This window comes from Porphyromonas gulae DSM 15663, from assembly GCF_000378065.1.
GTDB lineage: Bacteria > Bacteroidota > Bacteroidia > Bacteroidales > Porphyromonadaceae > Porphyromonas > Porphyromonas gulae.
Genome location: NZ_KB899151.1, coordinates 1 through 57,671, shown reverse-complemented (window position 1 = coordinate 57,671; position 57,671 = coordinate 1). Strand labels below are relative to the sequence as shown.

Here is a 57,671-nt window from a genome sequence, read left to right as displayed (position 1 = left end):
GAGTCACGCATTCGATCTGCACCCTCGAATTCGAGGTGCATCGTCCCCTCTACAATTACTTTATCGAGCTGCTCAGGAAAGACAGCTATGCACCGCGTCAGATAGAGTTCAACCGCCTGAATCTGACCTATACGATGATGAGCAAGCGCAAGCTGCTCCAGCTCGTCAAAGACGGGCTGGTATCGGGCTGGGACGATCCCCGTATGCCTACTTTGTGCGGCTATCGCCGTCGTGGCTACACACCGGAGTCGATCCGCAACTTCATAGACAAAATAGGCTATACCAAATACGATGGCATTATAGACGTAGCCCTTCTGGAGCATGCTGTCCGGGAGGACTTGAATAAGCGTGCCACAAGGGTTTCCGGTGTAATAGATCCGATCAAGCTGGTGATCACGAACTATCCCGAGGACAAGACGGAAGAGATGGCTGCCGTGAACAATCCGGAAGATGAGTCTGCCGGCGTACATACGATTACTTTCGCTCGCGAACTGTACATAGAGAGGGAGGATTTCATGGAGGATGCTCCCAAGAAATACTTCCGAATGACGCCCGGGCAGGAAGTACGCTTGAAGAGCTCTTACATAGTCCGTTGTACGGGATGCAAAAAGGACGAGGAAGGAAATGTCGTGGAAGTATATGCCGAGTACGATCCGCTGACGCTCTCCGGTATGCCTGAGAGCAACCGCAAGGTAAAGGGCACCATCCATTGGGTATCGGCACAGCACAGTCTGCCAGCAGAGGTACGACTGTACGATCGGCTCTTCACTGACGAAAACCCGTCGGACATCAAAGACAAGACTCTGGCCGAGATGCTGAATCCGGATTCTCTCAAGGTGCTGAAAAACTGTCGCGTGGAGCCTTTCCTCGCAGATGCCGCTCCGGGATCGCACTTCCAATTCCAGCGCATAGGTTACTTCACGGTGGATCCGGATAGCCGTCCGGGGGCATTGGTTTTCAACCGCACGGTTTCGCTGAAAGATTCTTGGCAGAAAGCCCAAAAGAACGCATAAAGAACTTTTATCTCACTCGCACCTATGGGATTTATTCAGTGGTGCCTTGCGCACCTGAACTATTGGACTATCATGTTTTTGATGGCCATCGAGAGTTCGTTTATTCCGTTCCCGTCAGAGATTATTGTGCCCCCGGCTGCATGGATGGCCGCCACGGGGCAAAATGGGCTGAACGTTTTCCTCGTGATCCTGTTCGCCACCATCGGTGCCGGAATAGGAGCTGCCGTGAACTATGTACTGGCTCTATGGCTCGGCCGTCCTATCGTCTACGCATTTGCCAACAGTAAGTTCGGGCATTTGTGTCTGATCAACGAGGAGAAAGTACGGTATGCAGAGCAATACTTCGACAAGAACGGAGCTGTCTCCACGCTGGTAGGCCGACTGATTCCTGCCGTCAGACAGTTGATTTCCATACCGGCAGGGCTGGCACGCATGAAGTTTCTCCCCTTCATCTCTTACACCATGCTCGGAGCCGGCATTTGGAACTGTATATTGGCGGCGATAGGCTATAATCTGGCCAAGGTGCCCGGCATAGAAACGCAGGAGCAACTTTTGGAGAAAGTCAATAAATACAGCCACGAAATCGGGTTCTCCATAATGGGAGTCGTTGTCGTAGTGCTCCTGATAATGTTCTACAAGAAAAAACGACGTTCGGCACGGAAAGGGAACTGAACTCCTTCTTCGCTCCACTCAGGATTCAACCAATAGAAGATACAGACAAGAAAATAATCATCGCTATGGCTCTTACAAAAACTTCAAAACTCTATTACAAAGTCCACGACTACATCCTTATTATTCTGGGATGCTCCATCTATGCTTTTGCGTGGACGGGCTTCATCCTTTCCCAAGGAATCACCACGGGAGGATTGGCCGGTATCTCCACTCTGATCAAAATAGCCACGGGTATTCCGGCTGCGATACCGTACAATATCATCAATGTGGGATTAGCAGTACTCGCTCTGATCTTCTTGGGATGGCGTTTCATGGTCAAGACGGTCATAAGCGTGGTCGTACTGGCCATTATCATCCCGATCGGTGAAGAGTATCTGGTCGTCACGGAGATCGTCAATGGCGCAAAAGTTTTTACCCCTCTCCTACTGCCGGACGAACCGGCCTTAGCACTGGTGATCGGCTCCATTCTTAGCGGTCTGGGGATTGCGGTAGTGTTCTCCGTGAACTCCAGTACGGGCGGTACCGATATTATCGTAGCCATCATGAACAAGTACAAGAACATGTCGTTCGGGCGCGCCATTCTACTGGTGGACTGTACCATTATTTTGTGCTCGTATCTGGTCAATGTCTACATCGCCGGCAAGTCACCTTCCGACGCTTTCAACCTGCTTATCTATTCTGCCGTAGAGGTTATCCTCGTATCTACGGCCTTGGATTGGTATCTCAATTCGAATAGACAGTCCGTGCAATTCCTCATCTTCAGTCTCAAAAACGAAGAGCTCAGCAATGCCATTCAGGAGCGTATCAAAAGGGGGTGCACCCTGCTGGATGCTACAGGAGGCTATTCCGGCCAACCTTGTAAAGTCCTTGTGGTCGTTGCACGCAAGACACAAAGCCTATCCATCCACAGAATCATTCAGGAGATCGACCCCAAAGCCTTTGTATCCGAATCCGTAGTGAGAGGGGTATATGGGGAAGGATTCCAAGCAATAAGGAAATAACAACGTGGGGGACAAGCGAGTTCTCATCACGGGGGCAACGGGCTTCATCGGCGGCTATTTGGTCGAAGAAGCCCTGCGCCGTCAATATGAAGTGTGGGCGGCTGTGCGTCCCCACAGCGATCGCTCACGCCTGACAGACAGCCGGATCCGGTTTGTAGAGATCAACTACCACGATCTGTCCGATATTGCTCGCTTGGCTGACGAGACGGCTCCCGAAGGTGAATCCGCATGGCACTTGGTTATCCACAATGCGGGTATAACCAAAGCTCGGGACACCTCTCTTTTCAGAGAGATCAATGCAGAGCAGACCAAGCGTTTTCTGATAGGATTACAGGGGGCAAAGCACTGTCCCGAACGCTTTGTCCTGATGAGCAGTATGGGCAGCTATGGAGCTCCTCCCGATGACTGCCAACCTCTTTCCTCCTCTTCCGTCCCCGATCCTACGACTGCCTATGGAGAGAGCAAGTTGCTGGCAGAGCAATATGTGCAAACCTTTGCCAAAATACCCTATACCATAATACAACCCACAGGAGTTTACGGTCCTCACGACCAAGACTATCTGATGGCAATCCGCAGCGTCGATCAGGGATTCGATTTCTCCACGGGCAGTACGCCGCAGACACTCACTTTTATTTACGCAGAGGATCTGGCTTCAGCGGTTTTCACCGCAGCCGAACACCCCGATGCAGCAGGGCAGAAGTACATTGTTTCGGACGGAAAAGAATACACAGATATAGAGTTCGGACGGATGATCCAACGCCTGCTCGGCCGAAAAAACGTATGCCATTTGCGCATTCCCCTGCCTTTAGTAAAAACCGCCTGCTACATCGGTCAAAAATGGGCAGACCTCAGCGGCACATTGACACCGCTCAACCTTGATAAATACGCCATCATAGCCCAACGCAACTGGCGGTGCGACTCTTCTCCGATCAGGGCAATCGGTTTTTCTCCTCGCTATAATCTGGAGCAGGGTTTGGCCGAGACCATTCGTTGGGCACGCGCCACCGGCAAAATTCGCCGTTAGACGCCCTGGTTCCTTCTGCCGGTTGTATCGGATATTATCGCTATCCATCCAATCCAACTTCCCGGGGTCCTTCCTACAACCATTAGACTTAAACACAACGGAGCCATGTACAACGCTGTGTACATGGCTCCGAAACAGCCTATTACAGGCCTTTATGATCTTTCCAATTACTCGAAACGTCGGCGGATTTCCTCCTCAAGGGCCGGGCGGAAATCAGGATGCGCTATCGCGGTCAAGGCTTCAGCACGCTGACGAAGCGTGGCACCACGCAGACGCGCTACGCCATATTCCGTCACCACATAGTCCACTTCGTTACGACCGGTCGTGACACAAGCACCTTCTTTCAGGATGGGAACGATGCGACTCTCAGTCCCTTTCTTGGCCGTACTGGGGAAAGCCATAATGGAGATACCTCCCTTGGAACGCTTGGCCCCACGAAGGAAATCGACTTGTCCTCCGGATCCGCTGAACTGCTCGTACCCGATCGACTCCGATGCTGCCTGGCCCATAAGGTCCATCTCCAAGCAGGAATTGATGGAAACCATGCGGTCATTCTTGCCGATAACATCGGGATTGTTGGTATAGTCCACCGAATAGCATTCTATCATCGGATTGTTATTGACAAAGTCGTACAATTCTTTCGATCCGAAGATCAGCGAGGTAACGACTTTCTCGGGGTGCAATGTTTTTTTCTTCCCGTTGATAATCCCTTTGCGAATCATACGCATCACTCCGTCGGTAAACATTTCCGTGTGAATACCGAGGTCTTTATGCCCTTCCAACGCACGCAACACAGCATCGGGGATGCCGCCGATACCCAACTGGAGGGTGTCGCCGTCTTTGATCAATGAGGCACAATTCTGACCTATCCTCAGTTCGAGGTCGCTGATAGCAGGAGGCAATACTTCTGCAATCGGCTCGTCCACTTCGATGATATGGGTCAGCTTGGAGACGTGAATCAGGTTTTCTCCACCGATGAACGGCATTTGCTTGTTCACCTCGGCTACGACTACCGGAGCGCACTCGGCGGCAGCCTTTGTGTAGTCGCAGGAAACTCCGAAAGAGCAATAACCCTCTTCGTTAGGAGTAGATACCTGTACTACGGCTACATCCAATGGAAAGAATCCCTGACGAAACAGTTCCGGCACCTCGTGGAAGTGGCAGGGGATGAAATCGACACGACGGTCACGGCTTGCCGGACGGGAGTTGCCCTCAAGGAAGTTGAGCGTCGGATGTACATGCGGACGCATTTCCGGAGTGAGGTGCGGTGCATCACCGAAATACAACATGTGGAAAACAGTGATATTCTCCAGCTTTTCACGCTGGCGGTACATAGCCTGAGAGAAACGGACGGGTGCCGCAGCAGCATGACCGAATACGACTTTCGTTCCCGGTTTAAGAGAGTTCACGACAGCCTCGTCTGCCGAGCAGACACGCTGTTGGTAAAGTTCTTGCCATTGCATAATGGTAATATTCTTACTGATGATATTTGTTAAACTGACGATAGATGAGCGATAAATCTGCTCTTGCGAGGACAAAAATAACTTTTTCCCGTTATATCAAGCCTCTTGCGTTCAAGGCCACTTAGTCGATATTCCGGCCGTACCAGAAAGAGATAAATACTCTATTTGCTGTATGGATAAAGACAAAAATAAAGCCCCTACAAATCATGAGGGGCTTCACAGAGAGAATGCTTATCGCACTCTATGTTATTCAAAAGGAAAATCCTTACTTAAAGAAGTCTTTTACAGCTTCGTTCGGGACCATCTCTTCCTGGAAGATATAGGCACCCGTCTTAGGAGACTTGACCATCTTGATTACCTTGGAGTAGGTACGGCCATCACCTTTCTTAAATGTTGCAACCGATTTTTTTGCCATTGTCTGATCTCCTCTTTATTATTTGATTTCCTTATGAAGGGTCATACGTCTCAGGATGGGGTTGTACTTCTTGAGTTCCAGACGCTGAGTCGTATTTTTTCTATTCTTGGTGGTGATGTAACGAGAAATACCCGGCATACCACTTTCCTTATGCTCGGTGCATTCAAGGATAACCTGCACCCGATTGCCTTTTACTTTCTTTGCCATGACAGAATATCTCCCTTGATTATGCGTTTAAGAAGCCCTTCTCGGCTGCGCGCTTGATGGCAGCGTCGAGACCGATTTTGTTGATGAGGCGCAGCCCGGCAGCCGATATCCTCAAAACAACCCAGCAATCCTGTTCTACCCAATAGAACTTCTTTCTGAACAAGTTGACATCGAATACTCGTTTTGTCCTTCTCTTGGAGTGAGAAACGTTGTTGCCAACCATTGCCTTTTTGCCGGTAATCTGACAAATCTTTGACATTGCTATTTCGTTATTAGTTATTTATCGTTCCAGTTCGTTTAGGACTGCTTGTAGCATCATAAAGCGGTCATAATCGGGTTGCAAAGTAAGGTATTTTTTTTCTCTCCCACAAGCTTTTACGAATTATTTATCCCGAAATCGCCGTTATTACATCTTATAAATGTATTCGACAAGCGATTTCGAGATAGAATGTGCAGGAGAAAAAAACGGTGAGGACTGCCGTCAATTGAAGAATTCCTCGTCCGTTCCGATCTGGGCTACGGGGTCGAACAGCTTCTCCGTGGCGTGGATCAGATCGTCCAATATGTTCACCAACTGCTGCGATTCCTGCAAGAGATTGAGATAGACGAGGGAAATCTTCAGACTGCTCGCCCCCTGCTGAATACGGCTAAGCTGCGTCTTGCGAAGCTGCTTAAGCTCTTTCTTGATGTCCTTGCCGCGATAAGTCATCGGATCCAAGATTTCATCCGTTTCGTTGGATACGATCAGCTTGGCCTCTTTAATATAGAGTATGAGCTTTTCGCGTGCAGCAAGAAATTCGGACACACAGACCTTGGGCAGCGGATTGAAGTTGTTGTCCACATGCTCCTTGCATGGCTCGGCAATACGCTTGAGGCAAAATACGATTTGCTCACAACTATTACAGCCGAGATGGAACCATGTATTCTTGACCACGGACTTGGCCTCTTCGATCCGACGGATGCCGAGGGTTTCTTTTCGGCGGTTCACCTTGAGCATCTGCCGTTCTGCGTTCTGGTCGTTGATCGAGCGGCGGAGCTTCTTCAGGTCTTCGTTGATGAAGCCATCGGTCATCTGCATATAGTTGTTCTCGGCAAAGTCGAGCAAAGCCAACTGCTTCTGACGAATATGCTTGGCCAGCAGCTGCCAAATCTCTTCTTTGTCGTGCGAAGCCATCATGTCGATAAAGACGGTATCCTTCGTTTCGCTCTTTTTCTTCTTATCGAAACGAATATGACTACGGACAAGCAGGAATATCGCCAGAGTGATCATCCCCGCCATCGCCGGATAGCCTCCGAAATGATTCACCATCGTAACGAGGAAACAGAGGATAAAGGCTGCACCGGCAGCGATAAACCAACCGCCTATCACACTGAATACCCCCGTGATACGGAATACCGCGCTCTCCCGGCTCCATGCCCTGTCCGCCAAAGAACTACCCATCGCCACCATAAATGCCACATAGGTGGTGGAGAGGGGAAGCCTGAGCGAAGTACCGAAGGCAATGAGCAGACCGGCAAGAACCAGATTGACCGAAGCGCGCACCAAATCGAAAGCCGCGCCCTTGGCCATGATCAGTTCGTCCTGATTGAAGCGGCTGTCTATCCACCGGCCTACGGGACGAGGAATTATACGGGACACGGCATTGGCTGTCGTGGTACTGAAACGCACGATACTCCGAGCCAAACCGGAGGAGCCGAACATCTCCTCGCCCTCCTCCTGACGCGCCAGATCCACCGAAGTCTTGATCACGTTGTGAGCCTTCTTCGATGTAATCAGCGCATAAACCATTACGATACCGGCAGCCACGAGGAAATATACCGGAGTAGAAGCCGGTTCGTTCAAAGCCCCCATCAGATAAGTATCGTACTGCCCGTTTCCGTTGGCATTGAAGTCCAGATAAGAGGAATAGCCGGCCAGCGGCACACCGATGAAGTTCACCAAGTCATTGCCGGCAAAAGCCATAGCCAAAGCGAAGGTACCCAAGAGAACGATCACCTTGAAGACATTGACCCGCAGCCAGTAGAGCACCTGCATCAGCACGATGGAGACAGCCAGACAGTACAGTACCAGCCGTCCCGTATTGGCAGCCACCCAAGCGGTGGACTCCTCGGACATAAAGGACACACCCTTCAGTCCCTTGATGAGCATGAAGTAAATAATGGATGTAACCGCTACCCCACCGAAAAGGCCGGCCAACCATCGGAGATTTCTCCTATAATTAAAGGTAAAGAGCAATCGACTCAGATACTGAACGACCATCCCGAAGAAGAAAGCGATACCCACCGAAAGGAAGATACCCAGTATGACGGAAAGTGCTTTCTCCGTATTGAGAAGATCCTGAAAGCCGACCGTACCGCCCACCTTGGTCATGGCCATAAAAAAAGAACCGCCTAAGAGCTCGAAAATGAGCGAGACGGTCGTAGAGGTAGGCATGCCGAGCGAATTGAACATATCCATAAGGACGACGTCGGTGATCACCACCGACAGGAATACGACCATCAATTCGCTGAAAGTGTAATGTTCCGGCCTGAAGATCCCGTGTCGGGCGATCTCCATCATACCGTTGTTCATGGCCGCGCCACAAAAAATCCCCAACGCTGCCACACCGATGATAATCTTGAACGGAGCAGCCTTGGCTCCAATGGCAGAATTGAGGAAGTTGACCGCATCGTTGCTGACACCCACGATCAAATCGAATACAGCAAGGACGAAAAGAAATACGACAATGGCGGTAAAGATAATACCCATTAAATCTATATTATGAGGTTAGACTGCACAAAAAAATCGGCGTACACCTTTTTCGTCTCCCGGCAACGACTCGGACTCTCAATAGAGCAGGAGCAAGGTTCGCCTATCCGATACATCTTACTTTGTACACACAAAAATAGCGCAATTCTTAAGAACGCAAAACGCCCGTAGCGGTCGCTCACAGTGCCACCCGTCCGGTCAATCTTCAGCTTTGTTTCTGATATATACCTTATGCGTGCCGTGCCCCGTGGAGCCGATCCGCCCCTCGCGATCGAAAGCACGCAATTCTTCCGCGGCAGCTGTACGCCCCAACCCCGTGAGGCTACAATAATCGGCCACCCGGAGCAGGCTATTGCCGTCGATATGACGCAGGGCCAGAGCCAACCGCTCTTCGCGGGTCAAATCCGGCCGACGGGAGCGGCGTACCGTCGTTCGCTCCAGATGAGCGCGCGTGCGGGCTTCGCGAATCAACGCCTTGTCGGGCCGGAAATTGACCCCTCCTATCGTCACGCTGGCTGCATTGCGGCGCGTACCGCCTTCGGCCTCCTCAGATTCCACCCCTTTGCGCAGGGCGAGCGAAGCGGAGAAAGAACCGATCTCCTCAATCTTCACCGTATATCCCGAAGCCACGCCGTAGGCTATCGTCCGAGCCAAAGCCGCGACCAACCCCTTGACTTCGCCCGGGGAGAATGTCGATTGGGAAGAAATCAGTTCGGCTATCTCGTCCGGCCCCATCGTGCCGCGGCTGATCATTTTCGGGTACATCGTCCGCTTGCCCGTGCCTTGCATATCAGGCATTTCTCGCATCACAAACTTGGCCATTTCTTCTGTACAGCTATATCGGTTTACTCGACGTCGGTCGATTGTTTTCTTTCAGGTCGGGAAAAATCTCCCCGACAGCCGACAAAAATAAATAATCCGGCCGGAAAATCTCTATCCGAAGCCATCGGATATAAAAACAAAAGCTTCGGATATGTATATAAAACCTTCATTCATATATCCGAAGCCTTGAAACAAAAAATTGCCGGACGGCTTTCTGATTTTTCCTGACTGTAGAAAAAACTTTTTCCGGCCGGAACGGAAATTTTCTTCCCGGCGATGCTGTACTTCTTTTCGCCGGCATGCTTGCTCCGGGTGCTGCCGAAGTATTCTTCCACAATGTGAAAAACGCTCGGAATCGGTCAAATGCTTCAACATCATTACTGTTTTTCTTTGACTGCTCCGAGTGCCAATTTTTCAGGATGCGCCGCGATCGCAGCATTTCCGGTCTGTGAACTTTGGAATGGGAGGTTGTCCGAAAAGGGAAATTCGGTCGTTTTCGGGAGGAACAGGCTCGTACAAAAATATCATGGGCGGCAATTGTAGAGAATTGCCGCCCTATATATCCAAGAATATACGGTCTGAGGAAATTATATTGTTATTTGAATGCTCTCACTTACCTGTCAACAGTGGTATCCGTTGGGGAGCGTTTTATGAAAGAGTGATTTGATACCGTTGGGTTTATTCCGGCTGCAAAAATATGTGCAGCTTTTTTCATGGCAAAGAAAAAATCATCGAATGTTTTTATGGTTTCATAGATACAGACTATATCAATTCAGGCTTTCTTTTTCTCAGAAAGGATTCGCCCCAAAAAAGTTATCGATCGGAGCAGTATAAGCATGAAACCTCCGGCGAAAAAAGGAAAGAGGGGGGAGTCGCCCGATTGGCCGAGGGATTTGGCGGAAAAAGTGCCTGTTTCTCCGTATTTTTGTCCCGTTTTGAATGAAAAATCACACAAATGATCTTATGAAACGAACCCTTGTTTTCTTATTTCTTACTGCCGTTTTGGCTCTTCGGGCCGAGGCACAGTCTGCACCCGAGCAATCCGAGACGAAGGATTTCATCTTCTCGCCCCAAAAGGAGATGGTGTACGTTGCCATCGGCTATCCGGCAGGAATCGGATTGCCCTCTCTGGATAATTATAACGTAGAAGGGGCTTCGGCTTCTTTTGCCGTCGGCTACGAACGAGGCGTAAAACAACTCGCAGAAGGGCTTCTGCTATCCATCTATGCGGAATTGGATTGGGCGGCATTCAGATCTGTATCAGACAAAAGATCCCTGCCTTTTTCTGATGATTCTGCGCAGAATCGGTTTCGATTTTTAGCCGGAGCAGGCGTGCACAAGCGGCTCAACCCGAATATCGAACTCTATGCAAGAGGTGCAGTAGGGGCGAGCTTTTTCCCGGAAAACAACGGTTCATCATCGAGAGAACTAAAGGGCGGATTTAACGTTAGCCTTAGGGTCGGACTGAGTTGCTCATTGAGAGACAATTTCGCCGTCTTTATCGATACCGGGACATCCGACATCGTGCGCGGCGGCCTTGCATTGATGTGGTAGCAGAAGCAGCGTAGGATTTACCGGAAGGTATGAAGCCTCTACTGACGGTCGTTTGCGCTATCCTCCTCTCCTTGCCTCTCGGTGGGCAGACGGTGGTGCCCGAATGGGATGAATACATAGCAGAGCAGATAGAATCAGGTGCAATCGGGGAGGACGAGGGAGCCGAATTTCTGGAACGGTGGATGGTGCAGAAGCAGCATCCGCTGGATATCAATACCCTTACCCGGGAGGACTTGGAGCAATTCCCCTTTCTCGATGAGTTTCAGATCCGCCGTTTCCTGCTCTACCGACATGCTCATCCCGAGGGGTTCGACAGCATTTGGGTGCTGAATGAGATTGCCGGCTGGGACAGACGCACCTGTCTGCTCTTGTGGCCGATGCTGACGGTGCAGAAGCGGAGCGAGTCGGCAGCCGGCTCTTTTCGCGAGATCCTGTCTTATGCCCGTCACGATGTGTCGGTGCATACCGATGCCATCCTCCAGCGGCAGGAGGGCTACCGTCCGGATAGCCGGCATCCGTATCGGGGAGATCCGTGGGGTGGCGGTTTGCGCTGGAGCTACGCTATGGGCAATCGTTTCTCCATAGGCCTTACTGCGTCCAAAGACCCGGGAGAGCCGGCTTTCGACAAGCGGCGAAAGGGCTTCGACAGCTATTCCGCCCATTTCTTCATGGAAGGAAAAGGTGCCGTGCGAGCCGTGGCACTCGGGGACTATCGAATAGGGATGGGATACGGCCTGCTGGTCAATCAGGCCTCTTTCATGGGAATGGCCTACGCCTATCCTCGTGGCGGAACCACGCTGCGACGCGCGTTTACCTACGCCGAGGACAACTTCATGCGCGGGGCTGCTACCGCTCTTGCACAAGGACGATGGGCACTGACGGCATTTTATTCGCGTAAGGGGGTAGACGCCACCGTCACCGAAGACGGCGCCATCAAAGCCATTTACCACACCGGACTGCATCGTACGGATGCCGAGATCGCGCGGCGAAACGCTGCCACGATGACCACCGCAGGCACTTCCGTCAGCTATACGGACGATCGACTCCGTCTGACTTTCAATCTCCTGCATCTGCATTGGGGCGGATTGCGCCTGTTGCGAGCGGTCGGCACCAAGGGCATCGCCTCTCTGACCGATCTGGAGCGTTTCTCCCTTGTCTCAGCCGACTATTCCTATCTCTTCGGTCAGGGCGGAACCGAGCTATTCGGCGAATTTGCCGGTGCCGCCAACGGTGCTGTGGGGACGATCAATGGAGTTCGCTATACGCACCCCGTCGGCGGCAGCTATATGCTCGTCGGCCGGTATATCCCTGCCGACTATTGGTCGTATTACCGGGGAGCTTTTGCCCGTTACAATCGCCCGGGCAATGAATGGGGTGTGATGGGGAGAGCCGCTTGGGAGCTGCCTTCGGACTGGACGGTCAGAGCCTTTGCGGACTACTATGGCAGTTTCGTCCCACGCTTCGGTCGAAAAGAGAAAACGGAAGCCTTCCACTGGATCCTTGAAGGAGAGAAGAGCCTGTCCGCCCTTTCGTGGAGTTGCCGGATCCGAGGCACCACGGACAAACGCTATCGGCGCAGCCTTGCCGTCAGGCTGAGAGGGCGATACGCGTTCGATGAGCGGTGGCGGCTGATGGCTTCGTTGCAATGGAGTCGGAGCAATAGCTTCGATGGGCAGCAGCAAGTGTGGCAGGCTCCGACGGGAGGTAAGAGCCTTGCTTTGCGTGCCGATTATAGCGGAGGGAAATTGCTCCGCGTATGCAGCATGGATGCCGTGGCATTCGATACGGATTCCTTTGCCGACAGGCTCTATGAGGCTGTACACAATCCGCGTCACCACTATTCGTCAGCTTTTTTCTACGGCAGAGGAGTCCGCTTGGGCTTGTTTGTGCGTATTGCCCCCCTGCCGCATGTGGAGGTCGAAAGCCGCATCGATCACCTCCTTCGGCGCGATACCGACACGATCGGATCCGCCGGCGAGCTGATCCGCGGACAGGCGCGTACACACCTGCTCATGACCGTACGCTACCGATAGTATGTTCTCTATACATAATATATAGAAGGCTGCACTGAGGTATTCTTACCTCTACGGGGTAGTTTTTTTATACTGCTTGGCAATATTGACCTGCCTATTTTATCGGATGAACCCGGATTAGTCGTTAGGAGCACAGACTTTTTTACCTTCCAATTCATTTTTTTATTGTTTCTTTATCACAAATGCCATGGATAGGCATGTTTGATTTAATTAACCCTTTAACAATTAGACGGTATGAAAAAGCAGAACTCCTTATTTGCTTTTGCTCTTCTATTCTCTCTTTGGGGATTAGGGCAAACAGCAATGGCGCAAAAAATGAGAAAAGAGGTTTCTCCTGCGCGGGCAAAGACTCTGATGCTGAAACAGCAAAAGACAGAACCATCCGATCTTAGCAAATTCCGTGATGAGCCTATTCCGGGCGGTATGGCCCGTATTATCCTGGAGGCTCATGATGTGTGGGGAGACGGCTCAGGCTATCAAATGCTGATAGACGCCGATCACACAGCTTATGGTAATGAAATTCCCCCTCCCACACCACTGGGGCAGTGTTTGACCGAAGACTGCAACATCCCTGCCACTTTGTATGATCCTTTCGAATTCAAAGTACCGGCAGCAGCCGATCCCTCCTGTACACCCGAGTATCAGGTCGTAGACGGAGTGGCCAGTATCGACCTGCCGGCGGGGATATATGATTATGTAGTGGTGAATCCGTCGCCCGGTCTGTGCATCGTTATTCCCGGTATTTTCGGGCAGACGGACGATACTTACGGGGACGATTTCAGGTTCGAAGCGGGAAAGATTTATCATTTCCTTGTCGCATTTCAAAATGGAACCTCTTTCAGTACGACCGGTGACTATGTAACATTAACCGTCACCGACGGTACTCCGTTTCATCCTGTCCAGAACCTGACGGCTACGCAGGATGGGATGGATGCCGTTCTCCAATGGGCTGCTCCTGCCGGAAAGGACGAAACGGTCCTGTTGAAAGAGGGTTTCGAATCAGTGGAATATGAAGGTATTCCTGCCGGCTGGATTGCTGTCGATGCCGATGGAGACGGTAAGAATTGGGGTGTTCTCTTGCCTACCGAGCCGGCAACGGCATGGGTCAATCCGCATAACGGAGAAGCGGTGATAGGGTCGTTCTCATGGTTGGGAACGGCATTTACCCCTGACAATTATCTGATCAGTCCGAAAGTGGAAGGGGCGACAAAGGTAAAGTACTACTTTGCCGTAAATGCCAATTATCCCGCAGAGCATTATGCCGTAATGGTTTCATCAACGGGAGCGAATCCTTCCGACTTCACGCTCGTATTCGAAGAAACATCCACCGGATCCAAAATTGCGGACATAAAAAGAGACGAATATTCCGGACAGACGGAGTGGATCGAACGGACTGTGGATTTACCTGCCGGAACAAAATATGTGGCATTCCGTCATTATGACTGTACGAACCAAAACTTTATTGTCTTCGACGATATCGAGATTTCGGGTAGTAGCCCCGGCCCGGCTTATACCTATTCGATCTATCGCAACAATGTTCAGATAGCTTCCGGAGTGACTCAAACCACTTATCGGGACGTGAATCTGCTTCCGGGGACCTACACATACGGGGTAAAAGTCGTTTATCCGGAGGGCGAATCGCCGGTGGAGGAAGCGACACTGACCATTACGTCCTTACCCGAAACGGTAACGACAAGGCCGTATGCTTTGACCGTAGATGGCCATCGAATCGCAGTAACTTGCAGGGGTGAAGTTCGCATTTACGATATGAACGGACGCTCCGTCGTGACCGGATCCGATGTGGTGGAATACATGGCACAGACAGGAGTCTATGTAATCCGCATTTCCGTGGACGGCAGAACGTATGTAGAAAAGGTAGCCGTTAAATAAGAATCTCCTCTTGGCCGGACATAGCCTGTTCGGTCAAATACGAAAGTCGCCCGGACTCCCTCAGAGCCGGGCGACTTCCTTTTTATGCTGTTCGGCTATATTGCCCCGCTTCTTGTAGTCGGAAGAAGCAAGCATCCGGCTTTCGGTCAGAGTCCGCCGCCGGTAGAGCCTTGTTCGCCACCGCCGCTACTGCTGCCTCCCTCTTGCGATGGATTCGGCAGGACGGGAGGCTCGGATGGGGTGTCCGTGCTGCTTGCGGGTTTCTTCTTTTTCTTCGGCTTGGGGAGTTCGTCTTCGGGCACGTGGACGAGACGCTCCCCGTCGATGCGGTACCAGCGATCCTCCTCGTCGCCGTTCTCGGCTACGAATGTGATGAGATAGTGGCGGTTCTTGCCCGTGCCGAGGGTGCGACCGGCAAAGACGGCCGTCTTCTTCTCCTCCACGATCCGGGCGAGCAGGGGGCGGAGCATCTCGGCGATCTCGGCACGACGCTTCTCCAGGGCTGCTTCTCCGTAGGTGGCACGGCGAGCCAAGAGGGCGCGGCGATTGGCCACGAGTCGGTTGTAGAGGTCGATGAGGGCACGGATCTCCGGACTCGGCTCCATGTCGTCGATGGAGTCCATGCGGCGCACCACGGCTGCCAATGTGCGGTCGGTCTCGGCACGGAGTGCCTTCACGTCATATTTGCCTCGTTGGTCGGTGCTCAGACGGCGGAGGAAGAAGTCGGCGAAGGCCTTATTGGCCTTCTCCAGTCTGTCAACGAGTGCCGTCACGCCGAGTTTCGTTACGAAGGGGCGAATGTTCTCGCCCTTGAGATCGGTGAGGAAATTCTCTATCGCGGCCGTCTCCTTGTCATAATTCATCCGAATGACATTGCCGTAGCGAGCGGCCACGTCTTCGATTCTGGCTGCCGCGTTGCGCAGCTGGCTGTCCTCGTCGAAAGCATACGAACGCACGCGCGACATCAGCGCCTGATAGGCTCTGTCGCGTTCCTCGTCGAGGGCTATGACCTGAGGCGTCAGCTCGTTCGCGACGGGCGGATTCAGAGCCAAATCCTCCATTTCGATAGCCTTTTCCAGCTCGGGCAGTTTGGGATTCAGTTTAGCGATATTTGCCGTGCGACAGAGCGTCAGCACATTCTTGGCAAAACGGTAGTGCTCCAAATTTTGGAGCCGCTGCAGACGCAAATTTTCTACAGTCATTTGTGTTTCTTTTTTTGTTGTATTTGATTGATTATTAATCTGTTATTGGTAGCAGTGTCAAGTGACACTGCCCCCTGAAACAGCTTTTATATAAGCATTGTCAGGCGACGAAAGGTCAAAACAGCCGTGCGCGAAACGATTGTCGGCTGACAATCGTTTCCTGCATCGTGCAGGACGTGATTGTCACGTGACGACAGCTTCCTGCATCGTGCACGGAGTGATTGTCAGCTGACAACGGCTTCCTGCATCGTGCAGGGAGCAAGAAACAGCCTACAATCGTTTCTTAATTCTCTGCATGGACTGTCGCCACAGCCGAACACGAAGGTACGGATACTTCCTATATCGGGAAAGCAAAGAAATCCGAAGGTTCGGCCGTTGTTTATTCCTCCTGTTCGGCTTCAATTCGTTTATCCTGAATTTATTCGCTTTTCTTCTTATTGCTGCTACCTTTGCAGCGCATGAATCAAAAGAAATATGCGTGGTCGTCGGGTATCGGCTCGGACGGTGGATAGCGAGAAACTGTGCATCGACATTGCCTCACTGCCCATGGGCGTCTATGTGCTGCGCATCGGCAGCTACTCGGCCAAGTTCGAGAAGAGATAGCAGAAGGCAAACTGCATTATTAAGTGAGGGAGAAACAAAAAGGAAATTTTGTCTCTCCCTCTTTATTTTGTTGTCCTCATAGCCGGATTCAATGACAAAGAGGGTGTGCCGAAAGATTATTTCGACACACCCCCGATGATCGATCACCTATGACGATGCAATTAGCTTTTGGGGGATTTAATGGCACTGATCACGGCCGCTAAAAGGCCTATCGACCATAAAACGAAAAAAGATATTCCCCAATAAGAATCGAAATTGATTACCTTGAAAAGGTATAAGGCTATTCCCACAAGCAGATACAGGGAAAACCTTTTTCTGAGTTTACTTAGTTGCGATTTATCCATGATAATAAGCCCGCTAAAAAGATTTTTTGCAATTAAGTTGCTTTTCATCCTTTGATGATTACAAATGTAATGCTTTTCACCTGTGTCATCAGCAGACAAAGTGTACAGGCAGAATCCACCCTGAAGAGCAGCGCGGGCTTCTTGTCTTTCCGGCCTTTTCTTTTACTGTTTGCGGAGGGCTGCGCGTAGGACGTCGAGGCTCTCCTTGCTATAGCCGCGACTCTCGGCTGCGGCATAATCCTCGGCCGCCGCTTTCTTGTCGCCTATGGCGGCGTTGATCTCGCCTCGCAGCACGAAGAGGGAGGCGGCAGGCGGTGTGGCGTATTCGAAGGCTTTGTTGATGTCGCGCAGGGCGTAGCCTTTCATTCCTTTGTTCAGGAAGAGGCGAGCGCGCCCTTCGTAGGCTGCGGCATTTTTCGGGAGTTTGTCTATCACGTAGTTGTAGAGCCGTTCGGCTTTGTCGTATTCGCCTTTCATCGTTGCCACCAGGGCGATGCCGAGACGGGCTTTGAGCGAGGAGTCATTGACGCGCAGGATTTCCTCCAGATCCGACTCGGCATCGCCGTACATTCCTTTGGCCAGGTAGAGCATGGCTCTGCCGTAGTGGAAGATCTCGTTGTCCGGCTCTGCCCTGAGCAGTTCGTTGTAGTCGAAGATAGCTTCGTCCGTCCGTCCCATTTCGGTCAGGAGCATGGCTCTGTTCGTGCGCAGGAGCTTGTCGTCGGGGAGTTTTTGCAGGGCTGCGCTGTAGGTGAGCAGAGCTTCTTCCAGCTTGCCCTGTCTCTGCTGGATGGCACCGAGGTTGTTCATCAGGGCATAGCCGGAGGGCAAGTCGGGATAGGCTTTGATGGCCTGACGGAGAGCTTGCTCGGCCAGCTCGAGGTTGCCCTGTCCGAGGGCTTCGAAGGAGCGGTCGATGAGCCGTGTGTAGTCTGCCGGCAGGCTGTCCTGTCGGGTGGTGGTTGGCTGTCCGAAGAGTGGCGGCAGAAGGGCCGAAAAGAGCAGGCAAAGGGCCGAAAGCCGAAGGATGCGCAGGAATCTATCCGTCATAATTTCTATATTTTTGTCCGTGACAGTGCGGATAGCATGCCGGCCAACAGCGTATCGGCCGGCCTTTCCGCCTCTATTAACGACATAAAAGTAACGAATCGTATGGGTCTGAAAATCTTTTTCCCACTGCAAAATCTTCCCGTTGATACAACTAAAGTGAATAAAATAGCAGAAGTCGTTTCGCCCGAAGCGATCAAGCAACTCAAAGAGATCAAGCCTTCGCAGTGGACGGAGCTGCTCACGCAGTGGGGCGGCAAGGCACTGACTTTCGGCATTAAGGTGGTTATTGCCATTGTGGCTTTCTATCTGGGCAAGCTGCTGCTGAACGTCCTGATCAAGTGGCTCGATCGGATCATGGTTCGACGTTCGTTCGAGCCGGCAGCGCGCACCTTCCTGCGCTCCTTTGCCAATATCGGGGGCTTTGTGCTGCTGATCGTCATCATTATCTCCACATTGGGTTTCCAACCGGTCTCGCTCGCAGCCTTGCTGGCTTCGGTGGGTGTGGCTGTCGGGATGGGTCTGAGCGGTCAGCTCCAGAATCTGGCCGGCGGTCTGATCGTGCTGCTGACCAAACCGTTCAAAGTGGGCGACTACATCGTCTCCAACAATGTAGAGGGAGTGGTGGATGCCGTGACGCTTTTCCACACCACGGTGATGACGTTCGAGAACAAGTACATCTTCATCCCCAACGGTTTACTCAGCAGCAATGTGATCATCAACTACAGCCGCATGGCGGTGCGTCGGAACGAATGGATCATCGGGATCGAATACAACGAGGACTTCGATCGGGTGAAAGCACTGCTGCTGCGTCTGATCGACGAGGAACCGCGGATTATCAAAGATCCCCTCCCCACGGTCGTGGTGAAGGAATTGGCAGACAGTTCGGTGAAAGTGATGGCGCGTGCGTGGTGCGCCACGGACGACCTGTGGAATGTCTACTGGGATATGAACGAACGGATCTACCGCGAATTTAACCGAGACGGCATCCCATTCCCGTTCCCGCAGCTTACGATACACGACTCCGCACCCAAACACCCGGAGAAGCCCAAAGTGGCGGAAGCTCAATCGCCGGAGAACGTCTCCACCAATACCTCCCTGTAAGAATTGAAGATCTTGGATTTGGATACGAATCCGAGGTAGCATCCCTGCTCGTCAATGACGGGCAGGTTCCATGCTTTGGTGTCGTCGAAGATCCGCATGATGGTCTCCATGGACATCGTATTGACTATTTTGGCCGGAGGGGAAACCATGAAACGGCTGACCTTGAATCTCTCATACAGCTCCGGCCGGAACATGATATTGCGGATATTGTCCAGCAGTACCAGTCCCATCAGCAGGTTGTTCTCGTCGAGGACGGGGAAGACATTGCGATGGCTGATACCGAAGACGTGTACCACATCCCCCAGCGTCATATCGGGTCTCACCGGTTCGAAGTCCTTTTCTATCACCGCATCCAGCGTCATAAGCGTCAGCACGGCCTTGTCTTTCTGATGCGTCAGCAACTCCCCTTTCTGTGCCAAACGGAGCGAATAGATACTGTGCGGCATGAAGAGGCGGATGGTGGCGTACGAACTCGTGCTCACGAGCATGAGCGGTAGGAAAAGATTGTATCCGCCGGTCAGCTCGGCGATCAGGAAGATACCCGTCAGCGGTGCGTGCATGACGGCAGCCATCACGCCGGCCATGCCGAGGAGAGCAAAGTTTTTCTGTGGCAGATAGACGTCGATGAAGGGGAAGAAGTTCAGCGCATAGGCGAAGATGAATCCGCTCAGTGCTCCCATGAACAGACTGGGCGCGAAGAGTCCGCCGCAGCCTCCGCCCGAATTGGTGGCCACAGAGGCGAACACCTTCGTGATGATGATGAATCCGAGGAAGACGAACAGTACCCAATAGGAATTGGAGTACGGTTCGAACAGGCTGCCATCCATCAGAGAGCTGTACTGTCCGCCGAGCAGGGCATTGATCGTATCGTAGCCCTCACCGTATAGCGGAGGGAAAAGGAAGATCAGACCGCAGAGGATAAAGGCCGATATGAGGTAGCGTTGGCGATAGTGCGGGAAGCTCTTGAGTTTGCTCTCGAAGACGAACATGATCTTGGAGAAGTAGAAGGATACCAGTCCGCAGAATACACCCAGCAGCAGAGCATAGGGGATGCGATCCATCGAAAAAGGATCGTTGAGCGTAAAGCTGAACATGGCTCCCTGCCCCGTGATAATATAGGATACGGCGGCGGCACTGACCGAGCTGATCAGCAGCGGCAGCACGGACGACATGGTCAGATCCAGCAGGAGCACTTCGATGACGAATACCAACCCCGTGATCGGAGCCTTGAAGATCCCCGAAATGGCACCTGCGGCACCACACCCCACGAGGAGCATCAGCGTCTTCTGCTCCATGCGGAAGAGCCGGCCGAGGTTGGAGCCGATGGCAGCCCCCGTCAGCACGATAGGCGATTCGGCTCCGACCGATCCGCCGAAGCCGATCGTAATGGAACTGGCTGCGAGCGAGCTCCACATATTGTGCGGCTTGATGCGGCTCTTGCGCTGGGAGATCGCAAAGAGGATCTTCGTCACCCCGTGGCCGATGTCGTCCCGAACCACGTAGCGCACGAACAGCCACGTGATCAGAATACCCACGACGGGGAAAATGAGATAGAGATAGCTCGTCTCGCGAATGCGATCGAATGCGAAGTGCTGGATGATGTGTATCGTATTCTTGAGCAGAACGGCGGCAAAAGCCGAGAGGATACCGATGATGAGGCTCAAGATGATGAGAAAAAGCCTCTCGTTGATGTGCCTTTCGCGCCAAAGGAGGAAGCGCAAGAACCACCCGTAGCGACTCGTTTCCTTTTCCTTCATTTTCCCAATCCTTTAATAATCGTTTGGCAGGTATATAGCAGTACTTCGAGATCCAGCCTCAGGCTCATATTCTCGTAGTACAGAAAATCGTATTGCAGGCGTTCCAGCATCTCGTCGAGGGTAGAAGCATAGCCGTAGCGTACCATGCCCCAAGAGGTGATGCCCGGACGGACATTGTGCAGCAGGTAGTAGTAGGGCGCACGCTCCACGAGCTGCCGGATGTAGAAAGCCCGTTCGGGGCGCGGCCCCACGAAGCTCATATCGCCCCGAAGCACATTCCAGAACTGAGGCAATTCGTCCATCCGGTATTTGCGCAAGATGCGCCCGATGGGCGTGACCCGCGAATCGCCATCGAAGCTGAGGCTCGGGCCGTCCTTCTCGGCATCGAGGTACATGGTGCGGAACTTATAGATCGTAAACGGCCGGCCGTGAAGTCCGATACGCTCCTGCCCGAAGAAGACGGGGCCTCTCGACGAACGCTTGACCAGAACGGCGATCACGGCATAGACCGGAATCAGCAGAATCAGCATCAGAAGGGAGAACAGCCGGTCGGAAAACCACTTGATGCTCTTGGCGCATTCGCTCATATTGGTGGCCGTCATGTCCACCATCGGCTCTCCTTTCATCCCCTGTACATTCACTTTGGCTCCGGCGAAAAGCATGCTGCGCATCGGCACGCATACCGGCATATGGAAGGGATAGAGCCGGTACAGGAGCAGGCTGATGAAGCTGGCATCGGGGCAGTCCACGGCGAGGATGATCTGATGGGGCTTGCTCTCCTGTACTGCTTCTGAGACAAGCGAGGCGAAGGACTTGAGCGACTGCTCGAATCCCTCTCTCGTCGTCGGAGGAGCGAAGTGGAGCCGCGTGGTGGCCATGTCGCTTACGGACTGTAGCCACGAAGCCGTCTCTTCGGCTATCGTACCGCTCCCGATGAGCAGCACCCGATGATAGCCCTTTGTCCGCTTCCGCTCTTTGATGCCCCAGGTCGTCACCCACAGACGGGGGAAATACACCCACGGCAACACGGTCGCCACCATCATAAAGAAGAGCCGCAGATAGAGAGCCGTGTCGTGTACGATGTCGTCCACCACGAGCAGCAGGAAGACGATGACGGATCCGACCAGTACCGACGACACGGTCGTCAGCAGCTCGGATATTCGGCTTTTGGCTACGGGTTTGTTGTAGTACCCTGAGAGGGCGAAGAGGGAGAGCCAGAAAAGCAGATAGAGGATCCCCACCCACAGGCTCTTGGCGTTGAAGAGGTATTCGGACAGGGTGGAGTATATGTGCCCTTGCCCTTCGGTGAGGTAACGCAGCGTATTGTAGCTCAGATAGGAAGCTACGATACCGAAGACATCTGCCAGCAGATAGCGCAGGCGGTGTAGCTGCACCCGTGTCATTGGCGGATCACCTCCACTTCTCCCCTTGTGCCGAGTCGAATGATCGAAGAGGCCTGACCGGCCGGCTCTTCGCGCCGGCACTCCACTATATAGTCCACACCGTCAAGGATGGCCGGAGCGATCTCGCCGAAAGTCCGTGCCGAGGGCCGGCCGCTGATATTGGCCGATGTGGACACGACGGGGACGCGCATCAGCCTGCATAGCTCGGCAGAGAAGGCTTCGCGCGTCAGGCGAATGCCCAGCGATCCGTCCGAAGCGATGAGAGCCGGAGCCACGCCTTTGGCCTGAGGATAGATGATGGTCAGCGGTTTGGTCGTCAGCTCGATCAGATCCCAGGCCAACTCGGGCACTTCGTCCATAAGGCCTTGGAGCTTGGCTTCCGAATCGATGAGGACGAGCATGCTCTTGCTGTCCGCTCTTTCTTTGAGCCGGTAAATCCGCCGGACGGCCTCCTCGTTCGTGGCATCGCAGCCTATTCCCCAAATGGTATCTGTCGGGTAAAGGATGATGCCGCCTTTGCGCATGACTTCGGCGGCTTTCTTCGCTTCACTTCTCTGAATATCGTTGAGCATATCGATGGTATAATCTCTGTTTTTCCCGAGAGAGCCGAGTGCGCTCACTCCTTCACGGGCAAAAGTATGAATATCTGCCGTATCAATGCTTTTTGCCCTACATTTGTTATAATAATAAAATGAACGATGGCTCGGGAAACCGGCGAATCAATGGCGGTGATGGACAGGATCGAAAAATTGTACGCAGAGTGGCGCTCTCTTCTCCCGATGAGAGAAGAAGACCGGAGACGGCTGGACCGTAAGTTTATGCTGGAGTTCAACTACAACTCCAACCACATGGAGGGCAATACCCTCACTTACGGCCAGACGGAACTGCTCCTGCTATTCGGGAAAGTGGCGGAAGAGGCCGATATGAAAGACTTGGAAGAGATGAAAGCCCACAATGTGGCCCTGAAGATGATACAGGCGGAAGCCTCCTCTTCCGAACGTCCGCTGACCGAAAGGTTCATTCGGGAGCTGCACCGTACGCTCTTGAGGGAGGATTATACCAAGCACGGAGCCGGGTGTCCCTTGTTGAATACGGTGGTGATCCACGCCGGAGAGTACAAAACGCGACCCAACTCGGTGAAAACCGTGACGGGCGAACGCTTCGAATATGCCTCTCCGGAGGAAACACCGGCACTGATGGCGGAGCTCGTGGACTGGTATCGAAGCGCGGAAGAGGCAGGGGAGCTGTCGCCCATTCGCCTGGCTTCCGTATTTCATTATCGCTTCATCCGCATTCATCCGTTCGATGACGGCAACGGGCGAATCGCCCGTCTGCTGGTCAATTATATTCTTGCCAAGTATGGCTATCCGATGATAGTGGTGCGCAGCAAGGATAAGAATGCCTACTTGTCTGCCCTGAATCGTGCCGATGTGGCAGTAGGAGGAGTGCCCTCCGTGGGTGCATCTGCCGAGATATGGCAGATAGAGCCGTTCGTCGCCTATATGGAGCAGTGTATGGAAGAGGCTCTCGTCACGTGTATCCAAGCAGCCCGTGGGGAGAGCATCGAAGAAGCAGACGATTTTGACAAAGAGTTGGCCATACTCGAACGCAGGGCGAAGAAAAGAGCCGCGAATCCCATCCCCGTCTCGATGGAGGCCCGGATGGATGTGTACAACTGCTTCCATCGCGATTTTGCCAAACGACTGATAGCGGCATTGCAACCTGTCAATCGGTTTTTCGCCGAGCAAGAGATCTCTTATTTTATGCTCAAGGAAAAAGGGAATAGTATATGGGATGATGACAAAACGTTCAGCTTAGACGAATATTCCCAAGGACTAACCTCCCGTTTGCCCGAAGACAGGCTCGATATTCTGATGAATGCCCATGCTATCGTTTTTCGTATCCGTTTTTCCCGTATCCGTGTGCCGAGTAAGAGGAGCAACCTCGCTTTGGCGGTAGATGCAGGGGTGAAGTTCTCTTCGATGCACTATACTTTCCAAGGCAAGGACTATCCATACGGTTCTTTCCCGACAGAGAGCGAATTGGGAGCGCATCTGTCTGCCATCAAGCAGGATATTTTGGGTCGTATCCGAGATGTTGTAGAAGGGTAAGAGCTTAGAACCGGCTTCGGAGGTCTCGGAAGTCTCGGATTTCAATTATTCCGATCGGATTTTCTCGAACCGCAATTGCTGCGATTGTGGCGCGTGTTTTCGGGAAAAGCGGCGCGGGATTTTTTTCGCTGTGGCACGGGAAGTAAAAAATTCTCGAACCACAGCGAAAAAAATCTCGCGCCACGTTTTTCGGAGCATCGAAATAGAAAATTATGGTGCGCAAACGGCCTTGGCTCGCACACAAGCGGAAGGCTGTGATTATGCTCTTATCTTGTGCAAAACACAATATTAACCGCTCCAAAATCTAACTTGGAAAGTCCAAGTGATGATGAGTAGAGCATCAAGAGTCTTAATAGCCTTACAGACTGTGTATGTATAGTGAGGGCTACAAGGGGCAATGTCAATCCACATTTATTGAAGTCTTAATAGCCTTACGGACTGTGTATGTATAGTGAGAGCAAAAGCCGAAGTCTCAAGGTTTACTGGCATCTAGTCTTAATAGCCTTACGGACTGTGTATGTATAGTGAGAATTATTGATATGAATTGGTATGTTATGGGTTTAGCGTCTTAATAGCCTTACGGACTGTGTATGTATAGTGAGCCTTTTCCTCCGGCTCTTGGGTGGGGTCGGATGTCCGCTCATCCAAGCTGCGGTATAACAATGCTGACAGAGAGGAAGAAAAAACACCTTGTCTCTCTTAGCCGTCTGTGAGGTAACAGCCTCTACCAACTTGTCCATGGTCAGCTCTCGCAGGCTGCAGATGAATACCGATTTATTGATGCGTACACCACACTGCTCCAATATCCGAGCGACCTTGCGCCTTCGTCTGTTGGAGGATATGTCGTATGCAACCAATAGTTTTTTGTCGTTCATAGCTCTTTCCCGCTCTCGGTCTACCATTTGGGGGTATAGAATTTGATGCGCTTCACCTTGCCACAGCAAAAGGCTCTCACGTCTTTGGTTTGCAGCTTCATAATATCGGAGAAAAGCTTTTCCCCGGATCGATAGTATTCGGTAGCAAACCAGCGTTCGTTTATCTTCGTTATGATGCGGCTGCGTGTAGACATATCCAACAGCCCTTTGTTATCCTGCCCCACATCTTCCCCCTTGGCCAGTAGGGCGAGGATGCTCCTATCGACGACAAAGGCCCGGTATTGCTCCATGAGGTCGAAGCACAGGGCCGGTCTATTGTCTTGCGTGCTGTGCAGGATACCGATATTCGGGTTGAGCTGCCAAAGGTCTATTGTCTTCATCACATAGCTCCGGAGGATTGCGTAGCCATAGTTTAGCATCTGATTGACCAATCCCTCGGCTCCCTTGTGCTCTCTCCCCTCAAATTCATGTCCGGAGCGATGCACCAGCAGAGCGAATGCCCTCCAATAGACTTGTGCGCAGCGTGCTTCATGAAGCATGGCATGCTGTCGGAAGTCCGCAAGGGAGCTGCCCTCCGCTATAGGTATATCTTCCAGCTGCTTTAGCTCGGCGATAGCGTTGGAGAGAGGTTCTTTCAGCTCTTTGTCGTGGCGATAATACTTGTGGTAGTAGCGCAGGAGTTTGCCCTGATTGCGAACCTTGTTCCGGATAAGAGCGAGGATGAACTCCTGCTTCTTCTCTTCGCTCAGGCGCATCTGGGCTTCCATCACGGAGGGCAAGATGGTATTCATGCCGTCGAGAGAGGCATAGGCTTGGCCCGTTGCATTGTAGAATATGACTCTGATATTCTTCTTCCTGCAGTATTTGGTGACGTTACTGCTGAGAGAGACTCCGTCACTGATGATGCTGATCTGCTCTATCCGTGCGGCAGGTCGTTTGCAGATTGTCTTCCCATACTTCCTTACAAGCACGTGGTTGCGACTGATACCGATGAAAGCTCCGGGCTCGGTAACCACCAAGTCGAATATCTCTTCCCTCTCTTGCAAATGTCTTTTGTGCTGCTCACGCAGGATCTCGCTCTCTTTCTTTATCGGGAAAGGGTCTGCACTTGGGAGCACTGTCTGCCGCATAGCCTCTCGAAGAGTCTGTTGGGCCGTTTCCGAAGAGAGAAAGCCCAGCCGTAGCAGATTGTCCTTGGCCTTTTTCCGAGCCTCGGAGGTCGGCAGTGATGCGATGTGAGCGGCATAGACAGCGGCGGCCGCTTTGTCAATGGCCTCTATGTCTACCTTTTCGAGCAGTTTGCGGTAGTACTGCTCCATGCCCTGGATCGTCTCCGAGAGGGCTGAGAAGTTTTCGGTGTCGCGATGGAGCGCGAGTGCGATCTTGCGTTTGAGCCCCTCCGTCTTGTCCCGGCTCATACACCTTGAACCATCTGCACGGAACGTGATACCGAGGAAACTGAAAGAGCTTTTTATGCTCGATACGACAAAGTCCCTGTTCAGCTTCAGCCCTTTGCGGGACTTCAAATGTTCGCTCAGGTCTTGGAGAGCCTTCAGCGGATCCGCTCTCTCCGGCAAAAAGAGTAGCAGGTCGTCGGCATAGCGGATAAATTCGGTTGTTATATGCCCGGCAATGTAGCGATCCGTGTCTTCCAAGTAGAGGTTGGAAAGCAGAGGGGCCAGAGGGCTTCCCTGTGGGATGCCGGAGGATGCAGGAGTATATTGCTGCGTGCGGTCTACGACTCCGGATTTCATCCAGAGGCTCAACATACGGGTCAGGAGGGGATCTTCGGTCGTTCTCAGGACTTTCTGCAATAGAGAGGGGACAGGGATGGAATCGAAGAAGTTGTCTATATCGCAGCGCACCACTGTATAGTTCTCATCCAGAGAATCCAGCAGATGCTGCACTTTACGAATGGCAGCCACAGCCCCCTTTCCCTTGCGATAGGCATAGCTCTGTGCAATGGATAAAGACTCGGTGATCGGATAGAGTATGCCGGCCAGGCTTCTCTGCAAGTGTAGATCCACTGCCGAAGGGATATGTAGCTGCCGGTAAGAGCCATCCCCCTTGGGTATGTTCACCGAGTGATAAGGCTGCGGTATATAGCTGCAAACACGTAGGGCTTCCAACAAATCTTGTCGCTCCGCTTCTGCCATGGGAAGGTCACGATCCGCAGCCAAAGAAGAGAGCCACTTGCGGTACAAGGCATCGTTGACCGGAGTGCTCTCGATCTGACCATTCCCCACAATTGTATGATTGCCTATATGCACCCAATGCGCCATCGAGAGCATGAGGGCTGCTACGGGATCGTAGGGAACACGGTAGAAGAGCTGACCCAATATGCCGGACATGTCGTACTGTCTGTTTTCCTTGATAGTAGCCTTGCGTGGCATACTTATCTGGGAGTAAATCAGCCCATCGTGATCGGGGAAAACATATCGCTCCACAGAAGTCTCTCCCCTGCTCAGGTATTGGGTATATAGCTCATACAGACGTCGTGAGAGTCTATTCATCAGACGCGAGTAGGGTATTTCCGCGGACAGTATTTGATCTACCTTGATACTGGCCGGAGACAGAAAGCGCACAGCAAGGATTTCGCCCCAACGGATTGCTTGCCGAGAGAAGAAGTCTACCGTAAGTGCTGCATCCTCTACCCTCAGCCCGGACTCGTATTTCTCTGTCGTGGGATTGTACAGGCGATAGGAGTCGTACGTGAGATTATTTTCCCGAAAGAAGTTGTACGCCTGCCATTCCGGAAGGAAAGAGAGAAAGTCTCCGACCAGCAGAGGATCTCTCGTTACGACGGTAATGTACAGATCCATGGCTTCGCCTGCCTCCAGAGACTTCCGGGAGGGTTTGTCGGCTCGAATGATCAGGCGCGAGGTGTTGCCCGGTCCCTTGCTTTCGTCCGCGTCTTCCTCTTGTGGCTTGAATATCTGCCCATAGAGGTAGGCGTACTGCTTACTATTTTTGAGGGCATTGCCCAATGCAAACCGAGGCATGAAATACCATTTGCGTTCGAAGGCAATAGCACGTTCGGCTCTGAAACGAACGCTAAAATGGTAGGCGGTGAAGTCCGACAAGAAGATCGGCAACGAATCTGTGGAGAGTGGCATACAAAACTCTTTGCTGAGGAAAAACGACCCGATGGAGAGGCAACCGGCCGTAATCCTACTTCTGAGGTTTTACGAATTGCCCGTAGCCGACATTGGTCTTGGCCCCGAGACCAAAAGTGCAGATAATAGCTTCGAAGAGCTTTGTCTTAAAGTCTACCGTTAGTTTCTCTCCATGAGCTTTCAGGATAAAGCGAAACTTATAGGTTACACCCGGATTGACTCTCAAGAAACGTACAGGATTAGGGTTTTGCAGAGGATTGGGATGGTGCGTGATATAGTCCTCTCCAAAGAGTTTGTTATCTGCTTTTATCGGGATAGCATCGAGGAATATGTCTCTGTCATAAATGGAAAGCCCTTCTCCCTCAAACACAGTCTTAATAATTTCTTCACGTGTAACTCCGCTGTTGGGTTTATAATCTGCAAGGAAGTCCCACTCTTCGATGGCAGAGCGTAGCATCCCTTTGATAGAAGAACCGGGGATAACGGGCAAACCCGATGTATAATCAAAGTACATCCCAAGGTTGTAAACCTCCGGTGCGTCATCTTCCTTATCCCCCTCAACCTTCTTACCCTTTTCATCCGCAGGTTTGTTTATCTCGTGATGATAGCCCACACCACAGAGCAACCCCGGATAGCAGGTCTTTAGCTCGAAGCTCTTTATCCCCTGGATATTCACTTCTTCGTTGTAGGGAGGTAGGGGCTCCTCATTTAATTTATCATTCTTTCCTTTATTGAACGTAGAGAAGTTGGTTACAATGCCCTCACTATTGAGTTTTATCGTATTGAAATACTCTCGATAGTACCAGTATCCAAAATTCATTGTGCACCTCCTTTTTGTTGTTCTGTATTGCTTGTCTCAGGTTCTTCAGCAACAAAAGTCCTAAGCGCCAGCTTGAGAGCCACCGCATACTCAAGTATTTTGCGCTCCCACTCCTTGGCTTTGCCCTCTAACTCTTTTATAGTTTTCTCTGGCTTACTTTCATTATCCACCTCTTTTATAATTAGTTGTATAATGGCTGTGGGGTCTGTATCGTTGCTTATGACTTCCATATAGTATAGCGCTTTAAGCCATAGCTCTCGCTTATCCTTATTGTAGAATATGAGCGTAGGGAGAAGTCCCGACTGAATGATATTAGGGCCAAGAGCATTGATATATCCCTCGTGGACTTTCTCGAACTTCTTATCCTTGCCAACAATACCCACTCCCTCAATGGCCTGCATAGCCTTGGGTATCAAATCCTGTATAGTCTTCTTATTCATTTTGAGAGGAATCTTTAAGGTTAGTAATCTTGCAAAAACCATAACCAATAGAGCCATTGGCACCTATTTGGATGACTTTCTCTTGGATTATCTTGTCGAACTTCGCAAAGATCTCTTCATTATCGTAGGATACGAAGAAGACAAAACGGCTCTCGGCAGGCACGACCTCTTCGTACCATAGGTTCTCACTCTTCCCATTCTCCAATTTGTTGCGGGCTATGACCGGGAGTTGCTCGAGGGCCTCATTGGATAAATCCTTTTCAATCCCTTTAGGTAACAGAGCTTCAATATTCGATGGAGCAGAAAGAAGGTTTGCTAACTCCGTTATAGGCTCTTGCAGGGTTTTATTTGTTTTCAGGATGTAAGTGGCACCCTCTTGAGTTGTCTGAACAGGATAGGCTAATAGGTTGGCCTGGAAAAAAGTGAAGTTGCCAACGCTATGCTCTTTGGGATTCTCCTCATTACTATTATCACTCTCATTACCCTTGCTTTCGTCTTTTACATCCCTGCTCACATCAGATCCAAACACATGCTTGATGTCGGCAAAGCCTTGCTTCGAAAAGAACTGTCTCAAAGCCCCTTTGAGGCTGGAGGAGTAGATGCAGGGCATCCCTGTGGTTACATCTCGTTGTACACATTTGTCCACCACTTCGTAGGTGGCATCTCCCTTACCCACATGCATATTGGTAAGGCAACGGATCATATAAGCTGCTGTTTTCATATTCTGATTGTTGTTATTTTTTTGTTTTTGTTGGTTCGATGATGATAGCACGATTATAGCCGATGGTATAGAAGTTGGGGACTTTCTCGAGGTCCTCACAGAATTGATTTGCTTGATCTTCAGTATCGAAGTAAAACACGGAGCCTCTGGCATATAGTTCATGTTGATGACTTAGAGCCGTTTCATCTTTTTCGAGGTACTGCTCCTCTCTTTTCTTCTTCTTGTTGTAGAACTTTCGTGTCCCTACGTGAGTGAGCAAACAGGCAAAGTCTTTCACTTCCGTGCTTGCAAATTTTACCCCCTTGAGGTGATTAGGCTCAATCTTAGCATCGGATAGGAGTACCACGGTATAGTGCTTCTCATCGCTCGTAAGAGCAGAACCCTTAATGTTGAGTTGGAGATCCTCTGTCTTTTCGCTTACCTCCATAAGGAAAGGTTGTCGCTCTCCACCGAGGTAGACAATTCTCTTATCTAACCTCTTATCTAACTCTTTGTATTCGATTTCTCTCTTTATTTCTAAAATAGTGGCAAAGCAGAAGTCGTGCTCTCGCACGGGTGGTTGCTTGCGCCCTTTATTCTCTTCGTCCTCTACTACCTCTTTGAAGTTTTTGAAATGGTAGTATCTCTGACGGAAGAAGGCATCGTCGTTCGTAGTCCCTTTATAATCTTTGCGTATCCCGATGCGCTCATCTTTTATAAAAAAGTCCTCTTCGTTAAGGAGTGTAGTGCCATTGGAAGATAGCCAGCAAGATGCCAGCCCTTTCTTGGGGTCATAAGCCTCTTCTTTCTCCTTTTGAGACTCTCTACTCTCAAAGATGGGAGGGCATTCATCTTCATAGGAGAGGTGTAAGAGATTGTATGGGGCTTCTTCTTCCTTCTTTTGAAACCGTCTACCCACAGGTAGGAAGTACTCTTCCTTACCCTCATTGTTCTTCTTGTCTATGATAAAGACAGGAGAGAGCGACTGGATAATACCAAACTGCAACTTATCCTTGACGAATGGAGAGAAACTCTGTTTGCCAATCAATTCGCCAGCTTTATGTTCATCTTGGATTTTATTATCCTTGAAGATTTCCTCTCCTGCTATTTGCAACAGTTGATAGCGCAAAAGCCCCAACAAGGTGGTTTGCTGTGGAAAGTGGGAGGAGTACACGAAGTAGTTGGCATTGTCATCGCCAAAGGTTTTCTTCTGCCCAAAGAAAAACTTATCCAAAGGCGTAAGTTTAATAAGATAGGTATAGGTAGACATATTATTTCTCTTTTTTAGCCGTTACAAATTGACAGTAGCGCAAGATGCCGTGCAGGAGTTTCTTTTTGTCTTTCAACTTGCGGGGGGCATCTTCGGAGCGATGCATGGAGTGGATAAACTTCTTCAGGAGGTCGAAAAACACTTCGTTCTCCTTGTGAATCTCTTCGTCGAAAAAGTTGTCAAAGACCGCATTGATACGCTCTTGGGACTGGGTAACCTCCTCAGTGAAAAGTATCTCATACATCTCTTCTATCCAATAGATAAGACTATTGAGCATATTCCCATCGCCTTTGAAAGCTCGTACAAGCTCGACAGTCTTTCCATACAAGCTTTCCTTTCGAGCAGTCTCATCAGCACCGCTATGCTTACACGGCAGTAGGAACTCTATCTTCTGCCCACTGTGTTTCTGTATGGATATAGCTACGGCATCTTTCTTCTTTTCCTTTTCCTCTTTCTCTTCCTTTGCTTTCCTCAACATGCTATCAGCTATGTGTATTGCCTCAGACATGGGACTCTTGTAGTAAAAGATACTTACGCCGTAAGACATCGAAAGACCTGTACCTATCTTCTTTTGGATAAACAAGTCATCTATCTTCTTGATAAGGTTGAATACATCCTTTTCGGTATCGCCCTCCAATACAGGAGCAAAGAGAAAGAGATCATCCCCTCCGATATAAACAGGTATAGCCTTTGTTTTCCGTATTAACTCATTGGCCACCTCAACAGAGAACTCGAAGAACGATTTTGTAAATCTGGTTAGCTTGTTTTCCTTTTCTCCGTTTTCTTTTATTTCCTTTTCCTCGTCTACTTTGAGTTCTTTGATGTATGTCCCAAAGCCATCCCCGTCCGCCTTTATGACTGCCAAATACTTGTAGCAGTTGCGAAACCCTTCCTTTGAGGATTTTAATTCGCTGTACTCTACCTCTCCGTTTTCATCTTTGGGAGGATCTTGTTCCCATCCCGATACAGCTATCTCTGAAGTGCTTGGGAAAGCTCTTTCTTGGGAATAAGCCTTTAAGAAAGGATTATTGGGAGCCTCGATAAAGAGTTCCATATAATCCTCATCGGTGTGCGAGGAGGCTTTATTGAACAACTCCTGTGTATCTAAGTATTTATTGAGTTGCTCCAAGATGTTACAATCGGAGCTAAGCTCTACCGTTATGCAGGAGATTGAGAGGTAATTCTCTAAGTACTTGCGAATATCCTCGCCCTTCAAAGCAGCATTGCTATATCGACTTTGTATTTCTTCAAGCTCTCTCTTCCGCTTTGGGTCACTTTCCTTTGCTATCTTTTGCTCAATATCCTTTTCTTCTCTCTGAAAAGTAGATATGAATTTGCCTGCAAGTTCGCCGAAAATTTCCTCTTTTATTTCTTCGAGTTTCTTCTCTTCAAGCTCTCCTTTGGCAAAAAGCCTATCGGGGAATAAGCCCACCTTTTCAGAAATCTCTTGCAAACCGTCTTTGCCAACTTGAGCTGGAGAGATAATATCTACCCCTCTTTGGGATACCTCTTCAATTAATTCCCGCATTATCCATGAGAAGAGGTAGCTCGCAGTCCAAAGGGACTTCACGCTTCGGGCCTTGTCTAAGGTTTTACCTATCGGCCCAATGGTTATTGCTGTGTATGCGTTATTTTTTATTTCTTTCGAGTTCATCATAAATAGCTTTTATTCCGTCGAAAATATCCTTACCCTCTCCAATTGCTGTTGACTTTCTTAGCTCGAGCTTCATGTTTGAAAATATATATCCAAGAACTTCTTTCAAATCAATATCCGTTGGGACTTTCAAGGTTAGAGGCTCCTTTTTGAGAGGAGTAGCATTTTCTTTGTATAGTGCTTCCACGCAAACTTCGCTACCTAAAAAGTCGTTCCATCCAGAAGATTCCGGGAAGACATCAAAAAACACAGTAAAATTATTGCCAAAGCGAATAGGCTTGAACTGGATGGGTGACTTCAAACGAGAAAACTTTTCTTCCCCTTCATCCGTTTCTTTTTTGCAAGTCTTCTTAACCTGATGCTTTTGCCCCCATGCTTCATCGGTGGAGAACCCTAATAGATCTCTAAAATCATTTTTCTCTTTAGAAGAAATATCTTTTACTTTATATTTTATCTTTTCCTCTTCAAGTTGCTTAGGAAAGAAATACTCTTTGATGCTCTTTTTGTCCCATTGTTCTTTTAGAACGGTCGTTACGTAGTAATGCAGTGCTGACTTGAAGTAAAGGATATTTGTCTTTTTCCCTCCTTTCACCCTATACTCATTTATGCCACTTCTAAGGCTTTTATAGAAGTAGTTTATTCTATTCATAACCTCCTTGTAGTCGCTTCCTGAAACATCGAAGGAGTATTTATAGACATCTATAATCTCCTTTTTTTCATCATCCTTTATTGTGAACGAACCGTATCCTTTGGATTGTCTTGTACCAAAGTTGTGAAGTTGAAAGAACCGAACAATAGACTCCTTTATACAACCTTTCAGAACTTCATCCTTTACCAATATGATTATCTGCACACTCTCTGCCATAACCAATCGTTTGGGCTTTTTTGCTTTTATGTTTCCAAAGTACATAGGTGCACTTTTTGCATCTATGTCTTCAGTATGTACCTTATGAGCGATAATCCTCATTTTATAGTTCAAAGCTCCCTCTTGTCCGGGGATGAGACAAAGTTCCAATTTAGCATCCTTATTCCCTTTCTTCTTCTCTTCCTCGTAAACTCTACGGGCCTCTACATCTTTACTTTGAAAGTATTCTATCCCCCTTTCGATAAAGTTTTCTTCTGTTGTCGAAGCAGTTTTCTTTACAATCCTCTTGCCTATCTGCGTCAAGACAAACTTGTCGAGCTTCGGTTTGACCTCGGAGGCGCGCAGCGTTGCCCCTGCATCCCTGGCCTGGAAGTGGATGATAGGCGTATGCTGTTCCAATTCAAATTCTAACTTATACATCGTGGTCTATACTTTTTGTTTTGTATTGTCCTTACAATTATCCTTTCTTGCTCTTGTTCGACCAATCTTTGGTGACGTAACTTCTCCTTTTTGATTTTGATTAAAGATATGCCTACTGTAAGTTTCAGCTTCCATACACTTAATATTTTTTATGAGCAATCTATAAAATGATCGAATTACATCTGTGGTATAGACTTTGGAAATCTCTAACACATATATATTATTCTATCAAAATGCAATGAACATCCCGAAGGGAAGAAGCTCTCTTTGCCTCCATTTATGGGTAAATGAGGTAAAAAGATCGGTCTGATTCATTGTTTTTAGAGTTAAGGCCAAATTTAATACAAATAAGTGGACACACTTTTAATTCGATTGATAAAAATTCGTCCGTGTAAAGATCGTTATGAAGCAGACTAATATGGGGCTATCCACTAAAAGGTATTATCTCCGGTAAAAGGAGAGCAAGTTAGGCCAAATGGCATAATTTTTTTTTTGCAGACAAATCCGCCTCTCCGAAGTTCACAGACCGGAAATGCTGCGATTGTGGCGCGTGTTTTCGGGAAAAGTGGCGTGAGATTTTTTTCGCTGTGGCGCGTAAATTTTTTACTTCCCGCGCCAAAACGAAAATGTTCTCGCGCCACGTTTTTCGGAGCATGGAAACAAGAAATTATGGCGCGTAAACTCGTCTTTCTCTCCCAATACGGTGCCGAACGAAATGTTGCACCTCCATGCGAAATGAACTTTTGGGAGCTTGATTCCGAGATAAATACCGCTCATCCCCCGACCAAGCTCCATAGACGCAAAAACCGAAAGTTGCTAACTTTGTTAAGTAATCACGGCCGACACCGGTGTCGGCCACCGGTACTAAGGGAACATTCCAATGCAATTTAATTATGATGTCATCGTGGTGGGTGCGGGCCATGCCGGCTGCGAAGCGGCTGCGGCTGCGGCCAAGCTCGGTTCGCAGGTATTGCTCATCACGCCGGACATGAACAAAATAGCCCAAATGAGCTGCAATCCGGCTGTCGGAGGAATAGCTAAGGGGCAGATAGTCAGAGAGATAGACGCCTTGGGCGGACGGATGGGTATCGTCACGGATGCTACAGCCATCCAGTTTCGCATGCTCAATCGGAGCAAAGGCCCTGCCATGTGGAGTCCGCGCGCTCAGAGCGATCGCATGCGCTTCATGGAAGCATGGCGCGATATAGTGGAGCACGAGCCTAATCTGTACATGTGGCAGGACAGCGTACGCAGCCTCTCTATTCGTCAGGGTGCCGTCACGGGAGTAGCGACGGCTCTCGGGGTGGAGTTTCAGGCACGTACCGTGGTGCTGACTACAGGGACTTTCCTCGGAGGTGTCATGCACTTCGGGGAGCGTATGATCGAAGGAGGACGAATAGCCGAACCGGCTTTTCACGGCATCACGGAGCAGCTTCGTGATCTGGGCTTCAGGACCGACAGGATGAAGACGGGGACTCCGGCACGAATCGACGGCCGGAGCATCGACTTCAGTCTGACCACGGAGCAGTCGGGAGAGGAGGATCACCACCGTTTCTCCTATATGGATACGCCCCGAAGGGTACTACGCCAAAGGAGTTGCTACGCGCTCTACACCAATCCCGAGTGCCACGAGATACTGAGCAAAGGACTGGACCGCTCTCCCCTGTACAACGGACAGATCCAAAGCATCGGCCCTCGATACTGCCCCAGCATAGAGACCAAGATCGTCACCTTCGCCGACAAGGAGATGCACCAGCTGTTTCTCGAGCCGGAAGGAGAGACGAGTAACGAGTTTTACCTCAATGGCTTCTCCTCGTCTTTGCCTTTGGAGATTCAGCTCGAAGCCCTGAAAGCCATCCCGGCTCTTAGCCATGTGCATATCTATCGTCCGGGTTATGCCATCGAATACGACTTCTTCGATCCCACACAATTAAGACATACGCTTGAGACCAAACCGGTGAAAGGGCTGTTCTTCGCCGGTCAGATCAATGGCACGACCGGCTATGAGGAGGCTGCCGGACAGGGACTGATAGCCGGTATCAATGCTCACCTGCAATGCCATGGCGCAGGCGAGTTCACACTCGGACGCGACGAGGCTTACATAGGGGTGCTGATCGATGATTTGGTGAGCAAAGGCGTGGACGAGCCCTACCGCATGTTTACATCTCGAGCCGAATATCGCATCTTGCTACGTCAGGACGATGCCGACATGAGGCTCACGCCGAAGGCGGAAGCGATCGGACTGGCAGACAGCAGACGCAGCGAATTGCTCCGAGAAAAGCAAGCATTTCGCGATAAGCTGATCGACTTTACGCACAAGTTTTCCCTCAAACCGGATCTGATCAACCCGCATCTGGAGTCGGCCGGCTACCTTCCTCTCAAGCAAGGCATCAAACTGTACGACCTGCTGCTCCGTCCTCAAATAGGGATGAATGAAGTCTGTTCGATGGTGCCCTCTCTCCAAAGAATCGTTGAAGAGATTCCGGCATCCAGACGTGAGGAGATCGTGGAAGCTGCGGAGATCCTGATCAAATACGACGGCTATATCAAACGAGAAAGGGCCTTGGCGGACAAGATCAACAGGCTCGAGAGTATCCGACTTCCACAGCATGTAGATTATATGCAGATGCAGTCCCTCTCCACCGAAGCACGCCAAAAACTGACGAACATCCGGCCGGAAACCATAGCACAAGCATCGCGAATACCGGGAGTCTCACCCCACGACGTAAGTATCCTTCTCGTTCTCTGTGGCAGATAACGTTTCACGTGAAACAAAATATCGAACCGAATGATGACCCCCGACGAACTGAACATCATCCTCCCTACCCTGCCGGAAAAACCCGGTTGCTACCAGTACTTCGATGAGGACGGGAAGGTAATCTACGTAGGCAAGGCCAAAAACCTTCGCCGTAGAGTCAGTTCGTATTTTCACAAAGAGCACGCAGACAGGAAAACCCGCATACTGGTCAGACAGATCAGGAGCATCAAATACATCGTTGTGGACAGCGAAGGAGATGCCCTGCTGCTCGAAAACTCACTGATCAAGGAGTATCAACCTCGGTATAATGTCCTGCTCAAAGATGGGAAGACATACCCCAGCATAGTCATCAAACGGGAGCCTTTCCCACGTATATTCGCCACACGGGACATCAAGAAGGACGGATCCGAATACTTCGGCCCCTATCCGGGCGCACTCATTGCCAAAGGGATGCTTCGCCTTGTGAAAGAGATCTACCCGATCCGTACCTGCAAACTGGATCTCGGTGTGGAGAAGATCCGACAAGGGCGGTATCGCGTCTGCTTGCAGTACCATATCAAGAAATGCAAAGGCCCCTGCGTCGGCAATCAAACTTCGAACGAGTACGAAAGCAATGTATCGGAAATACGCGATCTGCTCCGAGGCAATCTGCACAGACTTGTACGCATGTATCGTGACAGGATGCAGGCATACAGCGAAGAACTGCGCTTCGAAGAGGCACAGATATGCAAGGAGAGAATAGAGCTTCTTGAGCGATACGAAGCCAAGCATACGGTCGTGCCACGCAATATAGACAACGTAGATGTTTTCTCTTACGACGAAGACGAGCACACGGCCTATATCAACTACATGCACATAGAGCACGGAGGGATCAATCGTGTGTACACCTTGGAGTACCGAAAGCAGATCGAGGAATCGAAAGAAGAGCTCCTTGCTGCGGCGATAACAGAGCTGAGACAACGATTCGAAAGCAACGCTCACGAAATCGTTCTGCCGTTCGACACCGGTTGGCAAACGGGAGAGAGCATCACGACTACGATCCCCCGGCGTGGAGACAAACGGAAACTGCTGGAACTATCCGAGAAGAATGTGGCTCAGTACAAACTCGACAAACTCAAACGTGCCGAGAAGCTCAATCCCGAACAACGTGCTCTACACATCGTCCACGGGATCCAAAGGGATTTGCACTTGGACCGCCCACCCAAACATATCGAATGCTTCGACAACTCGAATATACAGGGTACGAGTCCGGTGGCGGCCTGCGTTGTTTTCAAAATGGGGAAACCGAGCAAAAAAGACTACCGAAAGTTTCACGTGAAAACAGTCGAAGGGCCGAACGACTTCGCCTCCATGAAAGAAATCATCAGCCGGCGTTACTCCCACCTCACAGAGGAGGACTTACCCCTACCCGACCTGATCGTCGTAGATGGAGGCAAAGGACAGCTTAGCGCAGCCTACGAAACATTAGATAAATTGGGACTCATCGGCAAGATACCCATCATAGGATTGGCCGAACGACTGGAAGAGATTTTTTTCCCGAAGGATCCCGTTCCGCTGATTTTGGACAAGAAAAGCGAAACGCTCAAGGTCATACAGCACTTGCGCGACGAAGCGCACCGCTTCGGGATCGGGTTCCACCGCGATGTACGAAGCAAGAAACAAATCCAAAGCGAACTGGACAATATCAGAGGCATCGGCAAGAAAACGAAAGAAGATCTGCTCCGCCATTTCAAAAGCGTAAAGCGAATACGCTCGGCTGAAGTGGAAGAACTTAGTGCTCTTATCGGCCGAAACAAAGCGAAACTATTATACGAAGGACTCAGAAAGAAATAAGAAACGATGAGAGTGGTAATACAAAGAGTAACGGAGGCATCCGTCAGCATCAGAGGAGCAGTACACAGCCGTATAGGTCAGGGAGTGCTGGTTCTGGTAGGGATAGAAGACCGAGACGGAGAGAGCGACATCGAACTATTAACTTCCAAGATCTCCAACCTGCGTATCTTCGATGACAGTGACGGGGTGATGAACCTTTCCGTCAAAGACATCGATGGAGAAGCCTTGGTTGTAAGCCAGTTTACACTCATGGGATCGACCCGGAAAGGGAACAGACCCAGCTATATAAAAGCTTCGCGTCCGGAGATTGCCATCCCTCTCTACGAGAGCTTCTGCAACAGCTTGTCCGCAAAACTGGGGAAAGCCGTCGGACAAGGCGTATTCGGAGCAGATATGCAGGTAGCATTGGTGAACGATGGGCCGGTAACCATACTGATAGACACACAAAATAAGGAGTAGAGCCATGTCGGAAATCACACTAAGAGAGGCACAACAACGTGTAGATCAATGGATTAAAACGCTGGGTATCAGATATTTCAACGAGCTAACCAATATGGCTATCCTGACCGAAGAGGTGGGAGAAGTAGCACGTATCATCGCACGGCGGTACGGAGAACAAAGTGAAAAGGAAAGCGACAAGTGCAAGGATTTGGCCGACGAAATGGCTGATGTTCTGTGGGTTCTGCTCTGCCTGGCCAATCAAACCGGCGTGGATCTGACCACTGCATTCCATAAGAATATCGAGAAGAAAACCGTTAGAGACAAAGAAAGACATCAACAAAATACGAAACTACACAACAATGGCAGCAAATAAATACGAAATGGCTTTCGCTCAGTTCGATCCGGCCGAGTCAGAAGAGAGAATTTTACTGAAAACCGATCAAATAATACGGGATCACTATTCACGATTCGACACTCCGGAAACAAAAAAATTCCTGCATGGCGTCATCGATCTGACCAGCCTGAACGCCACGGATACGGAGGAGTCCATCACAAAGTTTACCGAGAGCGTCAATGACTTCGAGGACACAGATCCTACGATTCCATCCGTAGCAGCGATCTGCGTATACCCCAACTTCGTCTCCACTGTGAGAGAAACGCTCACAGCCGAAAACGTGAAAGTGGCCAGCGTCAGCGGCTGTTTCCCCGCTTCACAGAGCTTTATCGAAGTTAAGTTGGCCGAAACGGCACTGGCCGTAAGCGATGGAGCAGATGAAATAGACATCGTACTCAATATGGGTAAGTTCCTGAGTGGGGACTACGAAGCAGCGGCCACGGAAATCGAAGAGCAAATAGCAGCTGCAAAGGGAGCTACCGTCAAAGTGATCCTGGAGACAGGTGCATTGAAAACCCCGGAGAATATCCGTCGCGCTACGATTCTCGCGCTCTTCTGCGGTGCCCATTTTGTAAAGACATCCACAGGCAAAGGCTACCCCGGAGCGAGCCTTGAAGCAGCCTATACGATGTGCAAGGTATTGAAACAATACTATGACCTTTTTGGTGAAATACGTGGTATCAAACTGTCCGGAGGTATTCGCACAAGCGAAGATGCTGTGAAATACTACTGTCTGATCGATACACTTTTGGGCAAAGAATGGCTTACGCCGGCATATTTCCGCATAGGAGCCAGCAGCTTGGTGGACGCCCTCCGACAAGATATTATGGTCTAAATCGGCATCCAAACGCAGCCTAATCGAAAAAAGCAGCTATGGCTATCATCCGTAAGAGAAAGACTCAAGAAGAAAAGGAGCGGGAAAATCCGGGTACCTGCCAGACTTTCACCGATATATACTACCGCTATATCGAAGAAGTCGGACGCCACCGCGAGGAAAAGATCAATCCTCCGGCGCAAACGGAGTCGCCAAAATAGCCGTAGCGACACGACTCTCGAAAACTACACCCACAGAAAAATAAAAGCCGAGCTCCAAATCTGATAAATTGCAGCTCGGCTTTTTGGAAAAAATGAGTACAAGACTTATTATTTCGCTCTTTGTACGATAAAATCAGCCAAAGCAAGCAGCGACTGCAGAGCATCCGAGTCAGGGAAAACGGCCAACTCGGCCTTTGCTTTGTCTATAAACTCAGTCATTTTTCTTTCGGCATAAGCTATGCCACCGTGCTCTATGGCAAAGGAGGTAAGAAGCTGCAAATCCTCTTCCGAGAAAGCTTTTTGGTTCAGAATGGTGAGGCAATGATCCCGCAGTGCAGTCTGTTCGTTCTTGAGAGCGAACAGTAGCGGCAGTGTAATCTTCCCTTCGCGTATATCATTGCCCGTAGGTTTGCCTACATCATTCCGATAGTAATCGAATATGTCGTCTCTAATCTGGAAAGCATAGCCGAGCAACTCCCCTACCCTCTTCACCTTTTCCACAATCTCTACAGGAGCCTGAACGGTAATGGCACCGACCTCGGCACAGGCACTAAAGAGCATGGCCGTTTTCTGTCGGATCACTTGCATATACACGTCTTCGTCTATAATCACATTGTCAGCCGTCTCGAACTGCCTGATTTCACCCTCCGACAAGTCGCGCCCCAACTGGGATATAATCGTGATGATGCGAATATCATTCAGAGCGATGGCGCGCATCAGAGCGGAAGAAAGCACGAAGTCCCCCATCAAAACGGTCACACGATTATCGAAAAAAGCATTGAGTGTCGGTACTCCCCGACGCGTAGAAGCCATATCAATGACGTCGTCGTGGATCAGCGTAGCCGTATGGATCATTTCCAGCAGGACAGCCGCTTCGAGAGTCGTCGCATTCGTTTTGCCAGCACAGACGGTAGCGACCAATCCGGTCAGGAGCGGACGGACATGTTTACCGGTAGAGCCGTTCAAGATCTTTATCGCTTTCGTCATCCATTCCGACTGGGAATGAAGCGCGTGCTCGAACGAATGATGAAAATCCTTGACGAATTCGTTGACCGGTGCCTGTATAGCTTCGAGAGTTGTCATAATGGGAGAGGTTGTTATCAATTCAAACAAAGATAGAGATTTTCTTACCCATATTCTTCAACGAATAGACCCCTTCAATATAGATATGGCCAATGGTCCTTCATGAAAAATGAGATCGACAATACTTAGGTTAGGCAGAAATTCCTGCTTATGGGCAAAAGTGCGGTAGTATGTAGGCGGGAAAAAACTTTCATCATCGGGAGCTTGCTTGGGACGAATCGAGTAGCGAAAGTCATTGTGATAGTCCTCCACGTACTCAGAAGTAAACATAATTAACGGCGATATGTCCAGCCATTCAAGGCATACGGAAAGGAGATCCAAATTAAAGTCCCAAAGGAAGGTGTATTTATGCCGGTAAAACCACTCTATTTCAGCCATATAATGGTCAAAAAACGGTGCAGATCCGTAAGAGCTGATAAGTGCATTCAGGTGCAAATGACGCCAGTTGCCATGCTCACTGATGCGAATATCTCTAATCGGTGTCTTGGGAGAGGGAGATTTTTCGACCGGTATGGTCAGCGGCTGCATACCTTCGGGTCCGGCTATGTGGCAACGATTGCGATAGCTTTGCTTCACAAAATTTTCTGCCGTCTCCAAAAGAACACCCTCGGGATGCAACAGCTTCGTGAAGTATTGGATCGGTGGCAGGTAAGCCGTAGAGAGGACGATCGGATCGGAAGGAGAGAGAAGATTCATACGCTCTGCCACTCCCCTATTCAATTTGCGTTCATGACCACTCCCACGATACTCTCTTCGGGCACGATACCGAGATGGCGGGAATCGGGTCCACTCGCAGGATTGTCCGCCAGAATCCAGTAGTAATTGCGGCGGAAATGGAAGAAAGCCGTTTCGGCACCGTCGCGATAGAGTTTTCCTCGGCGAAAGCTGATGTTCGAACTGCACTCCTCTTCGATCGCTCTGCGGCAGGCAAGTAAAGACAGAGGAGTCAGGCGATAAGTCCTGTCATTCCTCGGAATGATAATTTTATAAGGCTCACGAGGAAGCAAAGAGGTGGGCAACTTCAGTTTTCGACTGTTCGCGACTACCCCACCCTTCGATAGAAAGAGGCTGTCACCGGGCAATCCTATCAGCCGTGCCAGATAGAGTCGCGAGTCCGCTTCGCCATCTTGTCTGTACTTTATGACCAGAACATCTCCCCTGTCCGGCGATGCGATCCGATTGATCCATAGCAGCTTTCCGGACCGGTAGGTCGGGAGCATGGCATCGCTTCGGACACGATAGGTAGTAACAAGGAAGAGACGAATGAGGATGGCCGACAACAAAACGAGTGCCGGCAAGCCTATGAAGAAAATTCTGTTCTTATGCCGCGATTTAATCTGCATTGACCGTTCGCATCATTCTACCGAAGCGGATCTTGCCTCCGAAGAGACTCTTCTTGTCCTTGTTCAGGGACAACCAAATGAATACAGGTTTACCTACGATATGATCCTCCGGTACGAATCCCCAGTAGCGACTGTCCGCGGAGTTGTGCCGATTATCCCCCATCATGAAATAATAGTCCATCTTGAAGGTGTAGGAATCGGCCGGACGATCGTTGATGAGAACCGTGCCGTCAGCTTTCTGCACCAGCTTATTTCCTTCGAAATTGCGGATACAACGGCTATACAGGGCCAGATTCAACGGTGTCAAACGAACCGTCATACCCTTGGCCGGGATCAGGATGGGGCCGTAATTGTCGCGCGTCCATCCTGTTTCATACTCCAGCGGATACAGCGGACCGATAGGAGTAGGCTCCACTACGGCCTTGACGAAAGAAGGCTCCGCACGCAACTTGTCCAGCATCCCTCCCGTTAGTGGCAAATGATAGATGATTTGAGGCTGATTCGAAGCCGAATCAATAAGATTGGAACCGGACGAAGCCGCTAACTCTTCGCTCGAAGCCGCTCGTACATCATCATAGTTGATACCCAGTTCGTCTATCAAGTCTACGCTCATCTCTCTGCTCATCCGCACCAAATAGTTCAGCTGCATATTGCGTGGATTGCGCTGCTGCTTGCCATCTATATAGATCTGATTATCCTTGATGCTCAATTCTTGCCCCGGCATACCCACACAGCGTTTCACGTAGTGGTCGCGCCTGTCCACCGGGCGGTAAACGATCTCCCCGTAGAAGTCCGGATTGCTCCAAATCTCCTCCCGTCCTACGAGTTTCTTCCACATATAATAATCCGGATTGGGCTGCTTCACGGCCACCGTATCGCCTGCAGGGAAGTTGAACACCACCAAATCTCCCTCCTTGACGTGTCCGAAGCCTTTCAGTCGCTTGTACGGCAAGAGAGGCTTGTCCGAGAACGATTTGCCACCCGTCAGCGGCATCGTATTGTGCGTCAGCGGCACACCAAGCGGCGTCATGGGCGAACGCGGCCCGTACGAGAGCTTGCTCACGAAGAGGTAGTCGCCTATAAGCAAGGTTTTCTCCAGCGAAGAAGTCGGAATGGCGAAGTTCTGAAACAGAAAAGCGAAGATAAAGGTAACGGCTACGACACAGTAGATAATGTCTGCCACCCAGCTGCAAATGATCCGAAGCGTCTTGTTTCGGATATTCTTATACCAGCCCCATTTGATAATATGGAAGAAATAGTAATCTACGATCAAAGGCAGAAAAATCAGCCAAAACGGGCCGGCCCATATACAAAAAAGGAGGTAAAGGATGGTGATGGCAACGCCTTTTATACGACGCCATGGCGTCAAATCTTTCCAGTGGAAGGTCATATCGTTATTCTGTTGTGTTATAAGCTGATTAAATCGTTCATCGTCAGAAAGCCTTTGTGCGTGGCAGCATATTCGGCAGCCAGCACGGCACCAAGGGCGAATCCCTCTCGACCGAAAGCTTCGTGGCATATCGTCAGCCGATCCACCTCGGATGTATAGGATATGCTGTGGGTACCGGGCACCTCCCCCTCTCGGATGGAAGTGATCGGCAGCTCGTTCTCCTCCGGCGTCTCCGTCAGTCGCCAAGCATCCAGCGACGGAGAATCGGCTATCAATCCTTCGGCCAGCGTAATAGCCGTTCCGCTCGGAGCGTCCAACTTATGCACATGATGGATTTCCGTCAGGTGAGGACGGTACTGATCGTGCCGGCTCATCAATCGGGCAAACGTACGACTGAGCGAGAAAAAAAGATTCACCCCGATGCTGAAGTTCGAAGCCCAGAAGAGCGTCTTTCCCTCATGTCGGCAGCGTTCTTCCAGTTCGGGCAGATGCTCCGTCCACCCCGTAGTGCCGCACACCACCGGCACGGATTTATCCATGCACTGCGAGCAATTCGCATAGGCGGCATCCGGACGGGTAAATTCGATGGCTACATCGGCCGAACGAAACGCTATCGAATCGAAACGATCTTCCTCTCCGGCATCGATCGTCAGTACCACTTCATGCCCTCGGCTGCATGCAATCCGCTCGATCACATGTCCCATCTTGCCATACCCTATCAGTACTATTTTCATAGGATTTTCTTCTTGGAAAAACGAACCGTACCCGGCCGCAAGGGCCAAAGGTACACAGATTTAGCGCAAATTCATTCCCGTGATCTTGCGGTACAGATCCAGTGCGTATATATCGGTCATGCCGGATATATAGTCCAGCGTGCACTGTATCTTGCCGTAGAGGCTCTCCTCCCGTATATTGTACTGCGTACTTACCCGACTGAGCAGCGTCCGGCTATAGGCATGATCAGGGTTGGTGAGGGCCTGCATCATCTTATCTATCAGCGCGCCGAATATCTGATGTCCGGCAAGCTCCACATCCACCACATCGCGCGCCACGTAGATCTTCGAATAGGCCATACGGGCACAGGCAGCGTAGGCCTCTTTCAGCCGTGTTTCCATAGCTCCGACAAGAGTGCCGGAGAAGGTGCCGGACAATATCTCGTCTTCATGATCCAGAAAGACCCGGGTGCATGAATCGACGAGCAGACTGATCACACGCGAACGGAGGTAAGCGATCTGTTCATTGGCATCCGTGATATGATCGAGTACGCCCCGTATATGCCGGAGTTCCTCCTCGGGGCAAAAAGCCAGAAAGAGGCTTTCCGTCTCGGCATAAGTGAGGATACGGAGCTTGTACGCATCCTCTATATCCATGATTTGGTAGCAGATGTCGTCGGCTGCCTCCACCAGATAGACCAGCGGATAGCGAGCGTATTTCACCGGATGCCGGCTTCGGCATAGCATGCCGAGCTCTTCGGCGATCATAAGGAAAGTATCCTCTTCCGTGGCGAAGAATCCGAATTTGCCGGCCTTGCCTGCCATCTCGCTGCTGTATGGATATTTGACGATCGAAGCCACCGTACTGTACGTAAGGGCAAAGCCACCCTTGCGGCGGCCTTCGAACTGATGCGTCAGCAAGCGGAAAGCGTTGGCATTGCCTTCGAAGTGCAGGAAGTCTTCCCAGCGGCCACCTTCCTTGCGGACTGCATCCTCCCATACCCTACCCTTTCCTTCGCGGAAATAGGCCGAAATGGCACGCTCGCCGCTGTGACCGAAAGGAGGATTGCCCATATCGTGAGCCAGACAGGCAGCCGACACAATGGCACTGATGGCCCCCGGCTCCCATGGCAATTCGCCATACCGCGCTTTCAGTCCGCGTGTGATATTATTGCCGAGCGAGCGTCCCACACAGCTCACTTCGAGGCTGTGCGTGAGACGATTGTGTACGAATATATTGCCTGCGAGGGGGAATACCTGCGCCTTGTTTTGCAGCCGGCGAAAAGGAGAAGAAAAGACCATGCGGTCATAATCTCGTTCGAAGTCCGTTCTCTCCCATGGCTGAGCCGATTGTTTCGGTTGGTGGTAGTGCTCCATCCCCACCCTTTTGTCGGAGAGCAATCGCTCCCACTGCATCATAGTCATTGTTTCAATCTGATTCTTATCGAGTTAAAGATAGAAAGATTCGACAGAATGCCGACACTATCCGAAAAAGGAAAGATCCGCTCGCTTCCGCGACCGGAAATACTTCCCACAGCTATATGTCCGGACGAGAGCCGACTACCCTCTCTCAGATCAGCAAAATGAAGGCAAGAGAGCCGACACTGATCAGTATCCACAGGAACAATCCCTGTAGCAGAGCACGAACGCCCACACTGGCAATCACTTCTTTGGTCAGCGATGCTCCGATGAAAAAGAGGGACAGGGTAAGGCCTTTTCGAGCCAAGGAAGCAACAAAACGCCCGACCTCGGGGAAATATGCCTCCAGCAGATAGGTATTCAGGATGATAGCCCCGATAAAAAAGAGGATGAACAGGGGTACGGGAAAGCGATTGGCTCCTTTCGTCTTATAGACAAAAGAGAATACCAGAGTAAGCGGTACGATCCACAAGGCCCTTGTCAGCTTGATAGTCGTAGCTACCCTGAGTGCCTCTTCTCCATAAGCCGATCCGGCACCCACCACCGAACTCGTATCGTGGATGGCGATGGCTGCCCAAGTGCCGAACTGCTGCTGATCCAGAGCAAGCCAGTGACCTATCGACGGAAAGATAAAGAGTGCAACGGCATTGAGCAGGAAGACGGTACCCAATGCTACAGACATTTCGTGCTCTTCGGCCTTCAATATGGGACCCACTGCCGCGATGGCACTACCGCCGCAGATAGCCGTTCCGGCACTGATCAGAGCGGAAGTATTGCGATTCATCTGTAGGATTTTCCGCCCGATGAACCATCCCAACAGAAGGGTGCCGAATACGGAAATTATCGTAAACATCATACCATCGCGACCGGATGCCAACGACTCGCCCAGATTCATACCGAAACCGAGTCCGACTACGGAGTACTGCAATAGCACTTTCGAACCCAATTTGTTCGCCCGTCGGTGCGTGGATCCGAAAATAAGGGCATAGGCCAAACCCATCAACAGGGCCACAGGAGGCGTAAGCCAGGAAGTGAAAGGATGAAATCTCTCTACCAAACTGCCCAAGAGCGTAAGGATCAAGAACACTACTATGGCAGGATACACTATTCGGGAAATATGCGGTTGCGGGTTGTTCGTATTCATGAATCGGGTATTTTACGGAGTAATTCAGGCACAAAAGTAGGTATTTTGTATCGCCGCTTGGGAAAAAATTCCTCTTCTTTTTTGACCGCTTGCCATCACCGATCGCTATGCCTTTTTAGCAGCGTTTCCTTCTCTTGGGCAAAAAATATTGTATGTGAAGTGAACCGAACGGCCTTTTCGTTTTTTAATATAGAGCAGAGCACAATCCGACCTCGGCCATTCTTTCATAAAAAGCGAACCGCAATCTCAGAAATAATGGAACGAGAATTGGAAAAATCTCACGCCACAAAGTTTTCGTTTTGGTTCGAGAATTTTTCCTTTCCGGCGCCGGAAAAAAATACTTTACGCGCGACTTTTTAAGCCCTCTCAAGTAAGGTATTTTTTTTAACATTCCTGTGCCGAATTATGCATCTGACCATGGTGTAGGATCCTCATCTGTAGGTAATTTGCACCGAACGACCGATTTGTCAGTACATTATGTCTGACAAAACGCGTAATTTTGACTTCAAATGAAAGAAAGATTGAACCGAACCGTACGCTATTTTCTGCCTATACTCTTCGCAGTATATGCCGGCTTGGTCATATCTTTCACTCACGTCCATATCATCAATGGCGTGATCATCGTCCACTCCCACGTACAGTGGGGCGACAACGAAAGCGATCCGCAGGACAATCCGCATTCGGATTCGGAATTGATACTGTACAATCAGCTTTCGGCCATATTTACGACTTATTTGGATACGCCGGCCTTAGACTTGGAAGAACCTGTGAGGGCTGTCGGCGTCGTCCCTTTCTTTTGCGACAATCTTATTGCCCTCATTTCGGAGCCAACTCCTTCCAATCATCTCAGGGCTCCTCCCGTAGCCTGATCCATTCTTACCTTATTTCTGACGATCCATTCATTCGGATGGTATCGCACGTGCTCACAATGAGATCCGCTGCATCGGCACACTTGTAGATCTGCCTCTCCACGGCTGATTTATCAAGGGGATTGAATATGCATTCGTAGCCGCGGTGCAAGGGTTTTTCATCCTTCTTAGATACCGATCTTATCGTAGGATAGGGGGTGGGGTACAGTACTGTCAGTATTTACCGCTTACTCTTCCAACCTCAAAAACCGACCGGAAAAGATCGGAACAAGGATACCGAATAGACAATAAAAAAAGACTATATCCATATCAAGCTAATCCAATCAGAAAATAAAATGAAACAACTAAACATTATCAGCTTCATCATTGCTTTCCTATTTTTAGGAATGAGCGCATCGGCTCAGCAATCGGGTGGATCCGTTACAGGTACTGTAGTGGACAAAAGCTCGAAAGAACCTATCGCATACGTACAAGTATTCGTCAAAGGGACGACCCTCGGAACTTCCACGGATGCAAACGGAAACTACTCGATCAAGGGAATCCCTTCGGGCAATCAGACCATCGTAGCCCGACTGATGGGGTACTCCACTTGCGAAGAAAAAGTACATATCGAAAAGGGTGGTTCTCGCCACATAGACCTCTATCTGACCGAAGAGGTTCTCTCTCTCGATGGGGTAGTGGTATCTGCCAATAGAAACGAGACTTTCCGCCGCCAAGCACCTTCGTTGGTAACGGTACTGTCGCCGGAACTCTTCCTCAAAACCAACTCTACCAACCTGAGCCAAGGACTTAAGTTTCAGCCCGGTCTGCGCGTAGAGGACAACTGTCAGAACTGCGGTTTCAACCAAGTTCGTATCAACGGACTCGAAGGAGCCTATTCGCAAATTCTTATAGACAGTCATCCTATCTTCAGTTCGCTTGCCGGTGTCTACGGTTTGGAGCAGATGCCTGCCAATATGATCGAACGTGTAGAAGTCATCCGCGGTGGAGGTTCGGCTCTGTTCGGCTCCAATGCCGTGGGAGGCGTTATCAACGTGATTACGAAAGAACCACTTCGCAATTCGGCCGAGATCAGCCATTCTACAATGACGTTCGACCACGCAAAAGGGTGGGGGAGCTTCCAAAATACGACCCAGTTCAACGGTTCTATGCTGACGGAAGATCGCAAAGCCGGTGTCATGGTATTCGGCCAACACAACTACCGTCCCGGACAGGATATAGACGGAGACAGCTTTACCGAACTGCCCAACCTACGCAACCGCTCGCTCGGTTTCCGCTCATACTATAAGACCGGCCTCTACAGCAAAGCGACTCTCGAATATCACAGCATGCAGGAATACCGTCGTGGTGGCGACAGACTGGACAATCCTCCTTTCGAAGCTCAGATAGCGGAATATCTCCAGCACTATATCAATGGCGGAAGTGTCAAATTCGATCAGGGTTTCAGCGGTGGCAAGGATTTCTTCAGCCTGTATGCTTCGGCACAGGACGTTCAGCGTCGTAGCTACTACGGAGGTGGCGACTATACCGAAAATCTGCTGAACGGAGCAGTTCAGAGCGGAAGCACCGAATCAGACGAATACAACGATGCTTTCACGGCTCTTACTTCCTACGGTACCACCAAGGGATTCGACTTGCAAGGAGGAGGTATGTACCGTCATACCTTCGGAGAAAACTGGGACTTCACCGGCGGACTCGAATATATCTACGGCCAACTCGATGACAGAAGTGGCTACAGACCGAACAAAATAGATCAGAACACCTCTACTTTCAGCCAGTACGACCAGCTCGAATATAAGACGGAGAAGTTGAGTGCCCTGATTGGAGCACGTATCGACTATGTTCTCCTCAATCAGGATGGTAAACGCTATATCGATCCGCTCTTCATTTTCAGCCCCAGAGCCAATGTACGATACAATCCCAATAAGAATCTCAGCTTCCGACTCTCATATAGCGAAGGATTCCGCGCTCCTCAGTATTTCGATGAGGATCTGCACGTAGAGTTGGCCGGCGGTACTCCTATCAGCCGTGTCCTTTCCTCCGATCTGAAAGAAGAACGTTCGCGAAGCATCAGTGCCTCTTTCGATTACTACCACAGAGCAGACGAATGGCAATTCAATATCATGGGAGAAGCCTTCGCCACCTTTATCAGCAATCAGTTCAAACCATCCGATAAGGTTGAAACCATGAGCGATGGCAAAGAATGGATCATTCGTACCATCTACAACGACAAGGATGGAGTATCCAAGGTATATGGCGTGAATCTGGAAGGAAGAATCGCCTACAACAAATCGTTCGACCTCCAGCTCGGCGGTACATGGCAGAGAAGCCGCTACGGCAGCATCTACACTGCAGTAGAAGCAGACGAAACGACGGGACAAGCCGAGATCTCTGTAAAAGACTATGTACGTACTCCGAATCTGTACGGCTACTTCGTCGCTACGGTACGTCCTACGGAGCACTTCGCCATCAACCTCTCCGGTACATTCACAGGCAAAATGGATGTCGTACACGAAGCCTACGAAGGCGATATTCCCGCAGAACATATAGCTCCGGACGGATCATTCGACTTCGAAATGAATGGTCAGCAATTCAAAGGTTTGGCCGAAGGTCATGCCAAGCTCGTCAAGACCCCGGCCTTCGCCGATATAGACCTCAAGCTGAGCCACGACTTCCACCTTGCTTCCACCATGACCTTGGAATTGAATGCCGGAATACAAAACATATTCAACAGCTATCAGAAGGACACGGACAAGGGACCGGGTAGAGCTTCCACCTACGTATACGGTCCTATGCAGCCCAGAAGGATTTTCATCGGCACAAAGATCAATTTCTGATCCCACAGCATAGCTACTATTCTATATCTATGAGGAGATCGGTTGCTTCACCTTTCAACAGGTGGGCAACCGGTTTTCTTTTTATTATATATTCCTTTTTGAAAAAGAAAAATATATAGGAAGAAGAATGTCGGTTGAAACTGTTGATAAGGCTCGTAATGAGCCATAGAGTAGGGTAGGGGATCAACAGATTTGGAGTAGATACCGATAGATTACTAACAGGTTATTCACTTCGTTGAATGCTGATAGCTAATGAGTTCCTATCGTAATGTGGAAAACTTTTGTTTCTACGGTCGATTCGGTCTGTTCGTTTTCGTGCCGAACTGTGGATAATCCTTGGCAAAAGTTGATGAGAATTTGCTGCTTACTTTTTTGTCTTTGCAGAAGAATAATTCTATATGAAGATTCTTTCGGATCGAGCAAGAGAATAAGCAGGTTTTTATCAGCGAATTTTCAACAGGTTTATCGACAGTCTATGTGGAAAACGATTGTTTCGGACGACTGAATAGGCGATATTTGTATCCACGTTCGGTTAGTCATGATTATAGTCAGCAGAGCGATAGTTCTTCACAATACGGCTTATAACGACAGCTATAGTATAGCCCATCTTTTCAGTAGAGAGAGTGGCAGAGTGTCCTATCTGATACCGCACTCATCCAAGCGAGGGAAAGGTGGCGGTAGTTTGCGTTTGCTTATTTCTCCTCTGAACGAACTGGAGATAACGGCCGAACACAAGCCGCACCGCGATTTGCACTTCATCAAAGAAGCCAAGCTATGCAGTTCGCGTGGCCGTATTCAGTCCGATCTGGTAAGGAATAGTATAGCACTCTTTCTGACAGAATTTCTTTATCTGATCTTACGACTGCCGGAAGCCGATACGAATCTGTATGATTTTGTGGCTTCTTCCATAGACAAGCTCGAAGAAATGGATGGGTCGATGGCCAATTTTCATTTGGCTTTCCTTTTTCGTTTGCTTGTTCCGTTGGGGCTGATACCCGATTTACAGTTCAAAGGAAGTGTTATTCCTCGTTGGTTCGATCCTGCCGATGGTCGCTTCGTATCGAATGCTCCTGCTCATGGAAGAGGAATCCCACCCCATCAATCGACATATTTACAGCTCTTTAGCCGTATTACATTCGATAATATGAAAGCTTTTCGGCTTTCGAGGGCCGAGCGAAGACAGGTTTTGGATTATCTGGTGGATTACTATCGCTTTCATCTTCCGCCTTTCCCTCTGCTGAAGACGCCCGACATTCTTTCGGCTTTGTTCGATTGACTGTTTCATTTCTAACCTGGAAACAGTACGGAAAACTTATCTTTGTGCGTATCGCAGAAACACAAAATACTTATGGAAACAGACAAATTATTGGATCAAGTGCGTGCCAAAGCCCGAATTTGGCTCGGAAAAGAATATGACGACTCCACTCGAAAATCCGTTCAGGCCATGCTGGACAATGCGGATACGACCGAACTCGTGGATGCATTTTACCGAGATTTGGAGTTTGGTACCGGCGGACTCCGCGGTATCATGGGAGCCGGAACCAATCGTATGAATCGCTATACGGTAGGTGCGGCTACTCAAGGACTCTCCAACTACCTCTTGCGGGAGTTTGCCGGCTCTTCGGACATCAATGTCGTTATCGGCTACGACTGTCGGAACAATAGTCGCTTTTTTGCCGATACGGCAGCGGCTGTATTCTCGGCCAACGGTATCGGGGTCTATCTGTTTGAGGAGCTTCGTCCTACTCCGGAAATATCCTACGCTATTCGTCGTCTGGGATGTAAGAGCGGTGTGATGATTACAGCTTCGCACAATCCTAAGGAATACAACGGCTATAAGGCTTATTGGGAAGATGGGGCACAGATCATAGCCCCACACGATCGTAATATCATTGCCGAGGTCAATCGGATTCGTTCCGTCGATGAGATCAAATTCGAAGCCAAGCCCGAACTGATTCGGATGATAGGTGAGAATATCGATTCGGCTTTTATAACCAAAATCAAGGCACTGAGTCTCTCTCCCGAAAGCATTGCCCGTCATCGGGATATGAAGATCGTATATACGCCTATCCACGGTACGGGAAGTACGATGGTACCCCGTGCTTTGCGTGAATATGGCTTTGCCAATATCATTCACGTACCCGAGCAGGATGTAGTAAGCGGAGACTTCCCTACGGTACATTCTCCCAATCCCGAAGAGCCTGCAGCTCTCGCCATGGCTATAGCCAAAGCGGAGGAGACGGGTGCCGATTTGGTTTTGGCCAGCGATCCCGATGCAGACAGAATAGGAGTTGCCGTGCGTAATAATGAGGGCAGGATGGTGCTCATCAACGGCAATGAGATCTGTTCGCTGCTTATCTATTATTCTATCATGCGTCGCAAGGAATTGGGCGATTTGCGTCCTGATGATTATATTGTCAAGACAATCGTAACCACGGAATTGATCCGCGATATAGCGAAAAAGGAACACGTGAGCATGTTCGACTGCTATACCGGTTTCAAATGGATAGCAGCCGTAATAAGAGAGAATGAAGGTCGCCGCCGCTACATAGGAGGTGGAGAGGAGAGTTATGGCTTCTTGTGGGAAGACTTTATCCGGGACAAGAGTTCGGTATCCGCTTGTGCACTCTTCTGTGAGATGGCGGCTTGGGCTTTGGATCGGGGTATGAGTGTCTATCGACTCATTCGCAGCATCTATCTGGAATACGGTCTTTACTACGAAAAGGGACTTAGTGTAGTGCGTAAAGGTAAATCCGGAGCAGAAGAGATAGAAGCCATGATGAGAAATTATCGTGAATATGCACCTGTAGAACTCGGAGGCTCCCCCGTGAAGGAAATATTGGACTATGCTTCTCTCGAAGGAAAAGACTTGACAAGTGGAGAGAATTTTTCACTCGATATGCCTACAACGAGCAATGTGCTCCAGTACAAGACCGAGGATGGCACCAAGGTTTCCATCCGTCCGTCGGGTACTGAACCAAAGATCAAATTTTACATCGGAGTTCATTTCTCTGTTGCTGACGAGCAGGAATTAGACCGAGCCTATACGATAGCGGAAGAAAAGATTGCCGCCATCCTCCACGATCTCGGTGTCTGATCCGCTTTTTCGGCTATAGATTAAGATTGAATCAAGGGCTGTGCCACAGGGGACTCTCCCCTTCGGCACAGCCCTTAGTTTATGATAAGCACTGAACATACTCGTTGGGTTCCAAAGTCATATCGGAAAGAAGTGCTGACTTTTCAGTACAAAAATAAATAGTGCTCCTATGGCAGAAGAATGTAAAGCGAATATTGAATTAAGTTCTCCTCGTGTCATTATTTTTCGATATAAATTAATCATATTGTAATTGAATTTACAGGAAAAGCGTATATATTTGCGACTGCGGTATTTTTTCCGGATTTTCTGCGGTTCTTGTCTTCCAAGAAGACTTTATAATACATAAAAACGGAAAGTATACCACGCAATAAAATCATATTTAATTTTATCAAAATGAAAAAGTTGAACAAGTTTGTTTCGATTGCTCTTTGCTCTTCCCTCTTAGGAGGAATGGCATTTGCGCAGGAGGCAGAGTTGGGACGCAATCCGAATGTGAGATTGCTCGAATCCGCTCAGCAATCGGTGACAAAGGTTCAGTTCCGTATGGACAACCTCAAGTTCACCGAAGTTCAAACTCCCAAGGGAATGGCACAAGTGCCGACCTATACCGAGGGGGTTAATCTTTCTGAAAAAGGGATGCCTACGCTTCCCATTCTATCACGCTCTTTGGCGGTTTCAGACACTCGTGAGATGAAAGTGGAGGTAATATCCTCTAAGTTCATCGAAAAGAAAAATGTCCTGATTGCTCCCTCCAAGGGAATGATTATGCGTAACGAGGACCCGAATAAAATCCCTTACGTTTATGGAAAGAGCTACTCGCAAGACAAATTCTTCCCGGGAGAGATTGCCACGCTCGATGATCCTTTTATCGTTCGTGATGTACGTGGTCAGGTAGTGACCTTTGCTCCCCTGCAGTACAATCCTGTGACAAAGACTCTCAGGATCTACACGGAAATCACTGTAGCTGTGAGCGAAACCGCTCAGCCGGGTAAGAACGCCCTGAAAGCGAAAGGGACATTTGCCGGTTTTGAAGACACATACAAACGCTTGTTCATGAACTATGAGCCGGGGCGTTATACTCCTTTGGAGGAAAAACAAGACGGCCGTATGATTGTCATCGTCCCTCAAGAGTTCAAAGATGACATCAATGACTTTGTTGCATGGAAGAACCAACGTGGTCTCCGTACCGAAGTGAAAGTGGCAGAAGAGATTGCTTCTCCCGTTACGGCTAACGCTGTAAGAGCTTTTGTCAAGGCCGAATATGAAAAACCTGGTAATGATCTGATGTATGTGCTTCTTATCGGAGATAACAAGCATATCCCGGCAGCACAAGGCGCCGGTGGAAAATCCGATCAGGTATTTGGTCAGATTGTAGGTAATGACCACTACAACGAAATATTTATCGGTCGCTTCTCTTGCGAAAGCAAAGCCGATCTGAAGACACAAATCGATCGTACGATACACTACGAGCGTGATGTCAAAGCCAACGAAGCTTGGTTGGGACGCGCATTGTGTATAGCCTCTTCAGACGGTGGATCTTTCGCAGACAATGGAGAAACTGATATCCAGCATGAGACCGTGATTGCCAATTTGCTCGAAAGCTATGGTTACACGTACATCTCAAAACGGTTTGGAGATTATAACGTTAATGCAAATCATATTATTAGCGATTTTAATAGCGGTATATGTACCACAAACTATACGGGACATGGAAGCGACACTGCTTGGGGTACTTCCGGCTTCAATACTACTCATATGAAACAGCTTGCCAACTACAACCAACTTCCGTATGTTTTTGACGTAGCTTGTGTCAATGGTAATTTCCTTGCTTCCGCTCCTTGTTTCGCAGAAGGATTGATGCGCGCACAAAAAGATAACAAGCCTACCGGGGCTATTGCAATCATCGCATCTACCATCAACCAGCCTTGGAACCCACCCATGCGTGGACAAGATGAAATGAACGAAATACTTTGCGAGAAGCACACAAATAACATCAAGCGGACATTCGGCGGTATTACAACTAATGGTATCTTCGGTATGCTTGAAAAATACAAAGCTTCAGCATTTGCTACAGCAGACACTTGGACCGTATTCGGAGATCCTTCATTGCTTGTTCGCACTCTTACTCCCAAGACCATGACCGTTACAGCTCCTGCTCAAATCAATCTGACAGATGCTTCAGTCAATGTTTCTTGCGATTTCAATGGTGCTATTGCTACGATTTCAGCCAATGGGAAGATGTTCGGTTCTGCAGTTGTCGAAAATGGAACAGCTACGATCAACCTTGCAGGATTGACAAATGAAAGCACTGTTACCCTTACAGTGGTCGGTTACAACAAAGAGACCGTTGTTAAGGCTATCAGCACTAATGGTGAGCCCAGCCCCTACCAGCCAGTATCGAACTTGTCTGCAACTGTAGAAGGACAGAAAGTGACACTCAAATGGGAAGCTCCTGCTGCCGGCAATCGTGCAGAAGTAGTGAACGAAGGCTTCGAGAGCGGCATACCTTCCGCATGGAAGACTATCGATGCCGACGGCGACGGTAACAACTGGACGACTACACCTCCTCCCGGAGGGTCTTCTTTCTCCGGTCATAATGGTGGTTCCTGTGTCTCTTCGGCTTCCTATATTAACTATCAGGGAGCTCAGACGCCTGACAACTATCTGGTAACGCCGGAGCTTTCTCTTGCTAATGGAGGGACGCTTACTTTCTGGGTATGTGCACAGGATGCCAATTATGC

The 57,671-nt window shown here is 49.9% G+C and carries 51 protein-coding genes (1 of these 51 running past the window's edge); 23 read left to right on the top strand and 28 right to left on the bottom strand.

Annotated features, from left to right (window positions below; all coding sequences use genetic code 11):
* From F452_RS0102575 to F452_RS0102560, 4 genes are all read left to right on the top strand, one after another.
* On the top strand, positions 1–1,013 hold the 3' portion of the coding sequence (locus tag F452_RS0102575) for a glutamine--tRNA ligase/YqeY domain fusion protein (RefSeq protein WP_018964701.1). It extends 688 nt beyond the left edge of the window; 1,013 of the gene's 1,701 nt are visible here — the last part of the coding sequence; its start codon lies off the left edge, out of view; it ends in the stop codon at positions 1,011–1,013.
* Positions 1,014–1,037: 24 nt separating this feature from the next.
* The gene (locus F452_RS0102570) at positions 1,038–1,685 is read left to right on the top strand and encodes a DedA family protein (RefSeq protein WP_026292129.1); all 648 of its coding nucleotides are present in this window, start codon (positions 1,038–1,040) and stop codon (positions 1,683–1,685) included.
* 65 nt (positions 1,686–1,750) lie between these two features.
* Complete coding sequence (locus F452_RS0102565; protein WP_018964699.1) at positions 1,751–2,686, top strand: YitT family protein; 936 nt, start codon at positions 1,751–1,753, stop codon at positions 2,684–2,686.
* A gap of 4 nt (positions 2,687–2,690) precedes the next feature.
* A complete protein-coding gene (locus tag F452_RS0102560; RefSeq protein ID WP_018964698.1) occupies positions 2,691–3,710 on the top strand; it encodes an NAD-dependent epimerase/dehydratase family protein in 1,020 nt (339 codons plus the stop codon).
* 167 nt (positions 3,711–3,877) lie between these two features.
* Here the strand turns inward: F452_RS0102560 and F452_RS0102555 are convergent, their stop codons facing one another.
* The 6 genes from F452_RS0102555 to F452_RS0102530 form a co-directional block, all read right to left on the bottom strand.
* The gene (locus F452_RS0102555) at positions 3,878–5,173 is read right to left on the bottom strand and encodes an acetyl-CoA hydrolase/transferase family protein (RefSeq protein WP_018964697.1); all 1,296 of its coding nucleotides are present in this window, start codon (positions 5,171–5,173) and stop codon (positions 3,878–3,880) included.
* A gap of 265 nt (positions 5,174–5,438) precedes the next feature.
* Complete coding sequence (locus F452_RS11310) at positions 5,439–5,588, bottom strand: DUF4295 domain-containing protein (protein WP_018964696.1); 150 nt, start codon at positions 5,586–5,588, stop codon at positions 5,439–5,441.
* Positions 5,589–5,606: 18 nt separating this feature from the next.
* The gene (gene rpmG, locus F452_RS0102545; protein ID WP_004583623.1) at positions 5,607–5,795 is read right to left on the bottom strand and encodes a 50S ribosomal protein L33; all 189 of its coding nucleotides are present in this window, start codon (positions 5,793–5,795) and stop codon (positions 5,607–5,609) included.
* A gap of 19 nt (positions 5,796–5,814) precedes the next feature.
* The gene (rpmB, locus tag F452_RS0102540) at positions 5,815–6,054 is read right to left on the bottom strand and encodes a 50S ribosomal protein L28 (RefSeq protein ID WP_004583624.1); all 240 of its coding nucleotides are present in this window, start codon (positions 6,052–6,054) and stop codon (positions 5,815–5,817) included.
* 222 nt (positions 6,055–6,276) lie between these two features.
* A complete protein-coding gene (locus tag F452_RS0102535; RefSeq protein ID WP_018964694.1) occupies positions 6,277–8,544 on the bottom strand; it encodes an inorganic phosphate transporter in 2,268 nt (755 codons plus the stop codon).
* Positions 8,545–8,742: 198 nt separating this feature from the next.
* On the bottom strand, positions 8,743–9,366 hold the full coding sequence (locus tag F452_RS0102530; protein WP_018964693.1) for an HU family DNA-binding protein: 624 nt from the start codon (positions 9,364–9,366) through the stop codon (positions 8,743–8,745).
* 963 nt (positions 9,367–10,329) lie between these two features.
* On the opposite strand from F452_RS0102530, the gene F452_RS0102510 reads away from it, so the two are divergent.
* The 3 genes from F452_RS0102510 (at position 10,330) to F452_RS0102495 (ending at position 14,843) form a co-directional block, all read left to right on the top strand.
* Positions 10,330–10,920: a hypothetical protein gene (locus F452_RS0102510; protein ID WP_026292128.1), complete on the top strand. Its 591-nt coding sequence runs from the start codon at positions 10,330–10,332 to the stop codon at positions 10,918–10,920.
* 29 nt (positions 10,921–10,949) lie between these two features.
* The gene (locus F452_RS0102505; RefSeq protein ID WP_018964688.1) at positions 10,950–12,953 is read left to right on the top strand and encodes a hypothetical protein; all 2,004 of its coding nucleotides are present in this window, start codon (positions 10,950–10,952) and stop codon (positions 12,951–12,953) included.
* Between the two features lie 234 nt (positions 12,954–13,187).
* Positions 13,188–14,843, top strand: a complete 1,656-nt coding sequence (locus tag F452_RS0102495) for a DUF2436 domain-containing protein (protein WP_080637672.1) — start codon at positions 13,188–13,190, stop codon at positions 14,841–14,843.
* A 146-nt stretch (positions 14,844–14,989) separates the two neighbouring features.
* Here F452_RS0102495 and F452_RS0102490 read toward each other — a convergent pair whose 3' ends face one another.
* On the bottom strand, positions 14,990–16,045 hold the full coding sequence (locus F452_RS0102490) for a DUF6261 family protein (RefSeq protein WP_018964685.1): 1,056 nt from the start codon (positions 16,043–16,045) through the stop codon (positions 14,990–14,992).
* A 474-nt stretch (positions 16,046–16,519) separates the two neighbouring features.
* Here F452_RS0102490 and F452_RS11870 point away from each other — a divergent pair, with 474 nt between their 5' ends.
* Positions 16,520–16,648, top strand: coding sequence for a T9SS type A sorting domain-containing protein (locus F452_RS11870; protein ID WP_018964684.1), 129 nt, complete (start codon positions 16,520–16,522; stop codon positions 16,646–16,648).
* Positions 16,649–17,154: 506 nt separating this feature from the next.
* Here F452_RS11870 and F452_RS0102475 read toward each other — a convergent pair.
* Positions 17,155–18,042 carry a tetratricopeptide repeat protein gene (locus tag F452_RS0102475; protein ID WP_018964682.1) on the bottom strand — a complete coding sequence of 296 codons (888 nt, stop codon included), beginning with the start codon at positions 18,040–18,042 and terminating at the stop codon, positions 17,155–17,157.
* Positions 18,043–18,144: 102 nt separating this feature from the next.
* On the opposite strand from F452_RS0102475, the gene F452_RS0102470 reads away from it, so the two are divergent.
* Positions 18,145–19,143 (top strand): mechanosensitive ion channel family protein, encoded by a 999-nt coding sequence (locus F452_RS0102470; protein ID WP_230587199.1) that lies wholly within the window; start codon positions 18,145–18,147, stop codon positions 19,141–19,143.
* Here F452_RS0102470 and F452_RS0102465 read toward each other — a convergent pair.
* From F452_RS0102465 to F452_RS0102455, 3 genes are read right to left on the bottom strand one after another with little or no spacing between them, the layout of a single operon-like run.
* Positions 19,104–20,900 (bottom strand): chloride channel protein, encoded by a 1,797-nt coding sequence (locus tag F452_RS0102465; protein WP_018964680.1) that lies wholly within the window; start codon positions 20,898–20,900, stop codon positions 19,104–19,106. The genes F452_RS0102470 and F452_RS0102465 overlap by 40 nt on opposite strands.
* On the bottom strand, positions 20,897–22,303 hold the full coding sequence (locus F452_RS0102460; protein WP_018964679.1) for a sugar transferase: 1,407 nt from the start codon (positions 22,301–22,303) through the stop codon (positions 20,897–20,899). The genes F452_RS0102465 and F452_RS0102460 overlap by 4 nt, the downstream gene beginning before the upstream one ends.
* Complete coding sequence (locus F452_RS0102455; RefSeq protein WP_026292127.1) at positions 22,300–22,875, bottom strand: L-threonylcarbamoyladenylate synthase; 576 nt, start codon at positions 22,873–22,875, stop codon at positions 22,300–22,302. Before F452_RS0102455 ends, F452_RS0102460 begins: the two co-directional genes overlap by 4 nt.
* A gap of 126 nt (positions 22,876–23,001) precedes the next feature.
* Here F452_RS0102455 and F452_RS11115 point away from each other — a divergent pair, with 126 nt between their 5' ends.
* Complete coding sequence (locus tag F452_RS11115) at positions 23,002–24,414, top strand: Fic family protein (protein WP_018964677.1); 1,413 nt, start codon at positions 23,002–23,004, stop codon at positions 24,412–24,414.
* Between the two features lie 45 nt (positions 24,415–24,459).
* On the opposite strand, the gene F452_RS13205 is transcribed toward F452_RS11115, so the two are convergent.
* The gene (locus F452_RS13205; protein ID WP_080637671.1) at positions 24,460–24,612 is read right to left on the bottom strand and encodes a DUF1661 domain-containing protein; all 153 of its coding nucleotides are present in this window, start codon (positions 24,610–24,612) and stop codon (positions 24,460–24,462) included.
* On the opposite strand from F452_RS13205, the gene F452_RS12405 reads away from it, so the two are divergent.
* Positions 24,545–24,706, top strand: a complete 162-nt coding sequence (locus F452_RS12405) for a DUF1661 domain-containing protein (protein WP_160224173.1) — start codon at positions 24,545–24,547, stop codon at positions 24,704–24,706. The two genes, F452_RS13205 and F452_RS12405, sit on opposite strands and share 68 nt — an antisense overlap.
* Positions 24,707–24,974: 268 nt before the next feature.
* Here the strand turns inward: F452_RS12405 and cas2 are convergent, their stop codons facing one another.
* From cas2 to F452_RS11285, 9 genes are all read right to left on the bottom strand, one after another.
* Positions 24,975–25,289, bottom strand: coding sequence for a CRISPR-associated endonuclease Cas2 (cas2, locus tag F452_RS13200; RefSeq protein ID WP_455566605.1), 315 nt, complete (start codon positions 25,287–25,289; stop codon positions 24,975–24,977).
* A 20-nt stretch (positions 25,290–25,309) separates the two neighbouring features.
* Positions 25,310–28,405, bottom strand: coding sequence for a CRISPR-associated endonuclease Cas1 (gene cas1 / locus F452_RS0102445; RefSeq protein WP_018964676.1), 3,096 nt, complete (start codon positions 28,403–28,405; stop codon positions 25,310–25,312).
* Positions 28,406–28,460: 55 nt separating this feature from the next.
* The gene (gene cmr6, locus F452_RS0102440) at positions 28,461–29,225 is read right to left on the bottom strand and encodes a type III-B CRISPR module RAMP protein Cmr6 (RefSeq protein ID WP_018964675.1); all 765 of its coding nucleotides are present in this window, start codon (positions 29,223–29,225) and stop codon (positions 28,461–28,463) included.
* Complete coding sequence (gene cmr5 / locus F452_RS0102435; RefSeq protein WP_018964674.1) at positions 29,222–29,665, bottom strand: type III-B CRISPR module-associated protein Cmr5; 444 nt, start codon at positions 29,663–29,665, stop codon at positions 29,222–29,224. The genes cmr6 and cmr5 overlap by 4 nt, the downstream gene beginning before the upstream one ends.
* Complete coding sequence (gene cmr4 / locus F452_RS0102430; protein WP_026292126.1) at positions 29,658–30,386, bottom strand: type III-B CRISPR module RAMP protein Cmr4; 729 nt, start codon at positions 30,384–30,386, stop codon at positions 29,658–29,660. The genes cmr5 and cmr4 overlap by 8 nt, the downstream gene beginning before the upstream one ends.
* Positions 30,387–30,399: 13 nt before the next feature.
* Positions 30,400–31,635, bottom strand: coding sequence for a type III-B CRISPR module-associated protein Cmr3 (gene cmr3 / locus F452_RS0102425; protein ID WP_018964672.1), 1,236 nt, complete (start codon positions 31,633–31,635; stop codon positions 30,400–30,402).
* Between the two features lies 1 nt (position 31,636).
* A complete protein-coding gene (gene cas10, locus F452_RS0102420) occupies positions 31,637–33,289 on the bottom strand; it encodes a type III-B CRISPR-associated protein Cas10/Cmr2 (RefSeq protein WP_235317469.1) in 1,653 nt (550 codons plus the stop codon).
* Positions 33,264–34,574: a hypothetical protein gene (locus F452_RS12590; RefSeq protein WP_018964670.1), complete on the bottom strand. Its 1,311-nt coding sequence runs from the start codon at positions 34,572–34,574 to the stop codon at positions 33,264–33,266. The genes cas10 and F452_RS12590 overlap by 26 nt, the downstream gene beginning before the upstream one ends.
* 466 nt (positions 34,575–35,040) lie before the next feature.
* On the bottom strand, positions 35,041–35,193 hold the full coding sequence (locus F452_RS11285; protein ID WP_080734104.1) for a DUF1661 domain-containing protein: 153 nt from the start codon (positions 35,191–35,193) through the stop codon (positions 35,041–35,043).
* On the opposite strand from F452_RS11285, the gene F452_RS12585 reads away from it, so the two are divergent.
* The 7 genes from F452_RS12585 (at position 35,162) to F452_RS12280 (ending at position 41,035) form a co-directional block, all read left to right on the top strand.
* The gene (locus tag F452_RS12585; RefSeq protein ID WP_230587196.1) at positions 35,162–35,254 is read left to right on the top strand and encodes a DUF1661 domain-containing protein; all 93 of its coding nucleotides are present in this window, start codon (positions 35,162–35,164) and stop codon (positions 35,252–35,254) included. The two genes, F452_RS11285 and F452_RS12585, sit on opposite strands and share 32 nt — an antisense overlap.
* Positions 35,255–35,454: 200 nt before the next feature.
* Entirely contained in the window at positions 35,455–37,332 is a 1,878-nt protein-coding gene (gene mnmG, locus F452_RS0102405) for a tRNA uridine-5-carboxymethylaminomethyl(34) synthesis enzyme MnmG (RefSeq protein ID WP_018964668.1), read from the top strand.
* Between the two features lie 33 nt (positions 37,333–37,365).
* Positions 37,366–39,165, top strand: coding sequence for an excinuclease ABC subunit UvrC (gene uvrC, locus F452_RS0102400; RefSeq protein ID WP_033317126.1), 1,800 nt, complete (start codon positions 37,366–37,368; stop codon positions 39,163–39,165).
* A 6-nt stretch (positions 39,166–39,171) separates the two neighbouring features.
* A complete protein-coding gene (gene dtd, locus F452_RS0102395) occupies positions 39,172–39,624 on the top strand; it encodes a D-aminoacyl-tRNA deacylase (RefSeq protein ID WP_018964666.1) in 453 nt (150 codons plus the stop codon).
* Between the two features lie 4 nt (positions 39,625–39,628).
* The gene (locus F452_RS0102390) at positions 39,629–39,979 is read left to right on the top strand and encodes a nucleotide pyrophosphohydrolase (RefSeq protein ID WP_018964665.1); all 351 of its coding nucleotides are present in this window, start codon (positions 39,629–39,631) and stop codon (positions 39,977–39,979) included.
* Positions 39,966–40,835 (top strand): deoxyribose-phosphate aldolase, encoded by an 870-nt coding sequence (deoC, locus tag F452_RS0102385; RefSeq protein WP_018964664.1) that lies wholly within the window; start codon positions 39,966–39,968, stop codon positions 40,833–40,835. Before F452_RS0102390 ends, deoC begins: the two co-directional genes overlap by 14 nt.
* Before the next feature lie 38 nt (positions 40,836–40,873).
* Positions 40,874–41,035: a hypothetical protein gene (locus tag F452_RS12280; RefSeq protein WP_018964663.1), complete on the top strand. Its 162-nt coding sequence runs from the start codon at positions 40,874–40,876 to the stop codon at positions 41,033–41,035.
* 108 nt (positions 41,036–41,143) lie between these two features.
* Here F452_RS12280 and F452_RS0102375 read toward each other — a convergent pair whose 3' ends face one another.
* The 7 genes from F452_RS0102375 to F452_RS0102345 form a co-directional block, all read right to left on the bottom strand.
* Positions 41,144–42,118, bottom strand: a complete 975-nt coding sequence (locus F452_RS0102375) for a polyprenyl synthetase family protein (RefSeq protein WP_018964662.1) — start codon at positions 42,116–42,118, stop codon at positions 41,144–41,146.
* Positions 42,119–42,175: 57 nt separating this feature from the next.
* The gene (locus F452_RS0102370; RefSeq protein ID WP_018964661.1) at positions 42,176–42,814 is read right to left on the bottom strand and encodes a WbqC family protein; all 639 of its coding nucleotides are present in this window, start codon (positions 42,812–42,814) and stop codon (positions 42,176–42,178) included.
* Positions 42,815–42,834: 20 nt separating this feature from the next.
* Positions 42,835–43,461 carry a signal peptidase I gene (gene lepB / locus F452_RS0102365; protein ID WP_018964660.1) on the bottom strand — a complete coding sequence of 209 codons (627 nt, stop codon included), beginning with the start codon at positions 43,459–43,461 and terminating at the stop codon, positions 42,835–42,837.
* The gene (lepB, locus tag F452_RS0102360; RefSeq protein ID WP_018964659.1) at positions 43,451–44,851 is read right to left on the bottom strand and encodes a signal peptidase I; all 1,401 of its coding nucleotides are present in this window, start codon (positions 44,849–44,851) and stop codon (positions 43,451–43,453) included. The genes lepB (F452_RS0102365) and lepB (F452_RS0102360) overlap by 11 nt, the downstream gene beginning before the upstream one ends.
* Before the next feature lie 17 nt (positions 44,852–44,868).
* Positions 44,869–45,585 carry a 4-hydroxy-tetrahydrodipicolinate reductase gene (gene dapB, locus F452_RS0102355; RefSeq protein ID WP_018964658.1) on the bottom strand — a complete coding sequence of 239 codons (717 nt, stop codon included), beginning with the start codon at positions 45,583–45,585 and terminating at the stop codon, positions 44,869–44,871.
* 60 nt (positions 45,586–45,645) lie between these two features.
* Positions 45,646–46,989, bottom strand: coding sequence for a deoxyguanosinetriphosphate triphosphohydrolase family protein (locus tag F452_RS0102350; protein WP_018964657.1), 1,344 nt, complete (start codon positions 46,987–46,989; stop codon positions 45,646–45,648).
* 145 nt (positions 46,990–47,134) lie between these two features.
* Entirely contained in the window at positions 47,135–48,127 is a 993-nt protein-coding gene (locus tag F452_RS0102345) for a YeiH family protein (protein ID WP_018964656.1), read from the bottom strand.
* Positions 48,128–48,636: 509 nt separating this feature from the next.
* On the opposite strand from F452_RS0102345, the gene F452_RS0102340 reads away from it, so the two are divergent.
* The 5 genes from F452_RS0102340 to F452_RS0102320 all read left to right on the top strand — a co-directional run.
* Positions 48,637–48,996, top strand: a complete 360-nt coding sequence (locus F452_RS0102340; RefSeq protein ID WP_018964655.1) for a hypothetical protein — start codon at positions 48,637–48,639, stop codon at positions 48,994–48,996.
* 335 nt (positions 48,997–49,331) lie between these two features.
* Entirely contained in the window at positions 49,332–51,833 is a 2,502-nt protein-coding gene (locus F452_RS0102335; RefSeq protein ID WP_026292124.1) for a TonB-dependent receptor, read from the top strand.
* 538 nt (positions 51,834–52,371) lie between these two features.
* Positions 52,372–53,109: a DNA repair protein RecO gene (recO, locus tag F452_RS0102330; protein WP_018964653.1), complete on the top strand. Its 738-nt coding sequence runs from the start codon at positions 52,372–52,374 to the stop codon at positions 53,107–53,109.
* A 72-nt stretch (positions 53,110–53,181) separates the two neighbouring features.
* A complete protein-coding gene (locus F452_RS0102325; protein ID WP_018964652.1) occupies positions 53,182–54,930 on the top strand; it encodes a phospho-sugar mutase in 1,749 nt (582 codons plus the stop codon).
* A gap of 393 nt (positions 54,931–55,323) precedes the next feature.
* Positions 55,324–57,671: C25 family peptidase propeptide domain-containing protein (locus F452_RS0102320; protein ID WP_026292123.1), on the top strand; the 2,348-nt coding region annotated here is incomplete at its 3' end.

Coding starts and splice junctions, on each gene's coding strand:
- F452_RS0102570 (WP_026292129.1), top strand. CDS start 1,038: ATGGGATTTATTCAGTGGTGCCTTGCGCACCTGAACTATTGGACTATC.
- F452_RS0102565 (WP_018964699.1), top strand. CDS start 1,751: ATGGCTCTTACAAAAACTTCAAAACTCTATTACAAAGTCCACGACTAC.
- F452_RS0102555 (WP_018964697.1), bottom strand. CDS start 5,173: ATGCAATGGCAAGAACTTTACCAACAGCGTGTCTGCTCGGCAGACGAG.
- F452_RS11310 (WP_018964696.1), bottom strand. CDS start 5,588: ATGGCAAAAAAATCGGTTGCAACATTTAAGAAAGGTGATGGCCGTACC.
- rpmG (WP_004583623.1), bottom strand. CDS start 5,795: ATGGCAAAGAAAGTAAAAGGCAATCGGGTGCAGGTTATCCTTGAATGC.
- rpmB (WP_004583624.1), bottom strand. CDS start 6,054: ATGTCAAAGATTTGTCAGATTACCGGCAAAAAGGCAATGGTTGGCAAC.
- F452_RS0102535 (WP_018964694.1), bottom strand. CDS start 8,544: ATGGGTATTATCTTTACCGCCATTGTCGTATTTCTTTTCGTCCTTGCT.
- F452_RS0102530 (WP_018964693.1), bottom strand. CDS start 9,366: ATGGCCAAGTTTGTGATGCGAGAAATGCCTGATATGCAAGGCACGGGC.
- F452_RS0102510 (WP_026292128.1), top strand. CDS start 10,330: ATGAAACGAACCCTTGTTTTCTTATTTCTTACTGCCGTTTTGGCTCTT.
- F452_RS0102505 (WP_018964688.1), top strand. CDS start 10,950: ATGAAGCCTCTACTGACGGTCGTTTGCGCTATCCTCCTCTCCTTGCCT.
- F452_RS0102495 (WP_080637672.1), top strand. CDS start 13,188: ATGAAAAAGCAGAACTCCTTATTTGCTTTTGCTCTTCTATTCTCTCTT.
- F452_RS0102490 (WP_018964685.1), bottom strand. CDS start 16,045: ATGACTGTAGAAAATTTGCGTCTGCAGCGGCTCCAAAATTTGGAGCAC.
- F452_RS11870 (WP_018964684.1), top strand. CDS start 16,520: ATGCGTGGTCGTCGGGTATCGGCTCGGACGGTGGATAGCGAGAAACTG.
- F452_RS0102475 (WP_018964682.1), bottom strand. CDS start 18,042: ATGACGGATAGATTCCTGCGCATCCTTCGGCTTTCGGCCCTTTGCCTG.
- F452_RS0102470 (WP_230587199.1), top strand. CDS start 18,145: ATGGGTCTGAAAATCTTTTTCCCACTGCAAAATCTTCCCGTTGATACA.
- F452_RS0102465 (WP_018964680.1), bottom strand. CDS start 20,900: ATGAAGGAAAAGGAAACGAGTCGCTACGGGTGGTTCTTGCGCTTCCTC.
- F452_RS0102460 (WP_018964679.1), bottom strand. CDS start 22,303: ATGACACGGGTGCAGCTACACCGCCTGCGCTATCTGCTGGCAGATGTC.
- F452_RS0102455 (WP_026292127.1), bottom strand. CDS start 22,875: ATGCTCAACGATATTCAGAGAAGTGAAGCGAAGAAAGCCGCCGAAGTC.
- F452_RS11115 (WP_018964677.1), top strand. CDS start 23,002: ATGGCTCGGGAAACCGGCGAATCAATGGCGGTGATGGACAGGATCGAA.
- F452_RS13205 (WP_080637671.1), bottom strand. CDS start 24,612: ATGCTCCGAAAAACGTGGCGCGAGATTTTTTTCGCTGTGGTTCGAGAA.
- cas2 (WP_455566605.1), bottom strand. CDS start 25,289: ATGAACGACAAAAAACTATTGGTTGCATACGACATATCCTCCAACAGA.
- cas1 (WP_018964676.1), bottom strand. CDS start 28,405: ATGCCACTCTCCACAGATTCGTTGCCGATCTTCTTGTCGGACTTCACC.
- cmr6 (WP_018964675.1), bottom strand. CDS start 29,225: ATGAATTTTGGATACTGGTACTATCGAGAGTATTTCAATACGATAAAA.
- cmr5 (WP_018964674.1), bottom strand. CDS start 29,665: ATGAATAAGAAGACTATACAGGATTTGATACCCAAGGCTATGCAGGCC.
- cmr4 (WP_026292126.1), bottom strand. CDS start 30,386: ATGAAAACAGCAGCTTATATGATCCGTTGCCTTACCAATATGCATGTG.
- cmr3 (WP_018964672.1), bottom strand. CDS start 31,635: ATGTCTACCTATACCTATCTTATTAAACTTACGCCTTTGGATAAGTTT.
- cas10 (WP_235317469.1), bottom strand. CDS start 33,289: ATGAACTCGAAAGAAATAAAAAATAACGCATACACAGCAATAACCATT.
- F452_RS12590 (WP_018964670.1), bottom strand. CDS start 34,574: ATGTATAAGTTAGAATTTGAATTGGAACAGCATACGCCTATCATCCAC.
- mnmG (WP_018964668.1), top strand. CDS start 35,455: ATGCAATTTAATTATGATGTCATCGTGGTGGGTGCGGGCCATGCCGGC.
- uvrC (WP_033317126.1), top strand. CDS start 37,366: ATGACCCCCGACGAACTGAACATCATCCTCCCTACCCTGCCGGAAAAA.
- dtd (WP_018964666.1), top strand. CDS start 39,172: ATGAGAGTGGTAATACAAAGAGTAACGGAGGCATCCGTCAGCATCAGA.
- F452_RS0102390 (WP_018964665.1), top strand. CDS start 39,629: ATGTCGGAAATCACACTAAGAGAGGCACAACAACGTGTAGATCAATGG.
- deoC (WP_018964664.1), top strand. CDS start 39,966: ATGGCAGCAAATAAATACGAAATGGCTTTCGCTCAGTTCGATCCGGCC.
- F452_RS12280 (WP_018964663.1), top strand. CDS start 40,874: ATGGCTATCATCCGTAAGAGAAAGACTCAAGAAGAAAAGGAGCGGGAA.
- F452_RS0102375 (WP_018964662.1), bottom strand. CDS start 42,118: ATGACAACTCTCGAAGCTATACAGGCACCGGTCAACGAATTCGTCAAG.
- F452_RS0102370 (WP_018964661.1), bottom strand. CDS start 42,814: ATGAATCTTCTCTCTCCTTCCGATCCGATCGTCCTCTCTACGGCTTAC.
- lepB (WP_018964660.1), bottom strand. CDS start 43,461: ATGCAGATTAAATCGCGGCATAAGAACAGAATTTTCTTCATAGGCTTG.
- lepB (WP_018964659.1), bottom strand. CDS start 44,851: ATGACCTTCCACTGGAAAGATTTGACGCCATGGCGTCGTATAAAAGGC.
- dapB (WP_018964658.1), bottom strand. CDS start 45,585: ATGAAAATAGTACTGATAGGGTATGGCAAGATGGGACATGTGATCGAG.
- F452_RS0102350 (WP_018964657.1), bottom strand. CDS start 46,989: ATGACTATGATGCAGTGGGAGCGATTGCTCTCCGACAAAAGGGTGGGG.
- F452_RS0102345 (WP_018964656.1), bottom strand. CDS start 48,127: ATGAATACGAACAACCCGCAACCGCATATTTCCCGAATAGTGTATCCT.
- F452_RS0102340 (WP_018964655.1), top strand. CDS start 48,637: ATGAAAGAAAGATTGAACCGAACCGTACGCTATTTTCTGCCTATACTC.
- F452_RS0102335 (WP_026292124.1), top strand. CDS start 49,332: ATGAAACAACTAAACATTATCAGCTTCATCATTGCTTTCCTATTTTTA.
- recO (WP_018964653.1), top strand. CDS start 52,372: ATGATTATAGTCAGCAGAGCGATAGTTCTTCACAATACGGCTTATAAC.
- F452_RS0102325 (WP_018964652.1), top strand. CDS start 53,182: ATGGAAACAGACAAATTATTGGATCAAGTGCGTGCCAAAGCCCGAATT.